Annotated in this window: 46 protein-coding genes, 8 tRNA genes, 1 other RNA gene, 2 pseudogenes and 1 riboswitch; of the genes and pseudogenes, 20 read left to right on the top strand and 37 right to left on the bottom strand. The window is 70.4% G+C overall.

Annotated elements, in window-relative coordinates:
• The 3 genes from ACFYMM_RS33175 to ACFYMM_RS33165 form a co-directional block, all read right to left on the bottom strand.
• The coding region (locus ACFYMM_RS33175; protein ID WP_388393405.1) for a DEAD/DEAH box helicase at nt 1–1,906 on the bottom strand (1,906 nt) is incomplete at its 3' end.
• 264 nt (nt 1,907–2,170) lie between these two features.
• Nucleotides 2,171–2,686 (bottom strand): hypothetical protein, encoded by a 516-nt coding sequence (locus ACFYMM_RS33170; RefSeq protein WP_388393402.1) that lies wholly within the window; start codon nt 2,684–2,686, stop codon nt 2,171–2,173.
• Nucleotides 2,687–2,762: 76 nt separating this feature from the next.
• A complete protein-coding gene (locus tag ACFYMM_RS33165; RefSeq protein WP_388393400.1) occupies nt 2,763–3,113 on the bottom strand; it encodes a metallopeptidase family protein in 351 nt (116 codons plus the stop codon).
• A 60-nt stretch (nt 3,114–3,173) separates the two neighbouring features.
• On the opposite strand from ACFYMM_RS33165, the gene ACFYMM_RS33160 reads away from it, so the two are divergent.
• The 9 genes from ACFYMM_RS33160 to ACFYMM_RS33120 all read left to right on the top strand — a co-directional run bounded on the left by ACFYMM_RS33160 (nt 3,174) and on the right by ACFYMM_RS33120 (nt 10,657).
• On the top strand, nt 3,174–4,736 hold the full coding sequence (locus ACFYMM_RS33160; RefSeq protein WP_388393398.1) for a metallophosphoesterase: 1,563 nt from the start codon (nt 3,174–3,176) through the stop codon (nt 4,734–4,736).
• Between the two features lie 80 nt (nt 4,737–4,816).
• A tRNA-Glu gene (locus ACFYMM_RS33155) sits at nt 4,817–4,889 on the top strand.
• A 37-nt stretch (nt 4,890–4,926) separates the two neighbouring features.
• Nucleotides 4,927–5,001, top strand: a tRNA-Asp gene (locus ACFYMM_RS33150).
• 29 nt (nt 5,002–5,030) lie between these two features.
• Nucleotides 5,031–5,104 (top strand) — tRNA-Phe (locus tag ACFYMM_RS33145).
• A gap of 75 nt (nt 5,105–5,179) precedes the next feature.
• Nucleotides 5,180–5,380 (top strand): DivIVA domain-containing protein, encoded by a 201-nt coding sequence (locus tag ACFYMM_RS33140; protein ID WP_388393396.1) that lies wholly within the window; start codon nt 5,180–5,182, stop codon nt 5,378–5,380.
• A gap of 92 nt (nt 5,381–5,472) precedes the next feature.
• Nucleotides 5,473–5,802: a hypothetical protein gene (locus tag ACFYMM_RS33135; protein WP_388393393.1), complete on the top strand. Its 330-nt coding sequence runs from the start codon at nt 5,473–5,475 to the stop codon at nt 5,800–5,802.
• Between the two features lie 86 nt (nt 5,803–5,888).
• On the top strand, nt 5,889–9,833 hold the full coding sequence (gene hrpA / locus ACFYMM_RS33130; protein WP_388393391.1) for an ATP-dependent RNA helicase HrpA: 3,945 nt from the start codon (nt 5,889–5,891) through the stop codon (nt 9,831–9,833).
• A 94-nt stretch (nt 9,834–9,927) separates the two neighbouring features.
• Nucleotides 9,928–10,002, top strand: a tRNA-Asp gene (locus ACFYMM_RS33125).
• Nucleotides 10,003–10,399: 397 nt separating this feature from the next.
• Nucleotides 10,400–10,657, top strand: a complete 258-nt coding sequence (locus tag ACFYMM_RS33120; protein WP_388393389.1) for a DUF6274 family protein — start codon at nt 10,400–10,402, stop codon at nt 10,655–10,657.
• A gap of 463 nt (nt 10,658–11,120) precedes the next feature.
• Here ACFYMM_RS33120 and bldC read toward each other — a convergent pair whose 3' ends face one another.
• Both bldC and ACFYMM_RS33110 read right to left on the bottom strand, forming a co-directional pair.
• Nucleotides 11,121–11,327 carry a developmental transcriptional regulator BldC gene (gene bldC / locus ACFYMM_RS33115; protein ID WP_003949541.1) on the bottom strand — a complete coding sequence of 69 codons (207 nt, stop codon included), beginning with the start codon at nt 11,325–11,327 and terminating at the stop codon, nt 11,121–11,123.
• A 542-nt stretch (nt 11,328–11,869) separates the two neighbouring features.
• Nucleotides 11,870–12,712: a hypothetical protein gene (locus tag ACFYMM_RS33110; RefSeq protein WP_388393387.1), complete on the bottom strand. Its 843-nt coding sequence runs from the start codon at nt 12,710–12,712 to the stop codon at nt 11,870–11,872.
• Nucleotides 12,713–12,912: 200 nt separating this feature from the next.
• Between ACFYMM_RS33110 and ACFYMM_RS33105 the strand changes: the two genes are divergently transcribed.
• Nucleotides 12,913–14,043: a Leu/Phe/Val dehydrogenase gene (locus ACFYMM_RS33105; RefSeq protein ID WP_388393384.1), complete on the top strand. Its 1,131-nt coding sequence runs from the start codon at nt 12,913–12,915 to the stop codon at nt 14,041–14,043.
• A gap of 285 nt (nt 14,044–14,328) precedes the next feature.
• A complete protein-coding gene (locus ACFYMM_RS33100) occupies nt 14,329–14,580 on the top strand; it encodes a DUF3073 domain-containing protein (protein WP_388393381.1) in 252 nt (83 codons plus the stop codon).
• 69 nt (nt 14,581–14,649) lie between these two features.
• On the opposite strand, the gene purM is transcribed toward ACFYMM_RS33100, so the two are convergent.
• The 6 genes from purM to purS form a co-directional block, all read right to left on the bottom strand.
• On the bottom strand, nt 14,650–15,723 hold the full coding sequence (gene purM / locus ACFYMM_RS33095; protein WP_388393379.1) for a phosphoribosylformylglycinamidine cyclo-ligase: 1,074 nt from the start codon (nt 15,721–15,723) through the stop codon (nt 14,650–14,652).
• Nucleotides 15,724–15,757: 34 nt separating this feature from the next.
• Nucleotides 15,758–17,287, bottom strand: coding sequence for an amidophosphoribosyltransferase (gene purF / locus ACFYMM_RS33090; protein ID WP_388393377.1), 1,530 nt, complete (start codon nt 17,285–17,287; stop codon nt 15,758–15,760).
• Nucleotides 17,288–17,527: 240 nt separating this feature from the next.
• Complete coding sequence (locus ACFYMM_RS33085) at nt 17,528–18,325, bottom strand: sterol carrier family protein (protein WP_388393374.1); 798 nt, start codon at nt 18,323–18,325, stop codon at nt 17,528–17,530.
• A 78-nt stretch (nt 18,326–18,403) separates the two neighbouring features.
• Nucleotides 18,404–20,662: a phosphoribosylformylglycinamidine synthase subunit PurL gene (purL, locus tag ACFYMM_RS33080; RefSeq protein WP_388393372.1), complete on the bottom strand. Its 2,259-nt coding sequence runs from the start codon at nt 20,660–20,662 to the stop codon at nt 18,404–18,406.
• Complete coding sequence (purQ, locus tag ACFYMM_RS33075) at nt 20,659–21,339, bottom strand: phosphoribosylformylglycinamidine synthase subunit PurQ (RefSeq protein ID WP_388393369.1); 681 nt, start codon at nt 21,337–21,339, stop codon at nt 20,659–20,661. The genes purL and purQ overlap by 4 nt, the downstream gene beginning before the upstream one ends.
• Nucleotides 21,336–21,608, bottom strand: coding sequence for a phosphoribosylformylglycinamidine synthase subunit PurS (gene purS, locus ACFYMM_RS33070; RefSeq protein ID WP_067056252.1), 273 nt, complete (start codon nt 21,606–21,608; stop codon nt 21,336–21,338). The genes purQ and purS overlap by 4 nt, the downstream gene beginning before the upstream one ends.
• A 354-nt stretch (nt 21,609–21,962) precedes the next feature.
• Between purS and ACFYMM_RS33065 the strand changes: the two genes are divergently transcribed.
• From ACFYMM_RS33065 to ACFYMM_RS33050, 4 genes are all read left to right on the top strand, one after another.
• Nucleotides 21,963–22,280, top strand: a complete 318-nt coding sequence (locus tag ACFYMM_RS33065) for an Lsr2 family protein (RefSeq protein ID WP_388393367.1) — start codon at nt 21,963–21,965, stop codon at nt 22,278–22,280.
• Nucleotides 22,281–22,414: 134 nt separating this feature from the next.
• Nucleotides 22,415–22,486, top strand: a tRNA-Gly gene (locus ACFYMM_RS33060).
• Between the two features lie 80 nt (nt 22,487–22,566).
• Nucleotides 22,567–22,639 (top strand) — tRNA-Gly (locus tag ACFYMM_RS33055).
• A gap of 309 nt (nt 22,640–22,948) precedes the next feature.
• Nucleotides 22,949–23,021: transfer RNA gene (locus ACFYMM_RS33050), tRNA-Gly, on the top strand.
• A gap of 57 nt (nt 23,022–23,078) precedes the next feature.
• Here the strand turns inward: ACFYMM_RS33050 and ACFYMM_RS33045 are convergent.
• From ACFYMM_RS33045 to ffs, 6 genes are all read right to left on the bottom strand, one after another.
• Nucleotides 23,079–23,978: a phosphoribosylaminoimidazolesuccinocarboxamide synthase gene (locus tag ACFYMM_RS33045; protein ID WP_388393364.1), complete on the bottom strand. Its 900-nt coding sequence runs from the start codon at nt 23,976–23,978 to the stop codon at nt 23,079–23,081.
• An 87-nt stretch (nt 23,979–24,065) separates the two neighbouring features.
• Nucleotides 24,066–25,580 (bottom strand): N,N-dimethylformamidase beta subunit family domain-containing protein, encoded by a 1,515-nt coding sequence (locus tag ACFYMM_RS33040; protein ID WP_388393361.1) that lies wholly within the window; start codon nt 25,578–25,580, stop codon nt 24,066–24,068.
• Between the two features lie 183 nt (nt 25,581–25,763).
• Nucleotides 25,764–28,001, bottom strand: coding sequence for a hypothetical protein (locus ACFYMM_RS33035; RefSeq protein ID WP_388393486.1), 2,238 nt, complete (start codon nt 27,999–28,001; stop codon nt 25,764–25,766).
• 301 nt (nt 28,002–28,302) lie between these two features.
• Nucleotides 28,303–29,556 carry a phosphoribosylamine--glycine ligase gene (gene purD, locus ACFYMM_RS33030; RefSeq protein WP_388393358.1) on the bottom strand — a complete coding sequence of 418 codons (1,254 nt, stop codon included), beginning with the start codon at nt 29,554–29,556 and terminating at the stop codon, nt 28,303–28,305.
• A 96-nt stretch (nt 29,557–29,652) separates the two neighbouring features.
• Nucleotides 29,653–31,959 (bottom strand): DNA polymerase III subunit gamma and tau, encoded by a 2,307-nt coding sequence (locus ACFYMM_RS33025; protein ID WP_388393354.1) that lies wholly within the window; start codon nt 31,957–31,959, stop codon nt 29,653–29,655.
• Between the two features lie 90 nt (nt 31,960–32,049).
• An RNA gene (ffs, locus tag ACFYMM_RS33020) (signal recognition particle sRNA small type) lies at nt 32,050–32,146 on the bottom strand.
• Between the two features lie 73 nt (nt 32,147–32,219).
• On the opposite strand from ffs, the gene ACFYMM_RS33015 reads away from it, so the two are divergent.
• Nucleotides 32,220–32,307: transfer RNA gene (locus ACFYMM_RS33015), tRNA-Ser, on the top strand.
• Between the two features lie 67 nt (nt 32,308–32,374).
• Here the strand turns inward: ACFYMM_RS33015 and ACFYMM_RS33010 are convergent.
• From ACFYMM_RS33010 to ACFYMM_RS32945, 14 genes are all read right to left on the bottom strand, one after another.
• Nucleotides 32,375–33,625: a tyrosine-type recombinase/integrase gene (locus ACFYMM_RS33010; RefSeq protein ID WP_388393352.1), complete on the bottom strand. Its 1,251-nt coding sequence runs from the start codon at nt 33,623–33,625 to the stop codon at nt 32,375–32,377.
• An 11-nt stretch (nt 33,626–33,636) separates the two neighbouring features.
• The gene (locus tag ACFYMM_RS33005; protein WP_388393350.1) at nt 33,637–33,876 is read right to left on the bottom strand and encodes an excisionase family DNA-binding protein; all 240 of its coding nucleotides are present in this window, start codon (nt 33,874–33,876) and stop codon (nt 33,637–33,639) included.
• Nucleotides 33,876–35,255, bottom strand: coding sequence for a replication initiator (locus ACFYMM_RS33000; RefSeq protein ID WP_388393348.1), 1,380 nt, complete (start codon nt 35,253–35,255; stop codon nt 33,876–33,878). The genes ACFYMM_RS33005 and ACFYMM_RS33000 overlap by 1 nt, the downstream gene beginning before the upstream one ends.
• 103 nt (nt 35,256–35,358) lie before the next feature.
• Nucleotides 35,359–35,664 (bottom strand): SpdD-like protein, encoded by a 306-nt coding sequence (locus ACFYMM_RS32995; protein WP_388393345.1) that lies wholly within the window; start codon nt 35,662–35,664, stop codon nt 35,359–35,361.
• 20 nt (nt 35,665–35,684) lie between these two features.
• Entirely contained in the window at nt 35,685–35,840 is a 156-nt protein-coding gene (locus ACFYMM_RS32990) for a hypothetical protein (RefSeq protein WP_388393342.1), read from the bottom strand.
• A 15-nt stretch (nt 35,841–35,855) separates the two neighbouring features.
• Nucleotides 35,856–36,035, bottom strand: coding sequence for a mobile element transfer protein (locus tag ACFYMM_RS32985; protein ID WP_073889547.1), 180 nt, complete (start codon nt 36,033–36,035; stop codon nt 35,856–35,858).
• Between the two features lie 13 nt (nt 36,036–36,048).
• Nucleotides 36,049–36,753 (bottom strand): DUF2637 domain-containing protein, encoded by a 705-nt coding sequence (locus ACFYMM_RS32980; protein ID WP_388393340.1) that lies wholly within the window; start codon nt 36,751–36,753, stop codon nt 36,049–36,051.
• 24 nt (nt 36,754–36,777) lie between these two features.
• Nucleotides 36,778–36,990, bottom strand: a complete 213-nt coding sequence (locus tag ACFYMM_RS32975) for a hypothetical protein (RefSeq protein WP_388393338.1) — start codon at nt 36,988–36,990, stop codon at nt 36,778–36,780.
• Between the two features lie 84 nt (nt 36,991–37,074).
• Nucleotides 37,075–38,442, bottom strand: a complete 1,368-nt coding sequence (locus ACFYMM_RS32970; protein WP_388393336.1) for an FtsK/SpoIIIE domain-containing protein — start codon at nt 38,440–38,442, stop codon at nt 37,075–37,077.
• A gap of 5 nt (nt 38,443–38,447) precedes the next feature.
• Nucleotides 38,448–38,795: a hypothetical protein gene (locus tag ACFYMM_RS32965; RefSeq protein WP_388393334.1), complete on the bottom strand. Its 348-nt coding sequence runs from the start codon at nt 38,793–38,795 to the stop codon at nt 38,448–38,450.
• A gap of 163 nt (nt 38,796–38,958) precedes the next feature.
• Nucleotides 38,959–39,780 (bottom strand): integrase, encoded by an 822-nt coding sequence (locus ACFYMM_RS32960; RefSeq protein ID WP_388393332.1) that lies wholly within the window; start codon nt 39,778–39,780, stop codon nt 38,959–38,961.
• Complete coding sequence (locus tag ACFYMM_RS32955) at nt 39,777–40,628, bottom strand: sigma-70 family RNA polymerase sigma factor (RefSeq protein WP_388393329.1); 852 nt, start codon at nt 40,626–40,628, stop codon at nt 39,777–39,779. The genes ACFYMM_RS32960 and ACFYMM_RS32955 overlap by 4 nt, the downstream gene beginning before the upstream one ends.
• A gap of 175 nt (nt 40,629–40,803) precedes the next feature.
• Nucleotides 40,804–41,193 carry an ATP-binding protein gene (locus ACFYMM_RS32950; RefSeq protein ID WP_388393326.1) on the bottom strand — a complete coding sequence of 130 codons (390 nt, stop codon included), beginning with the start codon at nt 41,191–41,193 and terminating at the stop codon, nt 40,804–40,806.
• Nucleotides 41,194–41,290: 97 nt separating this feature from the next.
• Entirely contained in the window at nt 41,291–42,145 is an 855-nt protein-coding gene (locus ACFYMM_RS32945) for a helix-turn-helix domain-containing protein (protein ID WP_388393484.1), read from the bottom strand.
• A gap of 1,247 nt (nt 42,146–43,392) precedes the next feature.
• Here ACFYMM_RS32945 and ACFYMM_RS32940 point away from each other — a divergent pair.
• Nucleotides 43,393–43,749, top strand: a complete 357-nt coding sequence (locus ACFYMM_RS32940; protein WP_388393323.1) for a hypothetical protein — start codon at nt 43,393–43,395, stop codon at nt 43,747–43,749.
• 233 nt (nt 43,750–43,982) lie between these two features.
• Here the strand turns inward: ACFYMM_RS32940 and ACFYMM_RS32935 are convergent, their stop codons facing one another.
• From ACFYMM_RS32935 to ACFYMM_RS32910, 6 genes and pseudogenes are all read right to left on the bottom strand, one after another.
• A complete protein-coding gene (locus tag ACFYMM_RS32935; RefSeq protein ID WP_388393320.1) occupies nt 43,983–44,312 on the bottom strand; it encodes a hypothetical protein in 330 nt (109 codons plus the stop codon).
• Nucleotides 44,313–44,851: 539 nt separating this feature from the next.
• Entirely contained in the window at nt 44,852–45,253 is a 402-nt protein-coding gene (locus ACFYMM_RS32930; RefSeq protein WP_388393317.1) for a DNA-binding protein, read from the bottom strand.
• Complete coding sequence (locus ACFYMM_RS32925; RefSeq protein WP_388393481.1) at nt 45,250–45,498, bottom strand: hypothetical protein; 249 nt, start codon at nt 45,496–45,498, stop codon at nt 45,250–45,252. Before ACFYMM_RS32925 ends, ACFYMM_RS32930 begins: the two co-directional genes overlap by 4 nt.
• Nucleotides 45,499–45,953: 455 nt before the next feature.
• Nucleotides 45,954–46,700 carry a polysaccharide deacetylase family protein gene (locus tag ACFYMM_RS32920; protein WP_388393314.1) on the bottom strand — a complete coding sequence of 249 codons (747 nt, stop codon included), beginning with the start codon at nt 46,698–46,700 and terminating at the stop codon, nt 45,954–45,956.
• 175 nt (nt 46,701–46,875) lie between these two features.
• Nucleotides 46,876–47,220 (bottom strand): annotated as a pseudogene (locus ACFYMM_RS32915) (SCO5389 family protein); the annotation flags it as partial.
• A 90-nt stretch (nt 47,221–47,310) separates the two neighbouring features.
• Nucleotides 47,311–48,234 (bottom strand): annotated as a pseudogene (locus tag ACFYMM_RS32910) (AAA family ATPase); the annotation flags it as partial.
• A gap of 296 nt (nt 48,235–48,530) precedes the next feature.
• Nucleotides 48,531–48,708, top strand: a riboswitch (M-box (ykoK) riboswitch).
• 389 nt (nt 48,709–49,097) lie between these two features.
• Between ACFYMM_RS32910 and ACFYMM_RS32905 the strand changes: the two are divergent.
• The 3 genes from ACFYMM_RS32905 to ACFYMM_RS32895 all read left to right on the top strand — a co-directional run bounded on the left by ACFYMM_RS32905 (nt 49,098) and on the right by ACFYMM_RS32895 (nt 52,093).
• Nucleotides 49,098–50,444 (top strand): magnesium transporter MgtE N-terminal domain-containing protein, encoded by a 1,347-nt coding sequence (locus ACFYMM_RS32905; RefSeq protein WP_388393311.1) that lies wholly within the window; start codon nt 49,098–49,100, stop codon nt 50,442–50,444.
• Complete coding sequence (locus ACFYMM_RS32900) at nt 50,441–51,748, top strand: NRAMP family divalent metal transporter (protein WP_388393309.1); 1,308 nt, start codon at nt 50,441–50,443, stop codon at nt 51,746–51,748. The genes ACFYMM_RS32905 and ACFYMM_RS32900 overlap by 4 nt, the downstream gene beginning before the upstream one ends.
• Before the next feature lie 123 nt (nt 51,749–51,871).
• Nucleotides 51,872–52,093, top strand: coding sequence for a CarD family transcriptional regulator (locus ACFYMM_RS32895; protein WP_388393306.1), 222 nt, complete (start codon nt 51,872–51,874; stop codon nt 52,091–52,093).
• Nucleotides 52,094–52,258 lie beyond the last annotated feature (165 nt).

Genomic DNA, 52,258 nt, shown 5'->3' with positions numbered 1-52,258 from the left:
CGCGGTCGTTGTCGCGGCGCTCGAAGGGACGGCCGCCACGGTCGTCACGGCGGTCGTCGCGGCGCTCGTCACGGCGGAAGCCGCCACGCTCACCGTCCCGCCGGTCGTCCCGGCGGAAACCGCGGTCGTTGTCGCGGCGCTCGAAGGGACGGCCGCCACGGTCGTCACGGCGGTCGTCGCGGCGCTCGTCACGGCGGAAGCCGCCACGCTCACCGTCGCGCCGGTCGTCACGCCGGTCACGGTTGAAACCGCCCCGGTCGTTGTCACGGCGCTCGAAGGAACGGGCACCACGGTCACGGTCGAAGGAGCGGCCACCACGGTCGCCCCGGTCGTCACGCCGCTCGCGACGCTCGTACGACGACGCGGCCGCCGTACGCTCCTCGCGCTCGGCCCGGTCCACGTCCTGCGCGGCCGGCTGCTCCGGCACCGAGACCTCGGCCACGGTCTGCGTCTCGGCCTGCGCCTCGGCGACCGCCGCCTCGGGGTCCTCGCCCCGCTCGCGGGCGACCCGCGCGACCAGCCGGTCGGCCTCCTCGCGCAGCTCGGTCGCACGACGCTGCGCCCGCTCCAGCTCCTTCGTGAGCTGGACGACCTCGCGCTCGGCCTGCTGGGCCGCGTTGCCCGCGGACTCGGCCTGGACCTCGGTCATGGAACGGGCGCCGGTGATCTCGGCGACCTCCGGGTCGAAGGCGCCGGCGCCCTGGATGATGTGCCGCCCGGCGTCCACGCCGGCGTCCTCCATCAGGCGGAAGATCTGGCGCCGCTGGTGCGGCAGGGAGAGCGAGACGACCGTGCCGGTGCGGCCGGCGCGGGCCGTACGGCCGGCCCGGTGCAGGTAGTCCTTGTGGTCGCCGGCCGGGTCGACGTTCAGGACGAGGTCGATGCCGTCGACGTGGATGCCACGGGCGGCGACGTCGGTCGCGACGAGCGCGTTGACGTAACCGTCCTTGAAGTCGGCCAGCGTCCGGGTCCGCGCGCCCTGCGTCATACCGCCGTGCAGCGCGTCCGCCTTCACACCGGCGTCGCGCAGCTGCTCGGCGATACGGTCGGCGCCCAGCTGGGTGCGGACGAAGATGATCGTGCGGCCCTTGCGGGAGGCGATCGCGGCGGTCACCGGCGCCTTGTCCTTGGGCTTCACGATCAGGATGTGGTGCGACATTGTCGTGACGTTGCCCTGGGCGCTGTCGACCTCGTGGGTGACCGGGTTGCTCAGGTAGCGCTTCACCAGCGTGGAGATCTCGTTCTCCATCGTGGCGGAGAACAGCATCCGCTGGCCGCCCGCCGGGACCTGGTCGAGCAGCTCGGTGACCTCGGGCAGGAAGCCCAGGTCGGACATCTGGTCGGCCTCGTCGAGAACGGCGATCCGCACGTCCTCGAGGGAGCAGGCGCCGCGGTTGATGATGTCGCGCAGCCGGCCCGGGGTGGCGACCAGGATGTCGACGCCCTTCTCCAGGGCGTAGATCTGGTTGCCCATGGACGTGCCGCCGCAGACGACCTTCATCTTCAGGCCGAGGACGTCGCCGTACGGCTGGAGCGCGTCGGCGACCTGCATGGCCAGCTCACGGGTGGGCGTCAGGATGACGGCGCGCGGACGGTGCTTCTCGGTGCGGCCGCCGGCCAGCGTGGCCAGGGTGGGCAGACCGAAGGAGAGGGTCTTGCCGGAGCCGGTGCGGCCCCGGCCGAGGATGTCCTTGCCGGCCAGGGCGTCCGGGATGGTCGCGGCCTGGATCGGGAAGGGGGTGGTCACGCCGTTCTGCGCCAGCTTGCGCACGACACCCTCGGGGAGACCGAGGTCCGCGAAGGTGACCTCGGGGGTGCTGGTCTCGTCGCCGGTCTCGGCCGCGACGGCGTCGATGTCCTCGACGTTCTCGGGCACGACGACGTGATCAGTACTGGAAATGGACATGCGAATGCGAAACCTTCCGGAGTCTCTTCGGCACGCGCCCGTCAACTCCGTGAGTCGCATTACGACCGCCTCTATGCGGTCCGCCACGGCAAGGGAGAGTACGCGCCACACGGCGCGCTCTGCGTTGGCGCCGGGCAAATGGGATCAAACGATCTACCACCATACGCACCCTCCACCCCTGCTGGCAAACCGAGACCCGTAGACGTACGTCACACCGGCCTTCGGGGGGCCGGGCCGACGCCCCCGGCCCTCGCGTCGGCCTCCTCAGGCCGGCGCCCCCGCCTGCGGCGCCGGCTCCCGCTGGGCGAGCTGCGGACCGGTCTCCGCATGGGCGGAGGACGACGGTTCGGCGGACGCCGGCGGAGTGGGGGGCGGCGCGGAGGAGGCCGGCGGATCGGGCGTGGGCGGCGGGGTCGGGGTGGGCGTGGGCTGCGCCGGAGGCGGCACCGGATCGCCGGGCTTGACGGTCTTCCCGGGCTCGGCCGGCGCCGGCGTACCGCTGGCGGCCGGCGCCCCGGACGGCGTGGCCGTCTGCGACGCCGACTTCTCCGGCTTGGCCTTCCCGCCGTGCTCGTGCTTGCCGTCGCCCGCCTGGCCGCCGAACCCGCCGACCCCGGCCGACACCGCCGAACCCCCGGCGGGGGTCTCACCGCCGCGCTGCCCCGCCGAATGCGACGGCCTGGCCGGACCGGCGTCGTCACCCACGTTCACACAGCCGGAGGCGGCGGCCAGGACCAGCGCCGTGGCGGCCAGACGGACGGGTACGGACAAGGGGGGCACGGCGGCCACCTCCAGGGGTGGATGAAGGAGTCAACCTGCCCAACTCCCGCTGCCCGCAAGAGGACACGCGCGCCGGCTATCCGTATCCGAGCGCGTGCAGCCGGGCGTCGTCGATGCCGAAGTGGTGTGCGATCTCGTGCACCACGGTGACCTCGGTCTCCGCCACCACGTCCGCCCGCGTCTCGCACATCCGCAGCGTCGGACCCCGGTAGACGGTGATCCGGTCCGGCAGCACACCGGCGTACCACTCGCCCCGGTCGGTCAGCGGGGTCCCCTCGTAGAGGCCGAGCAGCTCGGGATCGCCCGCGGGCGGTTCGTCCTCGACGAACACCGCGACGTTGTCCATCAGCCGCGTCAGCTCCGGAGGGATCCGGTCCAGCGCCTCGGCGACCAGTTCCTCGAACTCCTCGCGCGTCATCTCCAGCACACGCTCATTGTCCGGTACCCGCGCCGCATATCCACCGGGGCACTTGGGCATACGGGACCAATGGCCCGCGTCCCCCTCGCAGCCCTGAACCGCAAGCCGAACCGAACCGCGCGCCGCACCCGCGAGCCCGCCCTGCCCCAGCTCGAACTGTCCGCCCGTCCCCACCCCTGGCTCCGCGCCCTCGGTCTGACCGCCGTGGTCGTCGTCGGCGCCTGGCTCGGACTGCTGATCGTGGGGAACGTACGGACCCCGGTCGGCCCCATGAACACCACGATGGCGCTGCGCCCGTCCCTGACCGGCGGCACGAAGATCAACGTCTCCCCGCTGGGCGCGCTGACCCTGGACAGCCATGTCGCCCCCGTCCGCCTGGACGTCAACGTCGACCAGCTCGACCCGATGCGCTCACAGGCCCTGGTCGACCACCCCGAACGCATCTCCGGCCTCCAGGACGAGGTCGTCCGGGACGTCGAGCACGGCACGCTCGACCTGGCCGTACGCTCCTGCGTCGCCGTGGTCTCCGGGGCGACGGCCCTCGGCCTCGCGGTCTACCGACGGCCGCGCCGCGCCCTGGCGGCCGGCGGACTCGCGCTCACCCTCCTCGCGGCCTCGGGGGCGACGGCGTACGCCACCTGGAACCCCAAGTCGGTCCTGGAGCCGAAATTCTCCGGCCTGCTCTCCTCCGCGCCGTCCCTGGTGGGCAACGCCCGCAACATCGTCACGGAGTTCGACGTCTACCAGAAGGAGCTGGCACGCCTGGTGACGAACGTGACCAGGCTCTACGACGTCACCTCCACGCTCCCCGCCTACCAGCCGGACCCCACCACCCTGCGCGTCCTGCACGTCTCCGACATCCACCTGAACCCGGCGAGCTGGAAGATCATCGCCTCGCTGGTGGAGCAGTACAAGGTGAACGTGATCGTCGACTCGGGCGACACGATGGACCACGGCACGGCGGCGGAGAACGCCTTCCTGGACCCGATCGCCGGCCTGGGCGTGCCCTACGTCTGGGTCCGGGGCAACCACGACTCCCGGGTCACCCAGCGCTATCTGGAGCGGATGAAGAACGTGCACGTCCTGGACGACGGCCGGGCCCAGACCGTCGGGGGCCTGCGTTTCGCGGGCATCGGCGATCCGCAGTTCACGCCCGACCGCTCGGTCGTCCCCGGCGGCGACAAGGCGGAGACGCTGGCCGGCGACCGGCTGGCCTCGGCCCTGCACGACCAGAAGACCGCGGGGACCCCGGTCGACATCGCCGTCGCCCACGAACCGGACGCGGCCCGCGAGACGGACGGCGAGGTGCCGCTGGTCCTGTGCGGGCACCTGCACCACGAGGGGAACGAGATCCTGAAGTACGGCACCCGGCTGCGCATGGAGGGCTCCACGGGCGGCAGCGGGCTGCGGGCCGTCGAGCACCAGTACCCGGCTCCGATCGAGGCCTCGATCCTCTACTTCGACCGGGGCACCCGTCGTCTCCAGGCCTGGGACGAGATCAGACTGGGCGGCCTGGGCCTGACCACGGCCGAGGTCAGCCGCCACCTCCCGAAGGAGAACGAGCCGGGCGCCACACCGGCCCCGTCCGCCCCCGCAACCCCTTCGAAGACCGCGTCCACCCCGGGGCCGTAAACCGTTTTGGCGATACTCCCCGCCATCCCATATGCTTCTCACGTCCCCGACGCGCTGAGAAGCGCCCAGGCGGGCCGATAGCCCTCATCGTCTAGCGGCCTAGGACGCCGCCCTTTCAAGGCGGTAGCACGGGTTCGAATCCCGTTGGGGGCACGCAAGATCGTGTGCGACACTGTTGCACACAAAGCTTGGTCCTGTGGAGCAGTTTGGAGTGCTCGCCACCCTGTCAAGGTGGAGGCCGCGGGTTCAAATCCCGTCAGGACCGCTGGGGTTTTGTTTCACGTGAAACCCCGTGGCTGGGTAGCTCAGTTGGTACGAGCGATCGCCTGAAAAGCGATAGGTCGCCGGTTCGACCCCGGCCCCAGCCACAGCCAGAAGGCCCCGTTCACCAGGACGGGGCCTTCGTCGTATACACGCGCACGCCGGTGGCGGAGGGGGAAGCGGTGGGGGACGACAGCAGGTACCTCGGTGACTTCCGGGGCTTCGACATCGCGCGCCGCGGTTACGACCGGGCCCAGGTGGACGCCTACCTGCACGCCCTCGCCTCCGGTACGGCACCGCAGGCCCCGCCCGCCTTCGACATCGTCCGGCGCGGGTACGACCGGGCGCAGGTGGACGCCAGGGTGGCTGAGCTGCGCGGGTGACCGAGGACGCCAGGTTGCTTGGCACCGGCGCCGGGCGGCGATACGTTCGGCCCGGTCAGCTCAGTCGTGGTCGTTGAGGGGGTCGGGGGACGATGAGCCAGGACGAGACCAAGGCCATCCGGGATGTGGGGCTGGAGAAGGACCGGGCGCGCTACGGACTGCTCGCGGTGGTCATCAGCAACCTCGCCATCGCCGGGGCCGCGATCTTCGGGGTGTGGCGGCTCGGTGCGGACAAGTCGGTGATCGTGGGTGTGCTGACCGCCGCCTTCACCGCCATGAGCAGCATGACGACCGCCTACCTGGGCATCAAGGCCGTCTCCAACACCGCCCGGTCGATCGCGCTCGGGGACGGCGCCGCACGGCACCGGGAGTCGCCGGCCACCCCGCCCCCGGCGGCGCCGCCGGCCCAGCCCGCGCCCTGAGACCGCCCGCTCCGGCAGGGCCGCTGAGACGGCCGGAAGCAATTCGTTCGCCAGCGATTTCCCCGAGGTGAGATCCTGGACCGCGTATGTCTACGCATCCAGCCCCCGCCCTCGGCACCCTCGCCTCCCGCCTGACCGAACTGACGCTGCGCGACGCGCACCGGCTCGGGCGCAGGCTCGAGGGCGCGCGCAAGATCCGTAAGCCGGAGGCCCGCGCCGCCGTCCTCGCCGAGATCGAGGCCGAGGTCGGCAAGGCCGAGGCACGGATGGACGAGCGCCGCGCCCGTGTGCCCGCCGTCAGCTACCCCGAACAGCTGCCCGTCAGCCAGAAGAAGGACGAGATCGCGGCCGCCATCCGTGATCACCAGGTCGTCATCGTCGCCGGTGAGACCGGGTCCGGGAAGACCACCCAGATCCCGAAGATCTGTATGGAACTGGGCCGGGGCGTGCGCGGGATGATCGGGCACACCCAGCCCCGCCGGATCGCGGCGCGCACCGTCGCCGAGCGGGTCGCCGAGGAGCTGGACACGCCCCTCGGCGAGGCCGTCGGCTGGAAGGTCCGCTTCACCGACCAGGTGAACCCGGAGGCCACCTTCGTCAAGCTGATGACGGACGGCATCCTGCTCGCCGAGATCCAGACCGACCGCGAGCTGCGCGCCTACGACACGATCATCATCGACGAGGCGCACGAGCGGTCCCTGAACATCGACTTCCTGCTCGGCTACCTGGCCCAGCTGCTGCCCAAGCGGCCGGACCTGAAGGTCGTCATCACCTCGGCCACCATCGACCCCGAGCGCTTCTCCCGGCACTTCGGCGACGCGCCGATCGTCGAGGTCAGCGGGCGGACGTATCCGGTGGAGGTGCGCTACCGGCCGCTGCTCGAAGAGGACTCCGAGGACACCGACCGGGACCAGATCACCGCGATCACGGACGCCGTCGAGGAGCTGATGGCGGAGGGCAAGGGAGACATCCTCGTCTTCCTCTCCGGCGAACGGGAGATCCGCGACACCGCCGACGCCCTCACCAGGAAGCAGTACCGCTTCACGGAGGTCCTGCCGCTCTACGCCCGGCTCTCGCACGCCGAGCAGCACCGTGTCTTCCAGCCGCACACCGGCCGCAGGATCGTTCTGGCGACCAACGTCGCCGAGACCTCGCTGACCGTCCCCGGTATCAAGTACGTCATCGACCCCGGCTTCGCCCGCATCAGCCGCTACAGCCACCGCACCAAGGTCCAGCGGCTGCCCATCGAGCCGGTCAGCCAGGCCAGCGCCAACCAGCGCAAGGGCCGCTGCGGCCGTACGTCCGACGGCATCTGCATCCGTCTGTACTCCGAGGACGACTTCGTCGCCCGGCCGGAGTTCACGGACGCGGAGATCCTGCGGACGAACCTGGCCTCCGTCATCCTGCAGATGACCGCCGCCGGCCTCGGCGACATCGAGAAGTTCCCCTTCATCGACCCGCCGGACCACCGCAACATCCGTGACGGCGTGCAGCTGCTGCAGGAGCTGCACGCCCTGGACCCGGCCCAGAAGGACCCGCGCAAGCGTCTGACGGACACCGGCCGCAAGCTCGCCCAGCTGCCCGTCGACCCCCGTCTGGCCCGGATGGTCCTGGAGGCCGAGAAGAACGGCTGCGTCCGCGAGGTCATGGTGATCGCCGCCGCGCTGTCCATCCAGGACCCGCGCGAGCGCCCGGCCGACAAGCAGACCCAGGCCGACCAGCAGCACGCCCGCTTCAAGGACGAGACCAGCGACTTCCTGGCCTACCTCAACCTGTGGCGGTACGTGCGCGAGCAGCAGAAGGAGCGCGGCTCGTCCTCCTTCCGCCGGATGTGCAAGCAGGAGTACCTGAACTTCCTGCGCATCCGCGAGTGGCAGGACATCTACACCCAGCTGCGCACGGTCGCCAAGCAGATGGGCATCCACCTCAACGACGAGGACGCCCCCGACGACCGTATCCATGTCTCTCTCCTCGCTGGTTTGCTCTCGCACATCGGCATGAAGGACGTCAAGGACGGCGCGAAGAACGAGTACCTGGGCGCGCGCAACGCCAAGTTCGCGGTCTTCCCCGGCTCGGCGCTGTTCCGGAAGCAGCCGAGGTTCGTGATGTCGGCGGAGCTGGTGGAGACGAGCCGTCTGTGGGCCCGCGTCAACGCGAAGATCGAACCCGAGTGGGTCGAGCCGCTGGCCGGGCATCTGCTCAAGCGGACGTACAGCGAGCCGCACTGGGAGAAGGACCAGGCGGCCGTGATGGCGTACGAGAAGGTCACGCTCTACGGCGTACCGATCGTCGCCGACCGGAAGGTGAACTACGGCCGGATCGACCCGGAGGCCAGCCGCGAGCTGTTCATCCGCAACGCGCTCGTCGAGGGCGACTGGCGCACCCACCACAAGTTCTTCGCCGACAACCGCAAACTGCTGAGCGAAGTCGAGGAGTTGGAGCACCGCGCCCGGCGCCGGGACATCGTGGTCGACGACGAGACGCTCTTCGACTTCTACGACCAGCGGGTGCCCGACCACGTCGTATCCGGCGCCCACTTCGACTCGTGGTGGAAGCACAAGCGGCACGAGACGCCCGACTTCCTGGATTTCGAGCGGGCGATGCTCATCCGGGAGACGGCGGGGGCGGTCACCAAGGCGGACTATCCGGACTCCTGGCGGCAGGGGCCGCTCACCTTCCGCGTGACGTACCAGTTCGAGCCGGGCGCGGACGCGGACGGTGTGACCGTGCACGTCCCGCTGCAGGTCCTCAACCAGGTCACGGACGAGGGCTTCGACTGGCAGATCCCGGGCCTGAGGGAAGAGGTCGTCACGGAGCTGATCCGCTCCCTGCCCAAGCCGATCCGCCGCCACTACGTGCCCGCGCCGAACTACGCGAAGGCGTTTCTGGACCGAGCGGTCCCGCTGCAGGAGCCGCTGACCACGACCATGGCGCGCGAGCTGAAGCGCATGGTGGGGGTGCCGTTCGAGGCGGAGGACTTCGACTGGGCGAAGGTCCCGGACCATCTGAAGATCACTTTCCGGATCGTCGACGAGCGGCGCCGCAAGCTGGCCGAGGACAAGGATCTGGAGGTGCTGAAGCTGCGTCTGAAGCCGAAGGCGCGCCAGGCCCTGTCGCAGGCGGCGGCCGCGACCGCGTCCCGGCAGGGCGGGGAGTCCCTGGAGCGCGGGGGCCTGACGGACTGGACGGTCGGCAGCCTCACCAGGGTCTTCGAGACGCGCCGGGCCGGTCAGCCGGTGAAGGCGTATCCGGCGCTGGTCGACGACGGCGACACGGTCTCGGTCCGTCTCTTCGACACGGAGGCCGAGCAGGCGGAGGCCATGTGGAAGGGCACCCGCCGGCTGATCCTGCGCAACATCCCGGTGAACCCGGCGAAGTTCGCGTCCGAGAGGCTGACGAACGCGCAGAAGCTCGCTCTGTCCGCGAACCCGCACGGCTCCGTCCAGGCGCTCTTCGACGACTGCGCCATGGCGGCGGCGGACAAGCTGATCGCGGACTTCGGCGGACCGGTGTGGGACGAGGAGTCGTACCGGAAGCTGTACGACAAGGTGCGTGCGGAGATCGTGGACACGACGGTCCGTACGGTCGGGCAGGTGCAGCAGGTGCTGGCCGCCTGGCAGGCCTGTGAGCGCCGTCTGAAGACGGTGCGCAGTCCGGTGCTGCTGCGAAACCTGACGGACGTGCGTACGCAGCTGGACGCACTCGTGAAGCCCGGTTTCGTGACGTGGGCGGGGATACGCCGGCTGCCGGACCTGATGCGGTACCTGGTCGCGGCGGACCGGCGCCTGCAGCAGATGCCGACCGGGGTGCAGCGGGACACCACGCGCATGGAGAAGGTGCACGAGATGCAGGACGAGTACGCCTGGCTCCTGGAGCAGCTGCCCCAGGGGCGCCCGGTGCCCTCGTCGGTCCTGGACATCCGCTGGATGATCGAGGAGCTGCGGGTCAGCTACTTCGCCCACGCGCTGGGCACGGCGTACCCCGTCTCCGACAAGCGGATCGTGAAGGCGATCGACGCGGCCGCACCGTAACTGCACGTACACGCTGGGTGAGTTCGACCGTGGGGCTCACCCTCCTGTACAGTCCTTCTCGCAGCACAGCGCAACACCAAGTGCCGCGAAACCTGGTCCTGTGGAGCAGTTTGGAGTGCTCGCCACCCTGTCAAGGTGGAGGCCGCGGGTTCAAATCCCGTCAGGACCGCAAGTCGAGGCCCGTATCCGTCCTGGATGCGGGTCTTTCGCACGCCTCGACAAGAACCACCCTCGCCACCCCGCCAAGGCGGAGGCCGCGCCCGCGGCGCAGCCGCGATCAAACACAGCAAATCCCGTCAGGACCGCAAGTCGAGGCCCGTATCCGTCCTGGATGCGGGCCTTTCGCACGCCTCGACAAGAACCACCCTCGCCACCCCGCCAAGGCGGAGGCCGCGCCCGCGGCGCAGCCGCGATCAGACACAACAAATCCCGTCAGGACCGCAAGTCAAGGCCCGTATCCGTCCTGGATGCGGGCCTTTCGCGTACCCCCCGCCCTTGACTGCGTCACATTCGGTCGGTACCCAGAAGACAGGGTCCGTTCCCCGTGCGGTCTCCGGAGGTGGCGTATGGCGGCATCGGTCAGGCATGAGACGCGGGCGCTCCTGAGGGCTCATCTGTCGGCCGCCTCGGCCTACCGGCATCTGACCCGCCACTGCCCGATCTGCCACCGCCTACTGCGGCTGGCGATGGACTCCGCCCCACGAGCCGCACAGGCGACCCGGACGCCCCAGGCGCCCCAGACAGCCCCGGAGGGTCCCGTGGAGGCCAGGGAGACCACCGGCGCCCTCGACGGCCTCGGAAGCGACAGTCCCCCTGGTGCCTGACGTCCGGTCGGCTCAACACCCGCCCCACGCACGGACACTGGCACCGCGCGACCTCCAATAGCGTACGGACGACGGCACCGACAAGCCGAGCGGTATGTGACGGGTGTCACCGCATGAGTTTCCGAAACAACGGTACTTACACCTCTCCTACAACTGGTCAATTTAATATGTGCAATTGCACCAGCCCCAGAGGTCGTCCACAACGGATCCGACACCCCTCCCCAGACTCCGACAAGGCCGCTCACAAGTGCGGCCCTCCCGCCACGCCGAGCGCACAAAAAAGATCGCGCTGGACTCGGCGGAGTCCAGCGCGATCTACGACGCACCCTGTGTCGCGTGCCTAGAAAGTTCCGTTCGGCTTGGGCGTGGGGCCTGTTGGGGCAGATCCCGCGTCGCTTGGAGCTAGGGTTTCGGGCGCCTCGGCCAGTTGGGGGAACGGCCGCCTTGCCCGGTATTCAGTTGTTCAGGCCTCGCTGCGCTGCTGCGGGATGCCCGCGAGCAGTGCGCGGACCTCCGCCTCGCGGTAGCGGCGGTGCCCGCCGAGCGTACGGATGGAAGTGAGCTTGCCGGCCTTCGCCCACCGCGTGACCGTCTTGGGGTCGACACGGAACATGGTGGCGACCTCAGCCGGGGTCAGCAGCGGCTCGGCATCAGGGGTGCGAGCGGTCATGAGCGGCCTCCTCGGGAGAACCGAACCTTCTCGGTTCTTTCCTCTAAATTCTGCACCTTGACCCGCGTTGCCCGAAATGGCGGACGCGAGTCGAGTCGGTTATAGGACGAACGGCTTGTCCTCGGCACTACAACTACACCATCTGTCCAGCCGCGTCGGCCAAACCGATGGAATTGCCCTCCCAGGTGTTCATCAGCGACGGAAGCCGATGGACCATGCCATAGCGGACAGTCACGCCACTGTGACGATCAGTCACAGGACGATCAGGAGTCACCAGACCCCCCAAAGCGTGCAATGCGGAGATTCCGCCCATGGTGGAGCATAGTTGGGCGGACAGAGTCCTCCCCGGACTCCTTGTCCTATTTTGGCACGAGGGGCGGCAAGAGACGCAAGGGCCGCGTAAGTGCCGTCCATCACCCTTGAGGACAAAAGCCCGGATCGGGACAACGTCCCATCAGGTGGTTCAAGTGCCGTTGACCGTACGTCCTCCAGCGACGTTTGGGCCGTGACGTATGTCACTTTCCGTCGCGCCGGTTTGAACGTCAGTTCGCCGAACGCCGGTCCTGGACCGCTCGCCACCGCTCCACGAGCCGCCCGTACGCCTCCCCGGCGGCCGTCGCGTCGCCCCGGCGCAGCGCGTCGATGCCGTAGGCCACATCGGCCGCCGAGTGATCGCCCTCCAGCTCCTCGGCCGGGAGCGTGTGGACCAGCCCGCCGTAGTCGAGTTCCACCAGCGAGCGCGGGTGGAACTCCTCCAGCCATCGGCCGACGTCCAGCAGGCCGTCGATCAGCGGCCCCTCCTCGATGGTGTCCCGCAGCGTGCGCAGCCCCCGCGCCACCCGGCGCCTGGCCTGCGCCATCGGCGTGCGGTAGCGCAGCAGGGGCGCCTCCTCGGCGGAACCCTTGGCGTACTCCCGCTCCTCGTCGGAGACGAGCACGAACCAGTTCAGCGGCACCTGCCAGGTCGCGGTGCGGATCCAGGGGCGGGCGTCGGGATGGCGGGCCAGCCAGCGCTCGTAGTCCTGGCCGGCCTGGTGGCGGACGAGCGGGGGCAGCACCGCGTCCAGGACCGACGGCGGCAGCTCCTCGGCAAGGTCCCCGAGGGCCTGCCAGCCACGCAGCCGGGTGCGCCAGGGGCAGACGCAGACCACCCCGCCGACGTCCGTGACGAAGGCGTCACCGCTCTCGTGCACCGGCACCGGGATCGGCGGGGTGGGCAGCAGATCGGCCAGCGAGCGGCGCAGTTCCTCCTGGTAGGAGGGGCGGTCGGGACGGCGCGCGTAGCGCTCCCAGTACCCGCGCTCCGGCTCCGGGAAGGCGGCCAGCGGCTCGTACACACGCAGGTACGTGGCGTACGGGACGACCACCGAGGACACCTTGGGCACGCCTGCTCCCTCCCCATCGGGCCCAGCTCGAAACCACGGCAAATCGTCCCACGGTCATGCGTGCTTACTCGGCGCGAGAGGGTGATCCTGAACACTGCGCGGATGGCTGGTGGGCACAGGCTCTACGCTCGTGCCACAGCACCCGCCACCCGCACGGGAGCTGGTCTGAGGACCGCCGCTACTTTTCAGGAGTCACCACAGTGACCGACGTGAACGGCGCACCTGCTGATGTACTGAACACCCTGTTCCACTCGGATCAGGGCGGTCATGAGCAAGTCGTGCTCTGCCAGGACCGGGCCACCGGCCTCAAGGCCGTCATCGCCCTCCATTCCACCGCCCTGGGCCCCGCCCTCGGCGGTACGCGCTTCTACCCGTACGCGACCGAGGCGGAGGCCGTCGCCGACGCGCTCAACCTCGCGCGCGGGATGTCGTACAAGAACGCCATGGCCGGTCTGGACCACGGCGGCGGCAAGGCCGTGATCATCGGGGATCCGGAGCGCGACAAGACCGAGGACCTGCTGCTCGCCTACGGCCGGTTCGTGGCCTCGCTCGGCGGCCGGTACGTCACCGCCTGCGACGTCGGCACGTACGTCGCCGACATGGACGTCGTGGCCCGCGAATGCCGCTGGACGACCGGCCGCTCGCCCGAGAACGGCGGCGCCGGCGACTCCTCCGTCCTCACCGCCTTCGGCGTCTACCAGGGCATGCGCGCCTCCGCCCAGCACCTGTGGGGCGACCCCTCGCTGCGCGGCCGCACCGTCGGCATCGCGGGCGTCGGCAAGGTGGGCCACCACCTCGTGGAACACCTGCTGGCGGAGGGCGCCGAGGTCGTGATCACGGACGTACGGCAGGACGCCGTCGCCCGCATCACGGACAAGCACCCCTCCGTGCGCCCGGTCGCCGACACCGAGGCGCTGATCCGGGTCGAGGGCCTCGACATCTACGCCCCCTGCGCGCTCGGCGGTGCCCTGAACGACGACTCCGTGCCGGTGCTGACCGCCCGGGTGGTGTGCGGCGCGGCCAACAACCAGCTCGCCCACCCGGGCGTGGAGAAGGACCTCGCCGACCGCGGGATCCTCTACGCGCCGGACTACGTGGTGAACGCGGGCGGGGTCATCCAGGTGGCCGACGAGCTGCACGGCTTCGACTTCGACCGGTGCAAGGCGAAGGCGGCGAAGATCTTCGACACCACGCTGGCCATATTCGCACGTGCGAAGGAAGACGGGATTCCGCCGGCCGCCGCGGCGGACCGGATCGCCGAGCAGCGCATGGCGGAGGGCCGGGCGAGGGGCCGCGCCGGGGGCCCGGCGGAGAGCCCCGCGACGCGCTGATCGCACAGGTGAGCGGTACCCGTCGGCGGGAACTTCGAGAGAACTCTCACTCTCACCGGCGGGTCGTGCCCCGATAAGTGGTTAAAATCGCCACTGACCAGCGAGGACGGGGCGCCTCGAAGGTCCTGTGCACACGCGCGTGCTGCGGGCGACGTACCGTATGGGCGCGGGCTCAGGTACCGTGGAAGCCCTACGGACCGGCCTCTCCACGGAGAGTCCGTTCCAGATCATGAACGCGTGTCAGACTCTGGGGCCGTCGAGCCCCGTCGTTGAGGGGGTCGAGCCATGGGGCGCGGCCGGGCCAAGGCCAAGCAGACGAAGGTCGCCCGCCAGCTGAAGTACAACAGCGGTGGGACTGATCTCTCACGCCTGGCCGAGGAGCTGGGCGCATCGACGTCGAATCCGCCGCCGAACGGCGAGCGGTTCGAGGACGATGAGCAGGACGACGACGATCTGTATTCTCGGTACGCCGACCTCTATGAGGACGACGACGAGGACGAGGACGACCAGTCCTCACAACACCGTCGCGGAGCTTGACCTTGCATTGAGCACCCACCCGGTCGGTGACTTCGGTCACCGACCGGGTTCTGTGCTGCCTGCGGGGGCTCAGCCGGCGTAGTCGCCGACGAGAGCCGCGCCGGTCTCGTGGTCGCCGCGGTCGGTGATCTCGCCCGCGACCCATGCCTCGACCCCACGGTCGGCCAGGGTCGTGAGGGCGACGTCCACGGACTCCTGCGGGACGATCGCGATCATGCCCACGCCCATGTTGAGGGTCTTCTCCAGCTCCAGGCGTTCGACGTCGCCGGTCCGGCCGACGAGGCCGAAGATCGCGCCCGGGGTCCAGGTGGACCGGTCGACGACCGCGTGCAGCTCGTCCGGGACGACCCGGGCCAGGTTGGCGGCGAGTCCGCCACCGGTGACGTGGCTGAAGGCGTGCACCTCGGTGGTGCGGACGAGGGCCAGGCAGTCCAGCGAGTAGATCTTGGTCGGCTCCAGCAGCTCCTCGCCGAGGGTGCGGCCCAGCTCCTCGATGTGCGCGTCGAGGGCGAGACCCGCCTGGTTCAGCAGGACATGCCGGACCAGGGAGTACCCGTTCGAGTGAAGCCCGGAGGACGCCATGGCGATCACCGCGTCACCCTTACGGATACGATCCGCGCCGAGCAGCCGGTCGGCCTCGACCACGCCCGTACCGGCCCCGGCGACATCGAAGTCGTCCGCGCCCAGCAGCCCGGGGTGTTCGGCGGTCTCGCCGCCCACCAGGGCGCAGCCGGCCAGCACACAGCCCTCCGCGATGCCCTTGACGATGGCGGCGACCCGCTCGGGGTGAACCTTGCCGACGCAGATGTAGTCCGTCATGAACAGCGGTTCGGCACCGCACACCACGATGTCGTCCATGACCATGGCGACCAGGTCGTGGCCGATGGTGTCGTACACGCCCAGCTGGCGGGCGATGTCGACCTTGGTGCCCACGCCGTCGGTGGCGGAGGCGAGCAGGGGCCGCTCGTAGCGCTTGAGGGCCGAGGCGTCGAAGAGGCCGGCGAAGCCGCCGAGGCCGCCGAGGACCTCGGGACGCCGGGTCTTCTTCACCCACTCCTTCATCAGCTCGACGGCGCGGTCGCCCGCCTCGATGTCGACACCGGCAGCCGCGTAGGAAGCACCGGGAACAGCAGTCTCAGACATTGCCTGGGATCTTTCGGGTTGGTTTCTACGAGGCCTACGGGCGACGGATCGCGTCGGCGGCGGCCGTGGCGGCCGGTCCGGCGGCCAGCTCGGTCTCCAGGAGCTGCTTGCCGAGCAGCTCGGGGTCCGGCAGCTCCATCGGGTACTCGCCGTCGAAGCAGGCGCGGCACAGGTTCGGCTTGGCGATGGTGGTCGCCTCGATCATGCCGTCGAGGGAGATGTACGCCAGCGAGTCGGCGCCGAGCGAGGTGCCGATCTCGTCGATCGTCATGCCGTTGGCGATCAGTTCTGCGCGGGTGGCGAAATCTATGCCGAAGAAGCAGGGCCACTTCACCGGCGGCGAGGAGATCCGGATGTGGACCTCGGCGGCGCCCGCCTCGCGGAGCATGCGGACCAGGGCCCGCTGGGTGTTGCCGCGCACGATCGAGTCGTCGACGACGACCAGGCGCTTGCCCTTGATGACTTCCTTCAGCGGGTTCAGCTTCAGCCGGATTCCCAGCTGGCGGATCGTCTGCGAGGGCTGGATGAAGGTGCGGCCCACATAGGCGTTCTTCACCAGACCGGCGCCGAAGGGGATGCCGGACGCCTCCGCGTAGCCGATGGCCGCCGGGGTGCCGGACTCCGGAGTCGCTATGACCAGGTCGGCCTCGACCGGGGCTTCCTTCGCGAGCTTGCGGCCCATCTCCACCCGGGAGAGGTACACGTTCCGGCCGGCGATGTCGGTGTCCGGGCGGGCCAGGTACACGTACTCGAAGACACAGCCCTTGGGCTTCGCTTCCGCGAATCGGGAGGTACGCAGTCCGTTCTCGTCGATGGCGACGAACTCGCCGGGCTCGATCTCGCGGACGAAACTCGCGCCGCAGATGTCCAGGGCGGCGGACTCGGAGGCGACCACCCAGCCGCGCTCCAGCCGGCCGAGGACCAGCGGGCGGATGCCCTGCGGGTCACGGCCCGCGTAGAGGGTGTGCTCGTCCATGAAGACGAGGGAGAAGGCGCCCTTGACCTTGGGCAGCACCGCGTGGGCGGCCTCCTCGATGGTCAGCGGCTTGCCGTCGTCGTCGACCTGGGCCGCGAGGAGCGCGGTCAGCAGGTCGGTGTCGTTGGTCGCCGCGACCCTGGTGGAGCGGCCGTTGGTGTCCTTCGGCAGTTCGGCGACCATCTCGGCGAGCTGCGCCGTGTTGACCAGGTTGCCGTTGTGGCCGAGCGCGATCGAGCCGTGCGCGGTGGCGCGGAACGTCGGCTGGGCGTTCTCCCACACGGAGGCGCCGGTGGTCGAGTAGCGGGCGTGTCCGACCGCGATGTGACCCTGGAGCGAACCGAGCGAGGTCTCGTCGAAGACCTGGGAGACCAGGCCCATGTCCTTGAAGACGAGGATCTGGGAGCCGTTGCTGACCGCGATTCCCGCGGATTCCTGACCCCGGTGCTGGAGGGCGTAGAGCCCGAAGTACGTGAGCTTTGCGACCTCTTCGCCCGGAGCCCAGACACCGAAGACGCCACACGCGTCCTGGGGGCCTTTCTCACCGGGGAGCAGATCGTGATTGAGTCGACCGTCACCACGTGGCACGCCACCGAGTGTAGGCGAGGTCGACCACTGGTCCGAATTGGGGATACGCGCCGGTAACGTGTCAGCGGGTGTGGATCACCTTGGCGGTTTCTACATTTCGGCAGGTCAGAGCGTCGATGACGGATACGGACCGGGCTTCGGACATCTTCGGCGGCGCGTCGGCGGACCCGATCGCCGTATCCGTGAGTGAGGTGTCGCACATCATTCGGGTGCGCCTCGCCCGGGCCGGGACGCGGTCGGCTACGCCATGAGCGGCAGCAACCCGTCGAGGTCCGCCCGTCCCCCGCTCGCCCCGACCCGAGCCTCCTCCACGGCGGTCTTCCAGGCCAGCCGCCCGGTGGCGAGCCGGATCCAGGTCAGCGGGTCCGTCTCGACGACGTTGGGCGGGGTGCCGCGGGTGTGCCGGGGGCCCTCGACGCACTGCACGACGGCGTAGGGCGGGATCCGTACCTCGGTCGAGCCACCGGGCGCCTTCACGGCGAGGGCGTCGGCGAGCAGGCGGGTGGCGGCGGCCAGGGCCTGACGGTCGTACGGGATCTCCAGACCCGGCACGGCGGCGTGCAGGTCGTCGGTGTGGACGACGAGTTCGACGGTACGGGTGACCAGGCAGTCGTCGAGGGACAACGCGCCCGCGCCGGTGTCGAGGAGCCGGGTGCCCGGGTGTTCGTCGAGGAGGGCGCGCAACGACTCTTCGACCTCGGTGAGGTAGGCGTCGAGGTCGGGGTGGCCGGCGGCCAGACCGCGGGTGAAGTCGGCGACGTCGGCGGCGCGGGCGGCGGTGGAGAAGGCCCACTCGACGACCGTCGCGGTCGGCTTCGGCGGGGCCGGCAGCTCCAGGGCGCGGTGGACGGCGGTGACCGCCATCCCGATGTGCGCGACCAGCTCGCGTACGGTCCACCCGTCGAGCCGGGTGGGCAGCGCCAGCTGCTCCGGGGTGAGGCCGCGCACGGCGTCCCGTACGTGTCCGAGCTGGGCGAAGACCGCCGCGCGGGTCCTGGCGGGGTCGTAGCTGCGAGCGCGCTTCTTGGCCGGTGGCATGGCGGCGAGCCTATGCCCTCACGCACGCCCGCGGCCCCGCCCGTACGAACGGGCGGGGCCGCGGGCGTCGTCGGACGCCTATGCCAGCAGCGCCGGGATGGTGTCCTCGTGCGCCTTGCGCAGTTCCGCCAGGGACAGCTCGAACTCTCCCTGGACCTCCACCGAGTCGCCGTCCACGACACCGATGCGAACCGCCGGCAGCCCCCGCGCCCCGCACATGTCGTTGAAACGGAGCTCCTCCGAGCGCGGTACGGCCACCACCGCACGGCCCGCCGACTCCGAGAAGAGGAAGGTGAAGGCGTCCAGCCCGTCCGGTACGACCAGACGCGCGCCCTTGCCGCCCAGCAGCGCCGACTCCACGACCGCCTGGACCAGACCGCCGTCGGACAGGTCGTGCGCGGAGTCGATCATGCCGTCGCGGGAGGCGGAGATCAGGATCTCGGCCAGCAGCCGCTCCCGCTCCAGGTCGACCTTCGGGGGCAGCCCGCCGAGGTGATCGTGGATCACCTGCGACCAGGCCGAGCCGCCGAACTCCTCGCGGGTGTCGCCCAGGAGATAGAGCAGCTGGCCCTCCTCCTGGAAGGCGACCGGGGTGCGCCGGGCCACGTCGTCGATCACGCCGAGGACCGCGACCACCGGGGTCGGGTGGATGGCCACGTCGCCGGTCTGGTTGTACAGCGAGACGTTGCCGCCGGTCACCGGGGTGCCGAGCTGCTGGCAGGCGTCGGCCAGACCGCGGATGGCCTCCGCGAACTGCCACATCACCGCCGGGTCCTCGGGCGAGCCGAAGTTCAGGCAGTCGGAGACGGCCAGCGGCTTGGCGCCGGTGGTGGCGACGTTGCGGTACGCCTCGGCGAGCGCGAGCTGGGCGCCGTGGTACGGGTCGAGCTTGGCGTACCGGCCGTTGCCGTCGGTCGCGATGGCGACGCCGAGGCCGGTCTCCTCGTCGATCCGGATCATGCCGGAGTCCTCGGGCTGGGCGAGGACGGTGTTGCCCTGCACGAAGTGGTCGTACTGGGAGGTGATCCACTTCTTCGACGCCTGGTTCGGCGACGCGACCAGCTTCAGGACCTGGTCCTTCAGCTCCTCGCCGGAGGAGGGCCGGGGCAGCTTGTTGGCGTCGTCGGCCTGGAGGGCGTCCTGCCAGTCGGGGCGGGCGTACGGGCGCTCGTACGTCGGGCCCTCGTGGGCGACCGTGCGCGGGTCGACGTCGACGATCTTGCCGCCGTGCCAGTAGATCTCCAGCCGGTCGCCGTCGGTCACCTCGCCGATGACGGTGGCGATGACGTCCCACTTGTCGCAGATCTCCAGGAACCGCGCGACCTTGTCCGGCTCCACGACCGCGCACATGCGTTCCTGCGACTCGCTCATGAGGATTTCCTCGGGCGAGAGGGTCGAGTCGCGCAGGGGTACGTCGTCCAGCGTCACGCGCATGCCGCCGGAGCCGTTCGAGGCGAGCTCCGAGGTGGCGCAGGACAGGCCGGCCGCGCCGAGGTCCTGGATGCCGACGACCAGCTTCTCGCGGAAGGCCTCCAGGGTGCACTCGATGAGGAGCTTCTCCTGGAAGGGGTCGCCGACCTGGACCGCCGGACGCTTCGACGGCTTGGCGTCGTCGAAGGTCTCCGAGGCGAGGATCGAGGCGCCGCCGATGCCGTCGCCGCCGGTCCGGGCGCCGTACAGGATGACCTGGTTGCCCGCGCCGGAGGCCTTGGCGAGGTGGATGTCCTCGTGCCGCATCACACCGATGGCACCGGCGTTGACCAGCGGGTTTCCCTGGTAGCAGGAGTCGAAGACGACCTCGCCGCCGATGTTCGGCAGGCCCAGGCAGTTGCCGTAGCCGCCGATGCCGGCGACGACACCCGGCAGCACGCGCTTGGTGTCCGGGTGGTCGGCCGCGCCGAAGCGCAGCGGGTCGACGACCGCGACCGGCCGCGCGCCCATGGCGATGATGTCGCGGACGATGCCGCCGACGCCCGTGGCCGCGCCCTGGTACGGCTCGACGTAGGAGGGGTGGTTGTGCGACTCGACCTTGAAGGTCACGGCGTAGCCCTGGCCGACGTCGACGACACCGGCGTTCTCGCCGATGCCCACCAGCAGCGCGTCGCTCTGCGGGGCCTTCTCGCCGAACTGGCGCAGGTGCACCTTCGACGACTTGTACGAGCAGTGCTCGGACCACATGACGGAGTACATGGCGAGTTCGGCGCCGGTCGGGCGGCGGCCGAGGATCTCCACCACCCGCTCGTACTCGTCCTTCTTCAGACCGAGTTCGGCCCAGGGCAGCTCGACGTCGGGGGTCTCGGCCGCGTGCTCGACCGTGTCCAGAGGCGTCCTGCTCATGCGGTGACCAGCTTCTTGAGGATCGAGGTGAAGAACGGGAGGCCGTCGGTGCGGCCGGACCCGATGAGGGGCTCGACGGCGTGCTCGGGGTGCGGCATGAGGCCCACGACGTTCCCGGCCTCGTTGGTGATGCCGGCGATGTCCCGGAGGGAGCCGTTGGGATTGAAGTCCCGGTACCGGAAGACGACCCGGCCCTCGGCCTCCAGCTTGTCGAGCGTGTACTCGTCGGCGACGTACCGGCCGTCCATGTTCTTCAGCGGGATGTGGATCTCCTGGCCCGCGCGGTAGTCGCCGGTCCAGGAGGTCTCCGCGTTCTCCACCCGCAGCTTCTGGTCGCGGCAGATGAAGTGCAGGTGGTCGTTGCCGAGCATCCCGCCCGGGAGCAGGTGGGCCTCGGTGAGGATCTGGAAGCCGTTGCAGATGCCGAGGACCGGGAGGCCGGCCTTCGCCTGCTCGATGACGGTCTCCATCACCGGCGAGAAACGGGAGATGGCGCCGGCCCGCAGATAGTCGCCGTAGGAGAAACCGCCGGGCAGCACCACGGCGTCGACCTGATGAAGGTCCTTGTCCTTGTGCCAGAGGGCGACCGGTTCGGCGCCCGCGAGGCGGATCGCACGCTGGGTGTCCCGGTCGTCGAGACTCCCCGGGAAAGTGACGACGCCAATACGAGCGGTCACTTCGCGGCCTCCGCGACTTCCGCGGCCTCTTCCACCTTGACCGTGAAGTCCTCGATCACAGTGTTGGCGAGGAAGGATTCCGCGAGATCGTGGATGCGGGCGAGCGCGGCCTCGTCGACCGGCCCGTCAACTTCCAGTTCGAATCGCTTTCCCTGGCGAACGTCCGAGATGCCTTCGAAACCAAGCCGCGGCAGTGCGCGCTGCACCGCCTGGCCCTGGGGGTCGAGGATCTCCGGCTTGAGCATGACGTCGACTACGACGCGTGCCACTGGCACTCCCGGTGTGTGGTGCTGAGCAGGTTCCTTCAGACTACCCGCACAAAATTTCTACGCGAGTAGAGTTGTAGGAAACTACGTGACGGGCGTCACGATCCGGTGTCGAACGGGTGCGCTCACGAAAAATTCTGGGAAAGTTCGCCCGGCGGGTCCGCGACGGGTATTGCCCTGGGACACGCGGACGGTTTTAGTCGGTCTTCACTTTCCATTGCCGGGCACTGTACAAATGAATTGGCAATAGCCGATACTTTGCCCAATAACTGGCGGACAGTCGACATCTCCGCCGTATCGCCGTGACGTCTTGGCACGTCATCGCGGACGGAGTGTCGCACGAAGGGACCGATATTCGTGGCGCAGAAGGTCGTGGTCACTCTCTTTGACGACATCGACGGCTCGGAAGCGGCGGAAACGATCGCCTTCGGACTCGACGGCAAGTCGTACGAGATCGACCTGAATGAAGTGAACGCCAAGAAACTGCGCAAGGCGCTCGCGCCCTACGTGGAGGCCGGCCGCAAGCGGTCGAGGTCGGGCAAGGCGTACCGCCAGACGGAGGTCGCCCCCGATCCGGCGGCGGTGCGCGCCTGGGCCCAGGCGAACAAGATGGACGTCCCCGCACGCGGACGCATCCCCAAGAAGGTCTACGAGGCGTTCAGCGCCGCGCAGTGACCGTCCGGGGCGGCACCCTCAGGGCCCGTCAGCGGACCCTGGGGGCAGCCGACTTGCGCTACCCCCCTGCTGATCAGCTAATGTCTGGAGCACGCCGAGGGGCAAGGCCGAAAGGCCGGATCCCCGGAGTACATGCGGGTGTAGTTCAGTAGCAGAACATCCCCCTTCCAGGGGGAAGGCGCAGTGTGCAATTCCTGTCACCCGCTCTGCACCGCCGTCCGGACCACACTTGTGGATCAGGTAGGCTGGTGCTCGCACCGATCGGTGGGAGCCGATCGGGAGCAGTGCGGACGTAGCTCAGTTGGTAGAGCGCAACCTTGCCAAGGTTGAGGTCGCGAGTTCGAGCCTCGTCGTCCGCTCGGGAATGAGACCCCGGTCCACTGGACCGGGGTCTTTTCATATCCGCGCAGTACACGTCCCCGCACGTCGGTGTGAAGGTCGCCACATCCCGGCGGCCGACCACCGAACTGCCCGGCACGTCACCACGCACGGGCTCAGGAGATCATCCGTACCGCATGCGCCGGAAACCGTTGCACCGCTCCGGAGTTGACGCCGACCCGGCCGTCCCACCCCGCTGTGACAAAGCCCGGGGGCGCGGAACCGCCATCCATAAGTGCGTCCCGTCCGGCGCCAGGTTGGGTATAGTTGCTTCCGCGCCACGGCGCACTGCGGACGTAGCTCAGTTGGTAGAGCGCAACCTTGCCAAGGTTGAGGTCGCGAGTTCGAGCCTCGTCGTCCGCTCCGATCACGAAGGCCCCGGTCACCGACCGGGGCCTTCGTCGTGGGCTCACTTCCGGCTCACTTCCAGCCGACACCGGTCAGCCGCTCGTACGCCTCCACGTACTTCGCCCGGGTCGCCTCCACGACCTCCCCCGGCAGCGCCGGCGGGGGCTGCTCGCTCTTCCTGTCCCAGCCGGACTCGGCCGAGGTCAGCCAGTCCCGGACGAACTGCTTGTCGTACGACGGCTGCGCGCGGCCCGGCTGCCACTGGTCGGCCGGCCAGAAGCGGGAGGAGTCCGGGGTGAGGACCTCGTCGGCGAGGACCAGCGTGTCACCGTCGAAGCCGAACTCGAACTTGGTGTCGGCCAGGATGATCCCCCGGTCCCGGGCGATGTCCCGGGCGCGGGAGTACACCGCGAGGGTGGCCTGACGCAGCTGGGCCGCCGTCTCGGCGCCGACCTGGCGGGCCACCTCCTCGTAGGAGACGTTCTCGTCGTGCTCGCCGACCTCCGCCTTGGTGGCCGGCGTGAAGATCGGGCCGGGCAGCTCGGAGCCGTCGACGAGGCCTTCGGGGAGGGCGAGGCCGCAGACCGTACGGGACTCCTGGTACTCGACCAGACCCGAGCCGGTGAGGTAGCCGCGGGCCACGCACTCCACCGGGACCATGTTCAGGGACTTGCAGATCAGGGTGCGGCCCGCCCAGTCAGCGGGGGCGCCCTCCGGCAGCTCGGTGCTCAGGACGTGGTTGGGCGCCAGGTCGGCGAGCTGCTCGAACCACCACAGGGAGAGCTGGGTGAGAACGCGGCCCTTGTCGGGGATCTCGGTCGGCAGTACCCAGTCGTAGGCGGACATGCGGTCGCTGGCGACCATCACGAGGTCGCCCGCCTCGTTCTGGTACAGCTCGCGCACCTTGCCGGTGTGCAGGTGCACCAGACCCGGAACCTGGATCGGCTCGGGCTTTTCTACGAATCCGGACACGGTTCCTCCCCGTGGTTCTGTACGAGTGGCTCGATTGTCCCGTATGAGCGGGCGCTCTCGGACAGCGGGGCGGTCCTGGACAGCGGGTCAGTCGCGCTTGCAGATGCGGTCCAGCAGGTTGGCGGTGGCGCGCTGGATGCGCGGGTCCACGTGTTCCGGGCGGTCCAGGGCCGGGGACCAGGCGAACGTGCCGGACGCGAAGACCAGGGCGCCGGAGGGGGCCCGGTACAGGGATGTCTCCTGGTGGCGCAGGATGCCGTCGTTGTCGGTGTAGGGGGAGTGGGCGAGCAGGATGCGCTCCTCGTGCTCGGGGAGCGGGGTGCGCGGGAAGTAGCGGTCGGCCTCGCCGGCGACCAGACCCGCGATCTCGTCGCCCTCGTGCGCGCCGGTCGCCTCCCACAGCCAGTGGTCGGCGTTGCGCACGATCAGGGGATGCGGTTCCGGTACGCGGCCCGCGTACTGGATGCCGACCAACTGCTGCTCGGGTCGGTCGATCTCGCGCCAGAGCACCGGTTTGCCCGGGCCCTTGCGTTTGCGGCAGGTCAGCAGGCGGTCCGGGACACCTGAGGGGGCGGGGGCCAACTCCACCTGCCAGTACATGGTGTTGGCGGAGAGGAAGACCAGCGAGGTGCCGCTGTCCCGGGCCAGCTCGGCCGTGCGGCGCATCTGCGTCGACCAGTACTCGTCGTGGCCGGGAAAGACCAGGCCCCGGTAGCGGGTGGGGTCGACGCGGCCGGCGTGCAGGTCGCGGGCGTCGGCGTAGGCCAGGTCGTAGCCGTAGCGCTCGGCCCAGCGGATGAAATCGTAGGCGTGGCCGACGTGCAGCGGCAGGCCCGCGCCCGCGTACGGGCGGTCGAAGGAGACCGTGGTCGCGGCGTCGGCCTCGCCGAGCAGCCGGCCCTTGTCGTCCCAGGCGTGGTAGAGGCTGGCGCCGGTGCGGCCGTCCTCGGGATAGAGGTTGTACGCCTGCCAGGTGATGTCGGGCAGCAGCAGGAGCAGGTCGGCCGGGTGGTTGTCGCGGATCGTGAACGGCACGTGGGAGCGGTAGCCGTCGGCGGTCGTCAGGACGGCGACGTACGCGCCGATGCTCCAGTAGGAGGGCACCTGCAGCCGCCAGGAGAGCCACCAGTGGTGGCAGGAGACCGTGCGGTCGGCGGTCAGCGGCGGGTGCTGCACGATGCCGGAAAGGCGGGGGCTGGTGGTGATCTTGGCGGCGCCGTCGCCGCCGTAGTGACCGATCCGGTAGATGTCCACGCTGAACTGCTGGGGCGGGTCGACGGTGATGTGGAAATCCACCGCCTCGCCCGGCGCGACCGCCCCGGTGGAGGTGAAGCCCTTGATCTGGCGGTGCACGTCGTCGGCCGAGCGGGGGTCGCCGCCGCCCGCGGCGCGGGGAGCGGGCACGCGGGGGGTTCCCTTGGAGCGCGGCGGGGCGGGATCGTGCGAGGGAACCGGGTCGACGTACCAGGGGACGACATGGCCGGTGTCGTCGAAGTAGGTCTCGCTGCCGCGCAGCCAGGGGACCGGGCCCTGCCCGAAGGGGTCCGTGACGGCGTGCGCGAGCGCTCCCGACTCCCAGCGGCGGATCTGGTCCGAGCCCATGGTCGCTCCCCTCCCTCGTGCCCCCGTGGTCGCTTTCGGTCGTCCTGTCGTATGTCGCAAGCCCTTGCCATGTGCGCGGTCGATCCCAGCACATCACATAACGCACGCGCTTGGTCACTATTCGTTGCGAATTGACCTGAAGTGGAAGCTGGTACTCCGTTACGGCGTCCGGTGCGGGGCGGGTCAGACGAGCCGCACCGGCTTCTCCGGGCGTATGCCCGTGGCCGCGAGCCAGGCCCTCAGCGGCCCGGGGTCCCCGTCCTCCACGAGGCTGAGGACCCTCGGGGTGAGATCGGCCGCTCTCTCACCGTGCAGCAGGAGGGAGGGGCCGTCGAGCCAGTCCAGCCCCGGCACCGCCCCGGCCGTGTCCACGGCGGCGCAGCACACCATCGCCGTGACGTGATCGGCGAGCAACTCCCGGGGGCCGCGCGGGGGCTGGAGGGGGAAGAGGGGCAGAACGCAGTCGTCCCAGAGGGGCGTGGGGGCGGCCGACGCGGGGACCGGCGCGGCCGGGGCGGAAGCCGCCGTGTCCGGGTTCCGCCCCGGATCAGCGGCCTTCGGTACGGCACCGGCCTCCTCACGAGCCAACTCGGCACTGAGCCCTGCGGCCAGGGCGACGCTGCGGGGGTTGTGGGCGTCGGGGTCATCGACGCCGGCACCGGGGTGCGGGGAGTTGGCGGTGCGGGCGGGGGCGTCCTGGGGGGCGGTGCTGGGGGCGTCGGCGCGCGCTGCTGCGGGGGCGTCGGCGCCGTCACCCGCGCTGCGGCCAGCGGGCCCCACGGGCGCCGAGTCGGGGGCCGGCGCGGCGGTGGTGTGTCCGGTTGCCGTGTCGTGGGCTGGGGCCGTGGCGCGGGTGGTGGTCGGGTCGGCCGGGCCGGTGGGCTCCGGGACGGGGGCCTGGGCGTCGGCGGCCTGTTCGGCTGCCCTGCCCGGCGCGGCGGCCGTGGCGCGGGTGGTGGTCGGATCGGCCGGGCCGGTGGGCTCCGGGACGGGGGCCTGGGCGTCGGCGGCCTGTTCGGCTGCCCTGCCCGGCGCGGCGGCCGGGCCGGGGGCTGCGTCGCCGGTCGCGGGGCCGGTGGGCTTCGGCTCGGGGGGCCGGGCGGCGGAGTGGCCGGTTGCCGTGTCATGGGCGGGCGCCGGTGGCGGGCGGTGGGGGTCTGTCAGGTGGTCCATGACGCGGGCCAGGGTGGGGCCTCCGGGGCCGGGGTCGGCGGGGTCCGGGGTGGTGCGGACGCCGAGGGAGTCGAGGACGCGGTGGAGGCGGGCCGCATCCGTGCGCCAGGTGCGGTCCACGACCTCCTCCGGGTACTCCTGCCAGCCCACCGGCGCCCAGTCGGGACCCGGCTCGGCGGGGCCGCCGTGGAAGAGGCGGGCGGCGAGCAGGGAAGCGGCCTCGTCGATCGCGCCGGGCTCCTCCAGCAGGTCGCAGGCGGGGCGTTCACCCAGCCGCGAGGCGAACCCCTCGGCCAGACGGTCCCGCCGGGACAGCTCGGTGAGCGCGGCGACGACACCCGCGTCCAGCCGCGACGGCCAGCGGCCCATCCGCCAGGCCGGCAGCGCCACCCGGGTCAGCAACCGGTCCCAGCCCGCGTACGCCAGCCCGACCTGCTCCTGGGCGACGATCCGCAGCCCGTAGTCCACAGCCTGTGCACGCTCGGCCGCCGCCGCCGCGACCCCGCGCTCCATCTGCGCGGCATGCTCCCGGCAACCGCGCAGCAGCAGCCGGGCCACCCAGCCGAGCCCCGCGCACACACCCCTGGTCAGCGGGCAGCGGCCGGGCGTCGCGGCTACGGCCACCGCCGCGTCCAGCCCCCGTACGAAGCGGCGCGCGGCGGCTATGTCGGGGTGCGCCGAGGGGCCCGTGCCCGCGACGACCGGGGCGAGGACCGCCCGCAGCTCGCCCACGCGCATCCACCACAGGAACGGCGAGCCGATGACCAGGACGGGCGCGGTGACGGTGCGCCGCTGGGCGCGCCGGCCGGGTCCCGTTATCTCGTCGAAGGCCTTGGGCGCGGGCGGCCCGTGGGCCGGATGCGTACGGTCCTCCAGCCAGCTGTCGCAGTCCGGGGTGAGCGCTATGGCGGAGGGCACCGGGACGTCCAGGCGCTCGGCCAGATCACGCACCATCCGGTACAGATCCGGGGCGGACTCCTCCGGCACCGGGACCGTCGGCGTCACCGCCGGGCGGGCGCGGGCCACGACCAGACCGATACCGGCCGCGACCAGCAGCACCAACAGGGCGAGCGCGCTCACCGCCCACCGCGCCACATCCCAGTCGGGGCCGGCGAAATGGCCGGTCGAACCGCCGGAGAGCAGGATCACCGCGGCCGCCGCGGGCAGGACGGCCACGCCCAGCGCCCGACCGCGCACGCGCAGTACGGCGAGGGCCCGGGAGCGCGCGGCCTGCGCGCCTGCCTCCATGCCGATTCCGGTCACGAGCGGACCTCACCCCCTCCCTGCGGTCCTCGGGCTGTCCTGGCGTTGCTCACTCCCCCACTGTGGCACCCGCCACTGACATCGCAATGCCGGTGGGCCAAGTGCCGGAACGCTTGCGCGGCACCCTAGTTGGGGCTCGGGCCCCCGTCACCCGGATACGGCACCGGTCACTCGATGGAATGGCTTTGGTCAGAGGTGGAGGACGGACAGCAAGGATCAGGCCCCGGATTTTCGTCCGGGGCCCTGAGGGCGGCCCTTGGGCCGGGGGAGGTCGTATGGGGACTGGTCAGGCGCCTGCGGCCGCCTTCGCCGCGATGTCCGTGCGGTGCTGGGAACCGTCCAGGCGGATCCGGTCCACCGCCCGGTACGCCCGTTCCCGCGCCTGGCCCAGATCCTCGCCGACCGCCGTGACGGACAACACACGCCCGCCCGCGCTGACGACCGCGTCACCGTCGAGCCTGGTCCCGGCGTGCAGGACGTAGGCGTGCGGGGCGTCCTCGGCGGCCACCTCGTCGAGGCCGGTGATCGGGTCGCCGGTGCGCGGGGTGCCGGGGTAGTTGTGCGAGGCGACGACCACGGTGACGGCGGCGTCGTCGCTCCAGCGCAAGGGCGCCAGATCGGCGAGGGTGCCGTTCGCCGCGGCCAGCAGCACGCCGACCAGCGGGGTGCGCAGGCGGGCCAGGACGACCTGGGTCTCGGGGTCGCCGAAGCGGGCGTTGAACTCGATGACCCGCACGCCCCGGCCGGTGATCGCGAGACCGGCGTAGAGCAGCCCGGAGAACGGGGTCCCGCGTCGACGCATCTCGTCGACGGTGGGCTGCAGGACGCTCTGCAGGACCTCCTCCACCAGCTTCGGGTCGGCCCACGGCAGCGGGGAGTACGCGCCCATGCCGCCGGTGTTCGGTCCCTCGTCGCCGTCCAGGGCGCGCTTGAAGTCCTGCGCGGGCTGGAGCGGGACGACCGTCACGCCGTCGGTGATCGCGAAGAGCGACACCTCGGGACCGTCGAGGAACTCCTCGATGACGACCCGCTCGCACTCCGCAGCGTGGGCCTTCGCCACCTCGATGTCGTCGGTCACGACGACGCCCTTGCCGGCGGCGAGACCGTCGTCCTTGACGACGTAGGGCGCGCCGAAGGCGTCGAGGGCCTCGGCCACCTCGTCGGCGCTCGCGCAGACGTACGACCGTGCGGTCGGGACACCGGCCGCCGCCATCACGTCCTTGGCGAAGGCCTTGGAACCCTCCAGCAGCGCGGCCTCCCGGGAGGGGCCGAACACGGGGACGCCCGCCTCGCGAACGGCGTCGGCCACCCCGGCGACCAGCGGGGCCTCGGGACCGACGACGACCAGCCCTGCGTCGAGTTCCGTGGCCAGCGCGGCCACGGCCTTGCCGTCCAGGGCGTCGACCCGGCGCAGCTCGGCGACCTCGGCGATACCTGCGTTGCCGGGGGCGCAGTACAGCGCGGTGACGTCGGGGTCGAGGGACAGGGAGCGGCACAGGGCGTGTTCGCGGGCGCCGCTGCCGATGACGAGGACCTTCACGGGGGTCAGCCTAGCTGGCGTTCCCGCCGAGGGGCGGGGGGCGGGGAGGTTGTGGGATCCTCCAGGTCCTGAGGTTGTGGGATCCTCCAGGTCCTCCTACTCGTTGGAGAACTCCTCGACCACCGTCGCGCCCAGCTCCCGCACGATGAGTTCGTGGCCGGAGAGGGCCGACTCGTCGAGGTCGGGGTCGTCGTCCTCCGGGGTGTCGTCCTCGGGTGCGACCGGGGGCGGCGGTTCCGGGGCGGCGGGGCGCGGGGCGGGGGCGGCTGCCGGGGAGGCGTTGCCCTGGGGGCCCGGGGAAGTGGGCGCGGCCGGCTGGGGGGCCGCGGGGCGGGGGGCGGCAGGAGCGCCGTAACCGCCGCCACCAGTCCCGCCACCGCCGCCGGAGCCGCCGTACCCGCCACCCGCTCCGCCCCCTCCGAAGCCGGGGGACCCGGTGCCGGGCGGGGGTGCGGAACCGCCCGAGGGATCGACGACCGCCTCGATCTTCCACTGCACGTTGAACTGCTCACCCAGGGCCTGCCGCAGTACGTCCTCGCTGCCGCTGCTCGTGAAGTTGTCCCGGGCACCCGCGTTGACGAAGCCGAGTTGGAGGGTCGTGCCGTCGAAACCGGTGACCTGGGCGTTCTGGCTGAGCAGGATCCAGGTGAAGCGGCGGCGGTTCTTGACCGCCTCCAGGATGTTCGGCCAGAGCATGCGGGGGTCGAGGCCGCCGGCGGAGGCCGGGGAGGGGGAAGGCGCTGAAGCCTGGGGCCGGGGCGGCTGGGGCTGTCCCTGGGCGGGGGCGGGTGCCTGTGGCTCGGTGTGGGCCTGCGCGGGGGCCGGGGCACTCGCCGGTCCGCCGCCCGCCGGAGTGGACGTGGGCCAGCCGCCGGTGCGCCGGCCGCTGCCGACGGGGGCGGCGGTGGGCCAGGCACCGGGGGCCTGGGCGGGGGCGGCTGCCGGGGTCGGTTCGGCGGGCGCGGGCGCGGGGGCCGTAGGAGCCGGAGATGCCGCCGCAGCGGGCCCCGGAGCCGTCGGCGCCACCGGTGCGGGGGGCGTCGCGGACGGTCCGGATGCCGCGGGGGCCGCCGGCGCCGCGAGTGTCCCCGGGCCGCCGCCACGCACAGCCGCCCGCGCCGCGGCGGCCCCGCCGCCGGGCGCGATCCGGGCGCCGCCGGACGGCGCGGGCGCGGCTGCGGGCAGGTGGGCGTCGGGAGAGGGGACGTAACCCATCGCGGGTGCGCCGCCCGCGCCCGTGAAGTCGACGCCGCGCTCCAGCCGGTCGAGGCGGGCCATGACGGAGCGCTCGTCGCCGTAGGCCGCGGGGAGCAGGACGCGGGCGCAGATGAGTTCGAGCTGGAGGCGGGGGGAGGTGGCGCCGCGCATCTCGGTCAGGCCCTCGTTGACGAGGTCGGCGGCACGGCTCAGTTCGGCGGCGCCGAAGGTGCCGGCCTGGGCCTGCATGCGTTCGAGGACGTCGGCGGGAGCGTCGATGAGTCCCTTGTCGACGGCGTCCGGGACGGCGGCCAGGATCACCAGGTCCCGCAGCCGCTCCAGCAGGTCGGCGACGAACCGCCGGGGGTCGTTGCCACCCTCGATGATCCGGTCGACGACCTCGAACGCGACTGCCCCGTCCCCCGTGGCGAACGCTTCCACCACCGAGTCGAGCAGCGACCCGTCGGTGTAGCCGAGGAGCGAGGTGGCCATCGCGTAGGTCACACCGTGCTCACCGGCACCGGCGAGCAGCTGGTCCATGACGGACATGGAGTCACGTACGGAGCCCGCGCCGGCGCGCACGACCAGGGGAAGCACCCCGTCCTCGACGGGGATGTCCTCCTTCTGGCACACCTCGCCGAGGTAGTCGCGCAGCGTGCCCGGCGGCACGAGCCGGAACGGGTAGTGGTGGGTGCGCGACCGGATGGTCCCGATGACCTTCTCGGGCTCGGTGGTGGCGAAGATGAACTTCAGATGCTCCGGCGGCTCCTCGACGACCTTGAGCAGCGCGTTGAACCCGGCCGACGTGACCATGTGGGCCTCGTCGATGATGTAGATCTTGTACCGGCTGCCGGCGGGCCCGAAGAACGCCTTCTCGCGCAGCTCACGGGCGTCGTCCACACCACCGTGCGAAGCGGCGTCGATCTCGATGACGTCGATGGAACCGGGCCCGTTGCGCGCCAGGTCCCGGCACGACTGGCACTCCCCGCACGGCGTCGGCGTGGGCCCCTGCTCGCAGTTCAGGCACCGGGCGAGAATCCGCGCGCTGGTCGTCTTCCCGCATCCGCGCGGCCCGCTGAACAGGTACGCGTGATTGACCCGGTTGTTCCGCAGCGCCTGCTGCAACGGGTCGGTGACATGCTCCTGCCCGATGACCTCGGCGAACGACTCCGGGCGATAGCGGCGGTACAGCGCGAGAGACGACACGCTTACGAGGTTATAGGCGCCCACTGACAACACGGACCGCCCCGATCCCACCCCCGCCGGGCCCGCGCACCGCCGATTCCCCCCCGGAATGCAGAAGACCCCTCACGCACCCGCCAGAGCCGACTTACCCTTGCTGCCTTCCGGCCCTGGGGGAGTTCAGTCAGATAGCGCCGCGTGAGGGGCTGAGCCCCAGCCTACCTGATCGCCCCGACCGGGAACGAGTTCGCGAGCACTCCCCTCGGTCATGTAATGTTTCCGGCGGAGGATTCGCCTAGAGGCCTAGGGCGCACGCTTGGAAAGCGTGTTGGGGGCAACCCCTCACGAGTTCGAATCTCGTATCCTCCGCCAGTGCCTCACCGGGCACGATGTCGAAGGGCCCCACCGCTTGCGGTGGGGCCCTTCGTCGTTGTCCGTCTCAGTCGGTTTTTTCCTCGGAGCCGGGAGGCGTCCAGAGCGCGTCGCCGACCTGCTGGGCGACCTTGCGGAGCATGACTCCCGTCACATGCATGTACCGCGCGCGCATCCGGGCCGCTCCCCCGGGCTCCCATCCCATGATCGAGTCGATCACGACGTCCGGGACACCGAGGATCAGGAGGACCGTCGCGGCGGTGTGACGAGCGTCGTGCAGACGGCCGTCCCGGACACCGGCGTCCCGGAGCAGGCGCTTCCAGACGTGGAAGTCGGTGTTCGGGCTCAGCGGCCCACCGGTCGGTGAGGCGAAGACGTACCCCTTGCCCTCCCAGTCGGCGCCGGCCGCGATCCGCTCCCGCTCCTGGGCTTCCCGATGCTGGCGCAGGATCTTGATCAGCGGGTCGGGCAGGCCGATGGTGCGCCGTCCGGCCCGGGACTTGGTGGACTTGTGCTCGCGCCGGGTCTGCTCCCGCTTGGGGCAGTAGCCCGCCTTCCGGCCGCACGGGTCGCCGCCGCAGCCGTGCGCGTACTTGGGGCGCAGCCGGTTCTTGCGGATGCGGACGTATCCCGCGGCGAGGTCGACGTCCTCCCAGTGCAGCCCGAGCGCTTCCCCTTGCCGCAGGCCGAGCGCCAGGGCGACGACCCATCGGGCACTGTTCCGGAGCTTGGCCGCTTCGACGAGCAGGCTCTGAACCTCTTCGATCGTGTACGGCTCGATGTCCTCTTCTTCGAGCCGGGGCGCCTTGGCGATCTCCGCTGCATTGGTCGGGACGTGTCCGCGCCGCACCGCCTCACCGAGGGCGACCCGGATCGTCCGGTGGACGTGGTGTGCGGTGCCGGCGGAGCTCCCGGAGTCCTGCATCTTCCGGTAGAAGCGCTCCAAGTGCTCGGGCTCCAGGCGGTCGAGCTTGTGGGCACCGAGGCCGGGCACCAGGTGCACGCGCACGTCGACCTCGTACCCGTCGTACGTGTTCTCGGAGACGTACGGCTTGGCGATGTTCTCGACCCAGTGCTCAAGCCAGGCCTTGAGCGTCCAGCTCTGCCCCGGCTTCCCGAGCTTCTTGTCGTCCCGCGCCCGCTCCATCTCACGGACGGCCCTGGTCACCTCGGCCTTGGTCTTCCGCTCGATGTGACGGCGGTCGGGCTTGCCGTCGTCACGAACGCCGACCGTCACCCGGCCGTGCCACTTACCGTCGTTGCCGAGGTAGATCGAGGAGGCTCCGTTGGGCTGGCGAGTGCGCTTCTGCTCTGCCATGTCGTCTCCCCTTACGCGACGGCGGCCGGGCGCCGCAGCTTCGCCACGTACGCAGAGAGGGCGTCGACCGGAACCCGCCGCAGCCGCCCCACGGTCACGGACTCGATCTCGCCGGACATGACGAGCCGGAAGCACGTCGTACGACCGATCCGGAGCCGTCGCGCGGCCTCTTCGACGGTCAGCAACACCAAGGCGGGGTCGGTGGTGGTCTCGTCGAGGACCGCCGGGCGAACCGCTGTCAGCGTGGTCATCAGGCGAGGTCTCCCATCGAATCGAGGACAGGAACGGCGGAAGTGGCGGACGGCCCGACGGCGTCGGGTGGCGGGGCACCGTGGGCGACGAAGCGTTCCGCGTCCGTCCAGCCCGTTCCGGCAAAGCGCCAGTGCGAGAGGACGAGAACGGTGTCCGGGTCGGGCAGCGGGTGGCCGGCTTCTGCCGCGCGTTCACGGGCGAGGGCTTCGTTGTGGTCGGCGCGTTCTTGGCGGAGGGCGCTGAGGGTGACGGAGTAGGCGCGGGACTTGGTGGAGAAGTGGCCGCGGAAGCCGAGCATGTGGGCCCACTTGCGCAGGCGCAGTTCCTCGAGTTCGGAGAGCGTGCCGAGGTGCCAGCAGGTGAGGATCAGTTGCCGGGCGTGGTCGGTGACGCCGGAGCCGATCAGGTCGGTGATCGGGTTGCGGACGGGGCGGTCCAAGGTGCCCGCGGTCTCGGCGCCCTTGGTGGCGTACTTGGCGATGTAGGCAGCCACAGCCCGGCTGGAGAGCTCTGACGTGCCCGCGAAGTCGACGGAGCGAATGGGGCGGATGTCCAGCTGTTCGCCGAAGCGGAAGGCGTACGAGCGCCCGTCGAGGACGGGGCCGGGGGCCTCGGCGAGGCGAGCCGCCGAGCGGATCGCGTCGGCCAGAAGTTCTGTTGTGGCCCAGGCCGGCGGTGAGTCCTCGGCGCCGTCCGGGCCGTCGAGGCGGATGACGGCGTGGAAGTGGACGGCGCCGCGCCGCTGGTACTCGGCGACCTTGGCGTACGAGACCTTGAGGCAGTCGCGCAGCGCGGAGCGGCCGATACCCGCCCGGGAAGCGATCTGCTGGCGCAGGTAGGTGGTGAAGCGGGCCCAGAGGGCACCTGCGTGCGCGTTCCACAGGACGGCCGCGCGGTAGTCGTAGCGGTCCGGGTCGAGCGGCGTACCGAGGGCGGAGTCGTCGTCCGGGTGGGAGCTCCCGCAGCGGCACCGGCCGCCGGAGGGCCGGTTGTGGACGGGGCCGAAGGAGGGGGCGGTGAAGGTGGCGAAGACGCGCGGGTGCCCGGCGACGGCGGGGCCGATGCCCTTGCCGCCGCTCAGTCCGGCCGTGACCAGGTGGAAGGTGTCTTTGCGGTAGACCTCGGCGCAGGCGGCGCACCGGGTAGCCCGGCGGTTGTTGCAGCGGATGAGGAGTTGTCCGGCCGGAAGGCTGGAGCCGACGATCTCCCGGACGACTTCGCCCGTGGCGGCGTGAACGTCCAGGCGATGGCCCTCCATCCGTACTGGTTGCTCGCAGCCGCCCAGGCGCTGGATCTGCCGGGCGTAGGCGCTGAGGTCGCTGTACCGGGCGAGGGCCGTCAGGTGGCGGGTGACTCCGAGGGGAGCCGGGGCGTGCATGTGCGGGTTCCTCCTTGCGGTGCGGGCGTTTGGGGCGGGCACCCGGCCTGTCCGTCGAGGGGGCTAGACAGTGTGGGCAGGCCGGGCGGGCTGAGCCGAGGAGTCAGCGGCGGGTGAGGAGGGAGCGGACGACGACGGCGCAGACGGCGATCGAGGCGGCGGTGACAGTGACGGCGAGGAGCATGGAGACCAGGACGGCGCCGACGACCAGGACCACGGCGGTGCCGCCGCCGACGAGGGCGAGCACCGTGCCGGGGCTGAGCTGGACAGCCGGGCGGGACGGCGACGGAGCGACGGGGGCCGGCGAGGAAGTCTGCGTGGCCAGGGTGACGGTGGTCGGCTCGACGGCGGCGGGCGGGGCGACCAGGCCGGTCGGCTGGGGCATGGTCGGGATCTTCGGCTGGAACATGGCGGGTCTCCTTTCTCGGGTTACTTGATGAGGGAGTTGCTGACGGGGGCCAGCAGGCTGTCGGCGAGGAGGTAGCCGCCGAGGAGGAGGGCGGCGATGAGCCACCAGGGCGGGCGGATGAGCTTGACTCCCAGGACCCCGATGCAGAGCAGGGCGAGCCAGAGCGGAACGTCCATTGCGGTGGTCTCCTGTCAGGCGGAGCAGCGGTGGGTGCGGGCGGCGAGTTCGGCGGCGGCGCGGCTGTCGTACTCGGCGGAGAAGTCGCAGCGGGGCGCGGTGCAGGCGGCCAGGTGACGGTTCTTGCCGCGGTCGAGGTAGGAGGCGACATTCACGGGGCCGATGCGGCGGACGTTGCGGAAGCGGCGGTGCATAGTGGTGCTCCTCTCAGAGGTGAGCGGCGACGGATGCGGTCATGGACGGCGGCAGGCCGAGCCGGGCGCGGACGGCGTCGGGGTCGGCGGGGCTGCCGGTGGTCGAGCGGTATTCGTCGGCGAGGGCCCGGACGCGGTCGACGAGGGCGGGCGGCAGGGCGACGGCGGGAGCGGGCGCCGGGGCCGGGGTGGCGGCCGGTTCTGCAGCGACCTCGGGAGCGGGTTCGGTGTCGGTGGGCGGCGCCGGGAGCGCGTCCTGATAGGACGTGTCGACGGCGGCCGGGGCCGGGTGCGGCTCCGTGGCCGGGGTCAAGGTGGCCGGGGCTGCCGGCGCTTCCGGGGTGTGCGGTGCGTGGGCCAGGAGCGTGCCGCCGAAGAAGGCGACGGCGGGCCAGCCCGCCACGACGACGCGGAGCAAGGCGGGAACGTGGTCCAGGTCGAGGAGTCCGGCGGTGGCGACGTTGGCGCCGAGGGATGCGGCGAGGGCCACCAGGAACCACATCCGTGGGCCCCCGGCCGCCTGCCCCGCTCGCTGTGACTGGCGCATGCGGCGCCAGGCGGCGACCAGCAGCAGGTCGACACTGACGGGGTAGGCCCATGCCTTCCAGCCGCCCTGTCCGGCCGCAGAGGCGAGGTCGTGCAGGTGGGAGAAGGACAGGGCACCCGCGATGACGGCCTGCACGATCACGGCGTCCACGCGGACCAGGTGGGCACGCATCAGCTCGGCTTCCCTTCCGGGCTGTCAGTTGGCGGAGTTGAGCGCATCGGCACGCTCACGGGCGAGGCATGCCACCTCGGCGGTTTCGGCGTCGCCAGGCGTGTGAGCCGCGATGCGCTCCAGCAGCTCCGCCTTCCGTTCCATCGGCGCGGCGTACTCGCCACAGGTGCGGTTCTGACGGAGCTCAGCCAGGTCGGCGATGAGCGCGCTCACTTCGGCGACGGAGGGGCGTGACATGGCGCTTCCTTTCGGTTTTGGGCATGGGCCGGGTAGGGACGTGGCGCGAGGCGGTCACGCCGGCCGTAGTGAGCGGGGGTACGGCTACTCGGTCACCGGGCGAGCGGTGGGCACACCGGCGGCGGAAGGGGACGGCCTGGCCGATTCGACGGCGACGGCGGGCCGGAAGGAGTCGAGCCGGGGCAGTTCCGGCACCAGGGCGGCGGTGGCACGGCAGACGGCCGCCGCGTCGTCGAGGGTCAGGTGAGGGGAGCGGACGCGGGACCAGCCGCCGGACGAGTCACCGACGACCGCGACGCCGGGCCGTTCGGCCGGGATGGAGGTGGCGGCCAGGGCCGCCTCAGGGGAGATGTCGGCCAGCGCCATGTTCGCCGACGACTCGTCGTTGACGCGGTGGCAGATGCGGCCGGTCAGCTGAGCGCGCAGCATGGTGGCGCCCTTGCCGAGTTCGGAGCCGAAGCGCTGCCCGCACACCTCCAGGTAGATGCCGGCCGCGCGGCCGAGCTGGGCGAGGCGGATGAGCTTGGTGACCATGGCGTCCCGCCGCTTCTCGTCGTCCTTGCCCGCGGCGAGGAAGAGTTCCGCGACCTCGTCGACGACGACCACGACCGGCACCGGCCGCACCGCTTCCGGCAGCCCCCACACGTCCGAGGTGAGAACAGCGTCCGAACCGGCCCCGCTACGGAGCCCGATGAGGCGGAACCGGGCCTCCATCTCCTCCAGCAGCGCGTCGAGAAGTTCGTTCGCGCGATCGGGGTTGTCGGCGAGGGCGGACAGGCGGGGTGCGAACGGGGTCAGTTCGACACCCCATTTGCAGTCGATGCCGACGAGCACGACCCGTTGCCGGGCCAGGCCGCACAGCAGGTTGCGCAGGTAGACGGATTTGCCGGACTGGGTGGCGCCGAGGATCAGTTCGTGCGGCACGGTGCGAAAGTCCCGCACGTGCCAGTCGCCGTCTTCCCGCAGCGCCAGCGGCAGACAGAGCGGATCGGCCGCCAGCCGGCGCCGGGCGGGCCGTACGTCGGCGAGCACGTCCCAGCCGATCAGCCGCAGTTCGAGCCGCCCCGGCTTGGTGGGACGGATGTGCACGGCGTGAGCGCCCCAGGCGTGCCGCAGTCGGTCGGCGGAGGCGGTGAAGTCCTCGGGCGCCTGCCCGGCCGCCATGCGCAGCCGCATCACGAGCCCGGACCCGGTCGGCAGCGGGAACGAGTGACGAGGCGGTACCGGGGCCGCCTGCCGCCCCATCATCCGGGCGGTGGCCCGACGAACCGCCGAGGCCGGGACCGTCAGGCCGCAGGCGTCCATCGTCGCCCGGTACGAGACGAGCACCCGCAGCGCGACGACCGGATACCCGACCAGCCACCAGAACACCACCGGCATACGGCGGCGCACCACCAACAGCGCGACCAGGACCAGCAGGACGGGCACCAGCACCCGGACGGTGTCGGCCATGGCGATCAGCCCTGCACCGGAGCCGGGGCGTTGACCATGACGGCGTCGGCCCGGTAGGCGATGCCGTGTCGGGCACGCCCACCGAACTCGCTCTCCCAGGGCCGGGCCATCAGGCCGGACAGGATGACCGGGGCGCCCATCACCAGGCCCTCGCCGATGCCCTGTTCGGGAACGGTGACCTTGATCATGTCGGAGCCGCCGGCCGCGATGAACACCAGCTCCAGCGTCATGAGCCGCTGGTTGGTCACCGGGTCCACGGCGACCTCACCGGTCTGCCGGTCCTTCACCTTGACCTCGGGCAGCTTGGTGACGAGGAGCGTCGCGGCCGAGGTGTCCACGGGGATCACACGCATTTTCTGAACCTCACTGGGTTGGTGGAGTTGGATACCCCCCTAGACAGTGCAAGGAGGGGCCCGCCCTAACTGTCTAGGGGGGTTGACGACAAAGGTAACCGACGACCCGTCAACTGTCTAGGGGGGTATACGAACGTGTCTCAGTGCCGCCGCGCGGAGCGCGCTACGAGAGCACCCAGTGGAGGACGGTCGCGTCGTCGTGCGCCTTGCCGCGCGGCCAGCGCCGACCGTCAGGATCGCCGTCCTCGGCGTCGCGCACGCGGCTGATCAGCTCATCCGGCCCGAAGGAGCCGAGGACGGTCAACACCTCTTGCCAGTCGGCGAGTTCGAAGCGGTCGACGAGGCGCGTCGCGCCGTCGCTCAGCAGCGTCACGGATGCCAGCGAATCGAGCGGCACCGACCCCGTCAGGGCGTGTTCGGCCGCCCGCGGATCGGGGCCGGCGATCCAGAAGCCGCCCGGTCGGTTGCGGAGCCCCGTCAGGGCGTTGCGGTAATCGGCGAGCGCGGCGGAGTGTTCGGGCGAACCGGTAGGCAGCGCGTCCACCGGCCCGCGCAGCCGCTTGCCGACCTCATCCAGGCGCCGGTCCGTGACGACGGCTGTACCGCCGTCCTTCTCGGCGAGGAGCAGGGAGGAGTCGCCGAGAACGAGGTATTCCAGAGCTCCCGCTCCGACCCGGGCGCAGACGACCGTACTGGTCGGGCTGGCCCGGTAAGCGAGGTCGCAACTGTCCTCGTGCAGGGACCGGACGAGGCCGATCGAGTCGGCCAGACAGTCGGCGAGCGGCCGGGCGGGATGCGCCGTGCTGCCGCGCAACAGCAGGCTGCCCAGCGTCGAGGAGAACCAGGCGACGCCGTGCGTGCACCCGGTTTCGGCCCCGCCGACGCCGGCACCGTCGAGGAGCACGGCCGCACTGGGGGCGGCGGCGGCGAAGTCCTCGTTGTCCCGGTCGGGGTCGGCGGGCAGCGTGGAAAGGGCGACCCTCACGCCGTCGTGTCCTCGTCGTGCCGGTACAGGGGACAGAGCAGTTCGACGGACTGCGGTTCGCTGGTCTCCGGGTCGTACTCCACACCCACCAGCGTGGAGAACCGGTGATCGCCTACTTGCCCCCAGAGCGTGTTCAGGTCGTTGGCGAGCAACTGCACGACACCCAGGGAACCTTGTGTGTGGATACCGGCGAGGGCCAGTAGCGAACCCTTGCCGTCCGGGCGGGACAGTCTGCCGAGGTATCCGACGTCATACGGGCGTGCCGGTTCGCCGTCCTGTCCCGACCGGTGCACGGCCCCGGTCCGCCGGTCCACCACTGTCCAGGGACCGTCTTCAGCACGCTCCCAGTGCAGTACCGGGTCTTGCGCGTAGGTGTCCCACATCTCCTGAGACATGCGCGGACCGCAGACGACGATCAGACCGTCTCGGTTGAGGTCGATCTCACCGGTGACCGGGACGTGCTCCGAGGCAACGTCGAGCCCGTACGACCGCGCCAGGTCCTCCAGCCGCTTGCCGGAGCTGACATCGTCCACGGCTACGACCGTCCGCCCGCGTTCGTCGTCCCGCCGCAGCGGAGTCGCAACCGTGACTGCGCCCCGGCCGAGGAAGGCCCCTTCCGGCGCCGGCCCGGTATGCCGGATCTGGTGAATCCGCCCGCGGCTCAGACCCGCCTTTGCCGCGATCTGTGCGTACGACAGCCCTTGGGCATGCAGGTCCTGCACCACACGCCGACGGAGGCGAGCCAGCTCGGTCACCTCTTGCTGTGCGTCGGCCAACCGGGTCGTGACCTCGCGCAGGAGCAGGTACGGATCATCGATCGCCGTGATCCGCTGCAGCTCGTCCGCCATGACCTCACCTCCTAGCAGTAACCAGGAGTCTAGGGCCCTAGACGGTATGGGCGGGAGACGCTGACCCGTACGAACACCGATCACGAAGAACCGGCTCCGCCGCCGAGGCACGCCCCGAGGGCTCACCCTTCACCACCCGGAGGGCAGGCGAGGGCCACCGTGGAGCGGAGCGCAGTCACACACCCTCCCGTGCTAGGTCGGCCCACACGGAACGACCGTCGGGCCAGTTCTTCACGCCCCAGTCCTTCGCGCAGCCAGCGATCAGCACCAGCCCGCGACCGCCCTCCTCCTGACTGGTCACGTCGCACAGGTGCGGCACCCGTTCGCCGCCCTGGTCGACCACTTCGATCCGCACGCGGTCATCACCGAAACCGACGACGACGAGGAACCAGCCGCCGGCCGCGCCGCTCAGCGAGTGGCGCACGGCATTGGTCGCGAGCTCACTCACGACCAGGACGGCGTCGTCGACGGGTCCCCGTTCGGCAAGCAGGGAGGCGACGAAGTGACGGGCATGGGCCACCTCCTCGGCAAAGCCGGGGAAGGCACGGCACCACTTGGAGAGCATGGGAGAACACCTCAGTTCGTCTAGGGGGCTAGACAGCGCAGCGGCAGAGTATTCCCATGCGTGACCCATCGGCTAGGCATCTAGAGGAATTATTCCTCTAAGGGGTGACGGTGTCTCCCAGGTCGCGGAACTCCTTCATCACCTGCAACAGCAGCTCCCGCACCTCGGCACCGAAGACCGCGGCCTGCTCGAAGCGACTGAACGTCTCCTCGTACGCGGCCACCTCGGCGGAGTCGACCGACACCCGCTCACCGGCGAACGTCTCGACCACGACCGCCCGCCGGTCACACAAGGTGAACCCGTGACGAGGCAGCACCGGCACCGGCCGACGCCAAGGAATGACCCCGAGTCGTACCGTGCTCAGACTCTCGACAGCCAGCAGCCGGTCGAACTGAGCGAGCATCAGCGCCGAGGTCCCCGGCCACGTCCGCAACACGGCTTCCGTCAGTACGAACAGCGACTCCCGCCCCGGCTCGTACAACACGCTCTGCCTCTCCACACGGGCAGCGACAGCACGGCCGACCGCCTCAGGTGTCGAGTTCGGCGCGCTCTCGAAGACGTGCCGGGCGTACTCCGCGCTCTGGAGCATGGCTGGCAGAACAACGCACTGGAACGACCGCACCAGGCGAGCGGAGCGAACTTCTTCGTCGACGGTTGTACCGGCGACCGGAGTTGCACCGACCGCCGATTCCTCGGAGTCTGCGGCAGTCGCTACGGCGGCCAGGAGGTCACGCACCTCATGGGCGGTCGACTCGTCGAGTCCGAGGGCACGTGAAAGCCGGTCGAGCACGTCAAGGCTCGGCACCATGCGCCCGGTCTCCACCTTGGACACGGTCGGCTGCCCCACACCGGCACGCTGCGCCAGCACCGCCCCCGTCAGACCGGCCCCTGATCGGAGCTCACGAAGACGCGCACCAAGCGCCCTCATCCGTTCCCGCCGTTCACTCCCCATGCTCAGGGTTCTACACCACGAGGCGGCAGACACTGGGTGCGTAGGCCACGTTGATCAACAACAGCCCCGCGCGTGATTCAAAGTTTCTCTACTGGTTCAAGCCCCCGCCCGTTGGGCGGGGGAGTGGTCCCGCAGCCACAGCTCGCAGGGTCCAACGAAGCCCTCAGCCGTCGCGCACTTGGGAGAACAGGACTCGACAGCAACCGCAAAGAACCTCAGCTCCCCCATGCTTCGCAGCCCCTCAGGGCTACGCCTCAGCCCCCCCGGCCGCAGGCCTACAGCGGCACAGGCGACACGTTGGGGGCTCTTGACCTTCGGCCATCCGATCGCGCTGTCCCTATCGGCTCCGGCCGTCGCCGCGTAGATCGCACCCCACAGGCCCGCACTGCGGGCCGGCGCGGACCTCGGGACTCGGGGCTTCGCTCCTGCCTTCGGCCCGCGCGCCCCGGCCCCGGCCCCGCGCCACACTTAACAACCCGGGGGCGATCACGCTTCACACTCTGGCCCGCCAAAGGGCCGATGCACCGGACCAAGCCTGATCCCCACCCTTGTCCCCACAGCCACCAGGCCCGACCTGGGGGAGACGGCATTACCCACAGGCCCGCACGCGTGATCCGCTACGGACCAACAGACGCTTTGAACTCAAAACAGGTACGCGACGGCTGAGGGCTTCGTTGGACCCTGCGATCCGTGGCGGGAAGGGACCGTCGGGGCCGAGGTGGTCGCTCCGAGACTTTAAGGTCTGCTGACCTGTGGGGCCCCTCCGAGAGCAAGAAAGGGGGCCGAGTGCCTGCTTCGCACGGTGAGGATCAATGACCCTCTCCATTGGATCAAGTGTAATAGCCCCCTTTCATGCTCTCGCCCCACAGATCACCAGACCTCAAACTCTCTCCCCCGACCCGTGGCCACGCTCACCGAGTGGTGGTTTCACGTGAAACGCCCGCTTGGCTCAACACCCTTATTCTCAACTGAAGTTGACGAAAAGAGGCCGGAGTGGTGCAGCACAAGACAGACAGCACTCACTCGAATGGCGTACCACCCGACGATTGGCTAGCCTTTGAAGGGGAGAAGTTGCGGACAGGAGCGCGGGCCGCAGAGCCGTTCAGTGCCGGACTCGACCCGACGGGGACGTCACAAAGCAGGCCGAGCAGCCCATCACCCCTATCTCCGCAGGCCAATGGCGCAGCATTGCCCATTTCCGGGCGGCGAGGCAGACGTCAAATGATTGTCACTGACGGGAGATTCCCATGAGCAAGACATTCGAAGAGGCTGCGGCAGAAGCGATGACCGCAACGGCCGAGCCCGCAACGGCACAAGAGCGGACTGCACCAGCGGGAGGCTTTACGCACGCAGCTCGGGTCGTAACCGGAAGCACCCACGGCCAAACGTGGTTCAGGTCTAACGACTCAACCGTTAACCGCGACAGCGTTGTTGTTGCGTCAATTACCGAGCTGGGATTCGACAGTTCGGGAGCGTTCCCCATGAGGGGATTTGCTCGCATGCAAGTCAGCAACGTCGTTCCCGGACCAGGGTTTGTAGATTTCTGGCTCAACATCGACTGGGCCAGCAACCTATCATTCAGGATCAACTATCAGGTCTCGTAGTGTAGGCCCGGTGACCGGCTCAAGCGGCCTCGACGGCCATAGTGCCCGTAGTTCTCATCGACAGAGGTCATGGCACGGTCTCTGGGACGTGCCACTCTCGTGCCAGAACGCACGGGGACTCACGGGGAACCAGGGTTCGCTAGGGCGATACCGCCGGCCAGCACCCAAGGCCGGGAATCCGCAGGTCACCCCGGTAGCCAACCAGCCTCGCTCCTAAAGCGGTGCTCTCCGCGTCAAAGCGAGGCTGTGAAGCCGGCGGACTGGTCGAGGTGGAACGCGGAGCCCGGAGCCGTCGGAGTCCAACCCTCACGCAGGGCAACCCACACAGCCGCGGCAACGAGGGACGGCAATACCGGCTCAGCCTCGCGACCGATCCAGTTGCTCGGATGCGGCTGATCGGTGGTGACCACGAGCGTCGCTCCCGGGGTGTCCGCATGCTCGACCGCGAACGTGCACGGCGACCAGGCCAGCCCCTGGGAGTACGTCGGCCTGCCTCGCAGCCGCCAGCGGTAGGGCGTGCCGTCAACATCGATCCGTCGTGATCCCTTGCGGACCAGTGCCATGTCTCCCCCTTCAGCAGCACCGATGCTAACGAGGCCGGCCCCGCCCTCCGTCTCAGTTTCCGTCTCATTCAGCGCCGTTCACGACCGTTCAGACGAGACCGTAGCCCGTAGCCGCTCCCGCGACCGACGGCCATGAACGCAGGTGAACGGAACCGTACGCGGCCACGTGAGACACCACCACAGTTGGAAAGCGTGTTGGGGGCAACCCCTCACGAGTTCGAATCTCGTATCCTCCGCAGCCGCCTGAACAGGCGAAACGAAGAGTCGGACCGCACCTGGCGGTCCGACTCTTCGGCATGCCCTGGTTGCAGTTTCGGTTGCATTTATAGGCGACATTCAGGACACATCCTCAAGCAGGCAAGGCGCACGCTCAGGTCCCACAGGTCGACCAGCGCAGACCCTGAGGGGTTTTGACACCGAACACGGTCATGCCCCCGCATCTGTCGATGCCTTATTCACCCATCGCGGGCTGACCTGCGGCGACTCTGGTTTCTGCGGATCCACGCGGATCTGTCCATGGTCTAGGGACGATGTCGCGGTCATAGCCCGATCATCCGGACCTTGCTGCCGCACAGCCGGGTCAGGTCATCGATATCCGACGTGAGGACGGCGACCGGGCCAGGCTGACGCATGGCCGCTTCGGCGACGGTGGCGTCGATCGCGTACTTGTGTCCGTGCAGGCCGACGCTCTTGAGCAGTTGCGCCGCCGCCCTGGCCGCTGCCTCCGTGACCGGCTCCACCTTGACCCGGGAGAGCGCCCATTGCAGTCTGGGCAGGTTCACCCTGGTGTGGCTCACCTCCACGATCGTGTTGGCGCTGACGACGAGGTCCGCTCCCATGTCGTGGAACACCTGGAACATCGCCAGAACCTTCCGATCCTGCGCCACCCAGGCCGACAAGCCCTCGCTGTCCAGGACGACAGTCTCGATGTGTCCGCTCACGCAGCGCTCGCGCCACCGGCGGCCTGCGTCGTGCCGAAGATCCGCGCCCGCGCCTCGGCCAGCTCTTCCTCACTGAAGGCCCCGTGCTCGTCTGCGTGCCTGCGCAGGTCGGCCCCCAGAAGCTGGTGCCGGATCTGTCTGGCGACCGCTTCAGCCACGTAGCCGGAAATGTTGTCCGTGATCTTCTTCAGCTCCGCCACCTGCTCGGTGGGGAGTGTCACCGTGATGCGTGTGGTGTCAGCCATAGCTGTAAGCATACTGCGGTATGCGCGCTGCCTGCTCTCTGTTTCCGGAGTCGGTCCGGTCGCCGGCAGGTCGGCGATGTGGATGCGGTCGGCTTCGCACAGGTACCTGGAGGGCACTGCCGGCTCAGGCCCGGTCGGCTCGGTCCCGGTGACCAGTGCAAGGTGCGGCGCCGCCGGGTTGGCCGACGGCGCCTTGTTCCTGCCGGACGCGCTGCGCCCGTTACGCCATCGCTTGCCCGTCCGCAGGTTGATACCGGCGAGCCGGGCCGCCTCCTCGTAGCTGACTCCTTGATCCACAAGCCGGAAGTATTGCTCCCGCTCACGGACCAGCTTCCTGGGCCCCTTCGGCTTCCGGCTCTCCCGGATCTCGAAGTCCATCGCACCCCTTGAGCTGGGGTGTTGCGACGACCACTAGAACTCAAGTTCGTGGTGGGGCCCTTCGACGTTGTCCGGCATCAGCTTGCGGGGAGGCTGAACCTGTAGCCCTGCTGGGTCAGCCAGGGGAGCAGTTCGCGCAGGGCTGCCACGGTCTGGCTGCGGTCGCCGCCGCCGTCGTGCATGAGGATGATGCCGCCGGGATACAGCTCGCGCTTCGCGGTGGCGAGGATCGAGGCGGCGCCGGGGCGCGTCCAGTCACGGGTGTCGACGGTCCAGCCCAGCGGGCGCAGGCCGTCCTGCACGGCTATCTTGCGGTTCTCGGCGCTGAAGTCGCCGCCGGGGGCACGGAACCACTTGACCTGAGTGCCGGGCCCGCCGGCCTTGGTGATCATGTTCTTGGCGTCGGTGATCTCGTGGGCCTGCTTGTCGTTAGGCAGGGTGCTCATCGGCTGGGGGTGGTCCACGGTGTGGTCGCACAGCCGGTCGCCCGCGGCGATGACGCGCTTGACCAGAGCGGGGTTCGCGGCGGCCTGTTTGCCGATCTCGCAGAAGGTCGCCTGGGCGTGGTACTGCGCGAGCAGGTCCAGGATCTGGCCGGTGGCCTGCCCCGGACCGTCGTCGAAGGTGAGTGCCACGGTGCGGCCGGCCGTCGGCGCCGCGTTGTAGGCGACCGAAGCGCTCGGGGCGCCGGCCGGAGCGGTCCGCGCGGTGCCGCCGGGCGCGGCGCTCGCGCTCGTACCGGCGCAGGCCAGGGCGAAGGTGACGGCCGCCGTGCAGCCGAGAACCGCACGGCGGAACAGACGGACGGACTTCGGGTTCGACATTCGGCACTTGCTCCTGGGCATCACTGGCCATCTCGGGATGGCGACGACGGGACCCCCACGACGATGGCCGAATGCCTGACCAAAGCAAAGGATTCGCCTGCATTTGCAGCATTTATCACAAACCGGCCCATGGTGACTTTTTGCTGCCAGGCGGACACATGCCGTCAGCGAGCCGTCAGGGAGCCGTCAGCAGTCGCGGAATTCCGGCGACTGGCTTGAGGATCTGGGCGCGCGGCGAGGTGAAGCGGGTATGGGTCGCTCCGCCGTGGGCCTCGGGGCGGAAGGCGGCGACACGGTGGCAGTTCTGGAAGGCCAGGGCGATGCCGAAGTGCCGTTCGAGGCTGCCGCGGATCGCGTCGCTGGAGAGGGCCCGGAGCAGCTGGCCGCGCTCCTTCTCGGACGGCGGAGGCGTCCGGTCGTCCGCGAAGTCCGCTTCGGAGGTGCGCAGTTCACCGGCGAGACGGGCGATGAGGTCGTAGGCGTACGGCAGGGAGGTGCGGACCGTGTCCACGAAGTCCTCCTCCCGGACCTCGCCCTTCTCGGCCTCGGCGAGCAGCTGCGGGGAGACGTCGAGCGACACGAGAGGGCTTTCCTGTCTGTTCGGGAACGTGAAATCGGGGTCCACCTGGGTGGCGAGGTCGCGGCCGGTCGCGGTGTCGGCCCAGGCGGTGGCGTTGCGCAGGTGGAATTCGACGGCGTACCGCTGGAAGGCCGCCCAGTCCTTGGGGCGGGCGTCGACGGCCTCGCGCAGCCGGTCGCGGGTCCGGGTGTTGCGGGGTTCCAGCCCGCCGTGGCGGCGGCCCTGCTCCCGAGCCCGCACGAAGGGGGACTGCTCGCAGTAAGCGAGGAGGTCGTCCCCTACGTGTTCTTTGAGGAAGAGGAGGTCGTCGTCGCCGGTGATCTTGTTGCCGACCACGGCGACGGGCACACCGAAACCGGCCGCGCGGTCACGGTACTGGCGGTACACGGACACGCTCTTCCGGGTCGGCTCCACCACCAGGAAGGCCATGTCGAAGCGGGTGGACAGGCCGGAGGCGAAGGCGTCGGCGCCGGCCGTCATGTCGACGACGACGTACTCGCCGGGCCCGTCCACGAGGTGGTTGAGGTACAGCTCGACCGCGCCGGGCTTGGAGTGGTAGCAGGCCACACCGAGGGCCTCCGTACCGAAGGCGCCCGTCACCATCAGCGGTACGCCGTGCACCTCCCTGACGTGGTGGGCGTGGATGTCGTCGTCGCCGAGCAGGCGCAGGAGGCGGGAGCCGCGGCCCGGCGGGGTCGTCTTGACCATGGCGTCGCGGGACGGGATGCGGGGGTTCGTGCCCCTCAGGTAGTCCTTGATCTCATCGGTCCGCGCGCTGAGCGGCGGCGCGCCGAAGGACGCGTCCTCGTCGAGGCCGAGCGCGGCCGCCAGGTGCTGGTTGATGTCGCCGTCGACGGCCAGGACCGGAGCGCCGGAACGCGCCAGGTGACGGGAGAAGAGCGCGCACAGAGTGGTCTTCCCGCTGCCGCCCTTGCCGACGAACGCCACGCGCATGACCACCCCCCGTTGTTGAAAATGGATTTCATGAGCATAGATTGATGATGTGGTGACGAGCTGGCAAACCAGGGCCGGGCGATCCTGCCGGTAAGGGCTTGGTGTGAGGCGGGGCGGGCGACGCGGGGTCCGCCGGGTGCGCGACCTGCCCGGGGCCGGGCCGCCTACGGTGCCTCGGCGAGCCGGGTGGCCCGTGGTGCCGTGGGGGGTGAGACACGGGGACCGCTCTTACCGAAGGCGACCTGAGCGGTTCGTGACCGTGGCCACAGCGGGCGTATGCTGTGCGCGATTTGATCGAGGCACCTCGTTCGGTGAGGCGTCTTCACGGACACAGGCCACTGACCCGACGACGTCGAGAGACGCCCAGGTTCAGGACACCTCTCCCCGGCCTAAGGGGTGAGGCCAAGTGGCTTCCCGCCCCCGGGGCGGGATCACGCCGTGGAGTGCCAAAGCTCTGACGAGTTGGGGTGAACCAGGAGCGTCGCGTCCTGGTCGCTCCTTGCCGCGTCGTTGCGACGCCCTGGGCGTCCCCGGCCGGAGGGAGGCGAGAGATGGACAGTAGTCCGGGCCATAGTCGGCCCTGTTCCGTGCCGTACGCGTCCTTGCCGTACGCGCTGTGCGCGCCGTACGTGCCGTGCGCGCCGTTCTCGCCGTCCTTGCCGTCCCGCCGCGGTGCGAGGCAGCCGATCGTCCCCTGACCCGTCGTCCGGTTCGTCGCCGGCCGCGCGTTCATGCCTGCCCTTCGCCAGGGCCGGCGTGAGCACTCTCCTGGTCGGGGTGGTCGCCGCCGTCCGCCGCCGCCCGGTGCCCCGCCGTCCTGTCGGGGCTAGGGGGTGTTCACCTTGGCCACCAACACTCTGCTCATGTCCACCACCGCCCGTCTGCGCGGCCGCCGCGTCCAGCTGGAGCGCCGCGCGACCGCCTCCAAGGCCGTCCGTACCTCCCTGGTCTCACTGGCCGGGCTGATCGGCGGCCCGGTCACCAACCAGGCCGGGGAGGAAGTCGGCCGCGCGGTCGACGTCGTGGCCCGGCTCTACGGCGCCGAGCCGTACCCGCCGGTGACCGGCCTGGTCGTCCGGGTCGGCCGCCGCCACGCTTTCCTGCCCGCCGACACCGTGGAGAAGATCCACGCGGGCCGGGTCGCGCTGCGCACCGCCCGCCTCGACCTGCGCGAGTACGAGCGCCGCCCCGGCGAGGTGCTGCTCGCCCGGGACGTACTCGACCACCAGCTCGTCGACGTCGACGGGGTGCAGGTCACCCGAGCCGCCGACCTGTATCTCGCGCCGCTCGCCGACCGGGTCGTCCTGGTCGGGGTGGATGTGAGCCTGCCCACCCTGCTGCGGCGGCTCGGACCGCGCCGCTGGCAGGCCCGGCCGACCCCGGAGCGGGTGCTGGACTGGCAGTCCGTCGCCCCGTTCGCCGAGCACGCCACCGACGGGCCCGCCCAGGTCCAGCTGCGTGCCTCCCGGCGCGGGCTGCACCAGCTGCGCCCGGCCGACCTGGCCGACCTGCTCGAAGACCTCGGCAGGTCCGAGCGGCAGCAGCTGCTGCACATGCTGGAGCCCGCCGCCGCGGCGGACGCGCTGGAGGAGATGGAACCGGCCGAACTGGAGAACCTGCTGCGCGAGGCCGAACCCGAGCACGCGGCCCGGCTGGTCGAGGAGATGGAGTCCGACGAGGCCGTGGACGCGCTCCGTGACCTGCACAAGGACGAGCGCGAACGGCTGCTGGAGGGGATGCCCGCCGACCGGGCGTCGCATCTGCGCCGGCTGCTGGCCTACCCGGAGGGAACCGCCGGCGGCGCTATGACCACGCTGCTGGTGACCGCCCGCCGGGAGCAGAGCGTCGCGGAGGTACGCGCCGTGCTGGCCGCCCAGGCCGAGCACCGCACCGAGATCGACGCCGTCGCCGTGGTGGACGACGACGGCCGCCTGGTCACCGACATCGCCCTGTTCGACCTGGCCGTCGCCGAGGACACCACCAAGGTCGCCGACCTGACCGGCTGGCTGGCCCAGTTCGGGCCGCCGGTCACCGTCCGCACCGGCACCCGCCTGTCCGAGGCGGCCGAGCAGCTGGTGGCCGCCCGCGTCTCCTCGCTCCTCGTCATCGACGACCAGGACCGCCCGCTCGGCCGCATCCTCGCCGACGACGTCCTCGACGCCCTGCTGCCCGAGCGCGGGCGCCTGCACTTCCGGAGGATCCTGCAGTGACCACCCGCGACCTCGACACCACGACGGCGAGCCCTTCGGCTCCCGAGGCCGGGACCGCCCCCGCCCGGCGCACCGGCTGGCGCCGCATCACCATGGTCGCGGCGGTCGCCGGCCCCGGTCTGGTCGCCGCGAACGCCGGGAACGACGCCGCCGGCATCGCCACCTACGCCTCCGCCGGCTCCCAGTTCGCCTACGGCACGCTGTTCTTCATGGTGCTGGTCACCATCGCGCTGGTCATGGTCCAGGAGATGGCCGTACGCCTCGGCGCGCACACCGGAAAGGGCCTCGGGGCCCTCATCCGCGAACAGTTCAGCCTGCGCCTGACCGCGCTCGCCGTGTTCTGCCTGCTGCTGGCCAACACCGGTCTGGTCGTCAGCGAGTTCGCCGGCATCGGCGCCGCCTTCGAACTCCTCGGCGTGCCCAAGTGGGCGGTGATCCCGCCGGCCGCCGTCCTGCTGTGGTCGCTGGTGCTGTTCGGCTCCTACCGGTGGGCCGAACGCATCTTCCTGATCATGTCGTTGGCGTTCTTCGCGTACCCCGTCGCGATGATCCTCGGCCATCCGCACTGGGGGCAGGTCGGCAAGCACCTGGTGGTGCCGCACCTGGAGCCCAGCAAGGACTTCATCCTGCTCGCGGTCGCCCTGATCGGCACGACCGTCAGCCCGTACATGCAGTTCTACGCCGCCGCGGGCGTCGTCGACCGGGGTGCCAAGCCGGAGGACTACCGGCTGATCAAACTCGACGCCGTGCTCGGGGCGGTGTTCGCCTGCGTCATCAGCCTGACGATCATCATCGCCACCGCCGCCGCGATCGGCGGCACCGGCCCGCTGGACTCCGCCGCCCAGGCCGCCGAGGCCCTCAAACCGGTGGCCGGCCAGAACGCCGAACTCCTTTTCGCCGTCGGCCTGATCGGTGCCTCCGCCCTGGCCGGCGCGGTCGTACCGCTCTCGGCCAGCTACGCGGTGGGAGAAGCCGCCGGCGTCGAACGCTCCGTCTCCCGCAGCTTCCGCGACGCTCCTCTCTTCCTGGGCCTGTTCACCGCCCAGATCGTGCTCGGCGCGGTGGTCGCCATGACCCCCGTCGACGTCATCCAGCTGCTCATCGGCACCCAGGTCCTACAGGGTCTGATCAGCCCGATCGTGCTGGTCTACCTGCTGGTCCTCACCAACCGCCGTTCCGTGCTCGGTGCCGCCGCCAACAGTCCGCGCTACCGGGTCGCCGCCACCACCGTCGTCGTGGGTGTGGCGGCGATGTCCAGCATCCTGCTCGTCCAGACGGTCCTGGGCTGGTTCGGCCTGGGGTGACCCCCGGCCGGCCCCCCGGAGGAGGTACGGAGGAGGCGCTTCCGGCTCGCGAGGGGGCACGTGCCGAACATCGCATGGAATCGGCCGCCCCTAACTCAAACCCATGGGCGCATACTGGCAGCAATGACAAAGCCACCTGCACAGAAGCGTCATCTGCCCACCAGCCCTTTCAAGGCCCCGGTGCCGCCGCCTCTCAAGGAATTCGCCGTGGGGGACCAGGTCACCCATGACATGCACGGCCTCGGCCGGGTGATCGGCATCGAGGACGGGATCGCGGCACTCGTCGATTTCGGCTCTACCCAAGTGCGGATCCTGAGTCCGTACACCAAGATGAGCAAGCTGTAGCACTTGCCCGTCCGGTACCCAAGAGGAGACCTCTCATCGAACTGACCTCGCTGTTCTCCGCTCCGCAGGGAGCGCCGCGCAGTAGCACCGCGGCATCGCCGCCGCCGACGACCAACCCCTTCCAGGCCCCGGACTTCGGGGAGAACGAGACCTTCCTGATCGAAG

Origin of the sequence: Streptomyces sp. NPDC006739 (assembly GCF_042869815.1) — a bacterium.
In the GTDB taxonomy this organism is placed as follows: Bacteria; Actinomycetota; Actinomycetes; order Streptomycetales; family Streptomycetaceae; genus Streptomyces.
Note: the sequence above shows the minus strand (reverse complement) of the source record. Positions and strands in the feature narration are given on the sequence as shown.

What these genes read in the sequence shown, in the direction of transcription:
- ACFYMM_RS33120 (WP_388393389.1), top strand. Translation starts at nt 10,400, where the DNA reads ATGGCGGCATCGGTCAGGCATGAGACGCGGGCGCTCCTGAGGGCTCAT.
- ACFYMM_RS33160 (WP_388393398.1), top strand. Translation starts at nt 3,174, where the DNA reads ATGGCCCGCGTCCCCCTCGCAGCCCTGAACCGCAAGCCGAACCGAACC.
- ACFYMM_RS33085 (WP_388393374.1), bottom strand. Translation starts at nt 18,325, where the DNA reads ATGCCACCGGCCAAGAAGCGCGCTCGCAGCTACGACCCCGCCAGGACC.
- ACFYMM_RS32965 (WP_388393334.1), bottom strand. Translation starts at nt 38,795, where the DNA reads ATGCGTGTGATCCCCGTGGACACCTCGGCCGCGACGCTCCTCGTCACC.
- ACFYMM_RS32945 (WP_388393484.1), bottom strand. Translation starts at nt 42,145, where the DNA reads ATGGGGAGTGAACGGCGGGAACGGATGAGGGCGCTTGGTGCGCGTCTT.
- ACFYMM_RS33135 (WP_388393393.1), top strand. Translation starts at nt 5,473, where the DNA reads ATGAGCCAGGACGAGACCAAGGCCATCCGGGATGTGGGGCTGGAGAAG.
- ACFYMM_RS32995 (WP_388393345.1), bottom strand. Translation starts at nt 35,664, where the DNA reads ATGTTCCAGCCGAAGATCCCGACCATGCCCCAGCCGACCGGCCTGGTC.
- ACFYMM_RS32985 (WP_073889547.1), bottom strand. Translation starts at nt 36,035, where the DNA reads ATGCACCGCCGCTTCCGCAACGTCCGCCGCATCGGCCCCGTGAATGTC.
- ACFYMM_RS33035 (WP_388393486.1), bottom strand. Translation starts at nt 28,001, where the DNA reads ATGGAGGCAGGCGCGCAGGCCGCGCGCTCCCGGGCCCTCGCCGTACTG.
- ACFYMM_RS32905 (WP_388393311.1), top strand. Translation starts at nt 49,098, where the DNA reads ATGTCCACCACCGCCCGTCTGCGCGGCCGCCGCGTCCAGCTGGAGCGC.
- ACFYMM_RS33010 (WP_388393352.1), bottom strand. Translation starts at nt 33,625, where the DNA reads ATGGCAGAGCAGAAGCGCACTCGCCAGCCCAACGGAGCCTCCTCGATC.
- ACFYMM_RS32980 (WP_388393340.1), bottom strand. Translation starts at nt 36,753, where the DNA reads ATGCGTGCCCACCTGGTCCGCGTGGACGCCGTGATCGTGCAGGCCGTC.
- ACFYMM_RS32920 (WP_388393314.1), bottom strand. Translation starts at nt 46,700, where the DNA reads ATGTCGAACCCGAAGTCCGTCCGTCTGTTCCGCCGTGCGGTTCTCGGC.
- ACFYMM_RS32990 (WP_388393342.1), bottom strand. Translation starts at nt 35,840, where the DNA reads ATGGACGTTCCGCTCTGGCTCGCCCTGCTCTGCATCGGGGTCCTGGGA.
- hrpA (WP_388393391.1), top strand. Translation starts at nt 5,889, where the DNA reads ATGTCTACGCATCCAGCCCCCGCCCTCGGCACCCTCGCCTCCCGCCTG.
- ACFYMM_RS32895 (WP_388393306.1), top strand. Translation starts at nt 51,872, where the DNA reads ATGACAAAGCCACCTGCACAGAAGCGTCATCTGCCCACCAGCCCTTTC.
- ACFYMM_RS32940 (WP_388393323.1), top strand. Translation starts at nt 43,393, where the DNA reads ATGAGCAAGACATTCGAAGAGGCTGCGGCAGAAGCGATGACCGCAACG.
- purM (WP_388393379.1), bottom strand. Translation starts at nt 15,723, where the DNA reads ATGTCTGAGACTGCTGTTCCCGGTGCTTCCTACGCGGCTGCCGGTGTC.
- ACFYMM_RS32955 (WP_388393329.1), bottom strand. Translation starts at nt 40,628, where the DNA reads ATGGCGGACGAGCTGCAGCGGATCACGGCGATCGATGATCCGTACCTG.
- purL (WP_388393372.1), bottom strand. Translation starts at nt 20,662, where the DNA reads ATGAGCAGGACGCCTCTGGACACGGTCGAGCACGCGGCCGAGACCCCC.
- ACFYMM_RS32950 (WP_388393326.1), bottom strand. Translation starts at nt 41,193, where the DNA reads ATGCTCTCCAAGTGGTGCCGTGCCTTCCCCGGCTTTGCCGAGGAGGTG.
- ACFYMM_RS33040 (WP_388393361.1), bottom strand. Translation starts at nt 25,580, where the DNA reads ATGGGCTCGGACCAGATCCGCCGCTGGGAGTCGGGAGCGCTCGCGCAC.
- ACFYMM_RS32935 (WP_388393320.1), bottom strand. Translation starts at nt 44,312, where the DNA reads ATGGCACTGGTCCGCAAGGGATCACGACGGATCGATGTTGACGGCACG.
- ACFYMM_RS33000 (WP_388393348.1), bottom strand. Translation starts at nt 35,255, where the DNA reads ATGCACGCCCCGGCTCCCCTCGGAGTCACCCGCCACCTGACGGCCCTC.
- ACFYMM_RS32970 (WP_388393336.1), bottom strand. Translation starts at nt 38,442, where the DNA reads ATGGCCGACACCGTCCGGGTGCTGGTGCCCGTCCTGCTGGTCCTGGTC.
- ACFYMM_RS33100 (WP_388393381.1), top strand. Translation starts at nt 14,329, where the DNA reads ATGGGGCGCGGCCGGGCCAAGGCCAAGCAGACGAAGGTCGCCCGCCAG.
- ACFYMM_RS33005 (WP_388393350.1), bottom strand. Translation starts at nt 33,876, where the DNA reads ATGACCACGCTGACAGCGGTTCGCCCGGCGGTCCTCGACGAGACCACC.
- ACFYMM_RS32925 (WP_388393481.1), bottom strand. Translation starts at nt 45,498, where the DNA reads ATGGCTGACACCACACGCATCACGGTGACACTCCCCACCGAGCAGGTG.
- bldC (WP_003949541.1), bottom strand. Translation starts at nt 11,327, where the DNA reads ATGACCGCTCGCACCCCTGATGCCGAGCCGCTGCTGACCCCGGCTGAG.
- ACFYMM_RS32975 (WP_388393338.1), bottom strand. Translation starts at nt 36,990, where the DNA reads ATGTCACGCCCCTCCGTCGCCGAAGTGAGCGCGCTCATCGCCGACCTG.